This is a genomic window from Nocardiopsis nanhaiensis, assembly GCF_054778635.1.
On record NZ_BAAGZJ010000004.1, the window covers coordinates 55,925 to 112,771 of the forward strand.

Consider the following 56,847-nt stretch of genomic DNA (forward strand, 5'->3'; position numbering starts at 1 on the left):
GAACCGGTCCGCCCGGGCGTTCCACCGCGGGTCCATCCCCGGGACCAGGACGCTGGCGGTACTGGCCAGCGCCACCGTCCCGAGCAGGACGGCCAGGACCGTGCCGGGCATCCAGAGCCCGAACCCGGTGAGCGGGCCGTCCCGTCGGGCGAGGTCGTACAGGAGCGGCGGCAGCACCATCAGCGCCGCGATCGTGCCGAGGGCGATCGCGATGTGGGCCGACCGCAGCCGCGCCATGATCTCGCTGTTGCGCCAGAAGTCGGGGTGGCTCAGCGGGGCGTCCTCGGAGTACTCCGGCGGGACCGTCTCGGTCGACACCTCGTAGTCGGCGGCGGTACGCCGGGACAACCGCCAGAGCACCACGACGACGGCGGCCGGTACCGCCGCGCCCACCAGCAGCCCCCAGCCCGGTACGGACAGCGGGGAGGACGTGGAGGCCAGGAACGCCAGCCACGGGCGGGCCTGGACGCACTCCTCACCCTGGCCGCCGCACTGCCACGCGACCAGGTCCATCCCCACGCCGGCGGCGGCCAGGGTGATGAGCATGGTCAGCGACAGGGCCAGCAGCCGTACCCCGGCCCCGTAACCGATGTTCGCCGCACGGCGGATCCCCGTCTGCTCCGGGTCCATCCGGCCCGGGCGCATCCAGTACGCCACGTTGATCATCATGAACGGCAGCAACAGCAGCCAGAAGGCCCGCGAAGCGCTCCCCGAGGTCAGGTTGCCCCAGGCGAAGATCTCCCTGCGTACCCCGGGGACGGTCTTGGTGTCGGGTTCCCGGCGCCACCGGAAGAAGCCCGCCATCCGGTCACCGCCCACGCGCATGGCGGGTTCCGCGTCCAGGAGCTCCTCCGCCTGACCGCCGCTGACCCCGTGCACGCGGAGCTCGACGCAGTTGAGGTCCTGGGAGGGAGGGGGTTCCGCGGGCGCTGGGCCGGAGAGGGTCCGGGGAGCGGGGGCGTGGCTGGTGGGCTCGTGCGAGCCGGGGGGTTCAGCTGTGTCCGGCATGTCAGCATCCTGCCACGCGGAGTGCTGGCGAAACACCGCCCGTCCCCAACCTGTGGACAACTCCGGTGGCTGTGGCGGCGCTGGCCGACTGCGGCCCCGTGCCTCTCGGAACCGCGGCCCCGGGCCACTGTTTACTACGGCCCCGATCTACTCGATCAGACTCTCGTCGTCGAGGTCCCAGGTGTTGCAGGCGCCCGGAGACTGCTCGTCCCACCCGGTCTGCGTCCACGACTCACTGTTCTCCGAGGACCCGTGGGTGCGCTCCTCGTCGGGGGCGCCCTCGCGGTCGGCCGTCGCGGAAGCGTCGTCGAGCAGGGCGGTCAGGTCGCTGTCGGACAGCGGATAGCTGACCTGGATCGCCCCCAGGAAGGCCCCCGCCAGGCAGTTGGCCTGGAGTTCGCTCTGCCGGGTCCACGTGTTGCGGCCCGCGTGGTCGTCCTCCAGCTGCCGCTGCTCGTGGTAGTACTCCAGCAGGCCCGATTCCCCCTGTACGTGGTGGCCGTACTCGTGGGCCAGCAGCGATGCGTAGACCACGCTCTCCGTGGCGCCGTTCCACTTGTCCACCACATCGGAGTTACCGATGTAGATGGTTTCGCTCGCCCGGCAGTAGAACGCGCCGGCGGGGGAGGGGTACGGGCGGCAGGGGCTGACCCCCGGTTCGTCCCAGAACTCCCGGTCCGGCGGTTCGAAGGGGATCCCGGCCCGGTCGAACTGCGTCTGCCAAGCGCCGTCCAAGCAGTCGGCGACGGCGTTCAGGAACTCTTCCATGGAAGCCGGCTCGTCCACGTCCAGCTCGGGAACGGGGCACGGCAGCGGGCTCAGCCTGCCGGTCTCGTACAGCGGATTCGAGACCAGGGCGGCCTGTCCGCTGGGCCGGTCGGGCACTGTGCCCGGTGAGTTCAGCTGTCCGGTGGGGGCGTCCGCGACGGACGACTCCTGTCCGGGCTTTTCGTCGCTGGGGCTCCCGGCTCCGGAGCGCTCGGAGGCGGGGTCCGTGCCGGATCCCTCTTCGCTGACGGTGGTCCAGGACAGCAGGGACAGCGCCAGCAGGGCCACCAGGAGGCCGCACACCGCGCTGAACACCCGACGGTTGGCCCGGTGGGTCCGGCGCGCGTGCGCCAGGCGTGAGGGATCGTCAGGACCACCGAAGCCTAGGTCTGCGCTCACCGCACCAGCTCCTCGTCGGCTTTCCAGGTGTTGCAGGCGGCCGGGTCCACACGGTCCACGCCGTGCGCGGTCCACAGGCGACCGTTCGCCACCGACCCGTGGGTGTTCGTCCCCACATGGTCGGAGCGGCGCCCGACGTCGTCGAGGATATTCTCATGCTCGGATTCGCCGTAACCGAGGGACTCTTCTGAGGCACCCACGAACACCCCGCCCAGGCAGTCGGCCTGGAGCTCGTTGCGGCGGGTCAGCTCGTCCGAGGTCTCGTCGTCGGCGTCGGCGCGCAGGGCGTGGAACTCGGCGAGGATCCGCGACTGCCCCTGCACGTGGTGGCTGTACTCGTGGCTGAGCAGGAACGTGTACGCCTCGGGTTTCTCACTGCCGGCGGATGCCGCCACGACGTCCTCCACCCCCAGGTACAGCCCCTCGTTGGCCTCGCAGTAGAACGCCGCGGTGCCCTCGGTGGGGAAGGGCCCGCACGGGCTGTTGCCTTCGTTGTTCCAGTACACGCGGTTGGGAGAGGAGAACGGGATCCCCGCAGCATCGAAGTGCTCCGCCCAGGCCTCGTCCAGGCAGTCGGCGATCGCGTGCACGAACGCCTCCACCGACTCCGGGTCCTCGTGGTCCATGTCCGGCGGGGTACAGGTCACCTCGCCCAGTTCACCGACCGTGTACAGCGGGTTCTCGCCGAGCGGGTCCTCGACCGCATCGGAGTCCGCGGGGGAGGCTCCCGTGCCGTCGGACATCAGCTCGGTGGCGTCCGCGCCGAGCGGCTCGCCCCACGCGGGCTCGGCCTTCGGCAGCAGCGAGGTGACCGCCAGGAAACCGGTGAACCCGACCGCCGCCAGCCCCGTGCCCAGGCACAGGGACACGGCCAGGCCCATCCGCTGGAGTAAGCCGGGCTGTTCAGCCCACGACTCCGGGCCCGTCCCCGGTCGCCGACCCTTCACCACGAAGCCGCACCCCCGCCGGGAAGAAGGGTGTCATCGCTCACGGAACGCCGGTACACGGCGCCTTTGCGGGTGCCTGGTGGACACGGCCCGGGGGAGGACCGGATAGGATCTCGCGTCATGTGGTGGGTCGGCTCCTGGCGCCCGGCCGTTGCTCTCGCGACGGCCCTGGTCGTGTTCTCCTCGCTGGTCGCGGCGGCAGTCGTGGCGTGGCCACGAGGGGAGGCGCACGCGGCGACGGCATCCGCGCCGGCAACCACAGTACCGGGGGACGAACCGGCGGTCATCGCCCAAGCCGCGGCCTCGGATCCGCTCATCACCAACGACATCGGCCTCGAACTCGACCAGTTGGGCGTTCTGCACGGTGAGGAGAGCCTCCGCTTCGAGGGGGCGGCCCCGGAGACCTTCACCCGGGCCCTGACCGCGAGGATGCTCTACGACACCGACCACGACCGCGAGTTCGAGATCACCGGGGTATCGGCGGAGGACTCCGACGGCGCAGGCCTCGAGGTCGAGACCGAGGAGGTCAACGGGGTCCTGCTCGTCCACATCCCCACGGAGGGCACCCGCGGGGTGGAACTCTCCTACCGGGTCAGCGGCACCGTCAGTGAGGTCGCCCAAGGGGTCCAGCTGGAGTGGCGGGCCGTGGGCGCCTACAGCCACCCCGTCGAGACCACCGACGTCACCGTCGAGGCGCCCCTGCCGCCCGAGGCGCTCTCCTGCCTGGCCGGGGAGCCCCGCAGCGCCATGTACTGCACCGCCTCGGACATGGGCGGCGACGCGGCCGTAGCCCACTTCCTCCAGGCCGACATGGGGCCTGACGACCGCCTGGACATCGTCGTCAACTACCCCCCGGGCACCGCGGAGGGCGAACCGATCCTGAACCGCCGCTGGTCGCTTACCTCGGCCTTCGAGATCACCCCGGCCACCTCGAGCGTGTTCGGGCTCCTGCTGGTGGTCCTGGTGGGCGGCCTGGTGGCGCTGATCCGGATCCGCGGCCGCGACGAGCGGGCGCTGCGCAAGGAGGCCGCTGAGGGTGACCACGCACCCCTGGAGGCGGGTGAGCACGGACGCGTGCGCTTCGCCCCGCCCGACGACGTCCACCCCGGCCAGATCGGAACCCTGGTCGACGAACGCGTGGACATCGCCGACCTCACCGGAAGCGTCCTGGACCTGGCCGTGCGCGGTTACATCCGGGTGGAGGAACTCCCGCACGAGCACTTCACGTCGGTGGACTGGCGGCTGGTGCGCCTCGACGGCCCGCCGGGGGAGTCCCTGCTCCCCTCGGAGTGGCTTCTTCTGGACGCCCTCTTCGGTGAGCGGCGCACCGTACGCCTCTCCGAACTCGGCTCCGCCGGGCACTCCGAGGACTTCCCGGCCCGGCTCGACCGGGTCCGCGAAGAGCTGTACCGCGACATGGTCCGCCTCAAGTGGTTCTCCCGCTCGCCCAACCGGGAGCGCGGGGTCTGGACCACCGCGGGCATGGTGCTCACCGCGGCCGGCGTGGCCCTGACCGGTGTCCTCGCCGTGTACACCACGGCCGCCTTCACCGGTCTCGCGGTGATCATCGCCGGGGCCGCCGTCACCGCTGGCGCCCAGTACATGCCCGCCAAGACCAAGCTCGGCAGCTCCGTGTTCGCGCACACCATGGGTTTCCGCGACTACCTGCTCAGCCAGCGCGCCCAGAGCGCACCGCCCGGGCAGCGGGTGGAGCTGTACTCGCGCTACCTGCCCTACGCGGTGATCTTCGACGACGTGGACCGCTGGGCCAACATCCTGGCCGCCGCCGCGATCGCCGACCTCAGCCCCGAAGAGCTCGACGGCGACGGCCTGCACTGGTACACCGGCCCGCGGGAGTGGCGGATCGAGGACTTCGCGGACTCCATCAGCACGTTCGTGGTCACGCTCACCGGCCTGATCACCAACACCCGCCGCCTGCGCCTGCTCAACCAGCTGAAACGATAGAACCACAGGAGACGAAGGGGGAGTGAGCCCATGCGCGCGGTCGTTCAGCGGGTGTCACAGGCGTCGGTGACGGTGGACGGTGAAGTGGTCGGCGAGATCACCCGGCCGGGGCTGATGGCCCTCGTGGGCGCGACCCACACCGACACCGAGGCCGAGGCCCGCAAGGTCGCCAAGAAGCTGTGGACGCTGCGGATCCTGGAGGACGAGAAGTCGTGCTCCGACATCGACGCCCCACTCCTGGTGGTCAGCCAGTTCACCCTCTACGGGGACGCCCGCAAGGGCCGCCGCCCCACCTGGCAGGCGGCGGCGCCCGGCCCGGTCGCCGAACCCCTGGTGGACGCGGTCGTCAAGGAACTGCGCGAACAGGGCGCTGAGGTGGCCACGGGCGTGTTCGGGGCGCAGATGTCCGTCGGCCTCACCAACGAGGGCCCCTTCACCGTCATCGTCGAGGCCTGAGCCGACGGGCCTTCCGGGATCGGTTCCTACTGGCTGGTGACCCGCTTGAGGACGTGCTCGGGGGCGGGGAGGTCGTGGACCAGGGACGGGTCGGTGACCGGCGGGTCGAACACCTGGCGGACCGGCTGCACCCCCGCCCAGATGGGGGTGGCGTGGTCCTCCTCGTCGTCGTTCGGAGGTCCCGTGCGGACCTTCACCGACGCCTCCTCCAGGGTCAGCGCCAGCACACGGGTGGCCGCCATCTCCTTGGAGTCCGGCGGCCGGACCACGTCCCACTGGCCCGGGGCGAGCTGCTCGGTGATCGCCCGCAGCCCGGCCGTGCGCTCGGCCTCGTCCGTGACCAGGCGCGGCGTTCCGAAGACCATCGCGGACCGGTGGTTCATCGAGTGGTGCATGCCCGACCGCGCCAGGACGATCCCGTCCAGCAGCGTGACCGTCACACACACCTCGCCGTCCTCCCGCAGCGACCGCGCCCCGGTCGACCCGTGCAGGTAGAGGGTGTCACCGATCCGTCCGTACCCGGTGGGCATCACCCTGGGCGCCCCGTCCACGACCAGGCCCATGTGGCAGACCAGCCCCTCGTCGAGGAGCTCGTACAGCTCGGCCCGGTCGGTCCTGGCCTTGTGCTTGGCACGCTTGAGCCGCGTGCGTTCGGTGGTGGAGAGCATGCGTCTACCGTAGGGAGAAGTGGATACCTGGACCATGGCCACTTGTGGCAGGAAGTGAAAGACCACTTTGACCCGACGCCTCGCCGAACCCCCGGTCCGCCTGGACCGCTCCGACCCGACCCCGCTCACCACCCAGCTGTCCGACGCGCTGCGCGGGGCCATGGCCTCCGGCACGCTCCGCGCCGGCGAGCGCCTTCCCGCCAGCCGCGCCCTCGCAACCCAGCTCGGGGTGAGCCGCACCGTCGTCACCGACGCCTACCAGCAGCTCTACGCCGAAGGCTGGCTCGACGGCCGCCACGGCTCCGGCACTTTCGTCGCCGAGCACGAACCCCTACCGGACCGGTCGGCCGGACAGCCCGGACCGTTGAGCACACGGGACCCCGCACCCGTCCGCGACCGGCCCTCCCGAGAGGACCTCCGCCGCGACGGCGTGGTCAACCTCCTGCCCGGGGCACCTTGGGTCCACGACCACGACCGCGCCGCACTCCGGCGGGCCTGGCGGCACGCCGCCGAGCACCCGCCTTCCGACGACCCCGACCCGAGGGGCCTGCCCCGGCTGCGCGCCCTCCTCGCCGAGCACCTGCGCCGCACCCGCGGAGTCCGGGTCGGACCCGAGAACGTCCTGGTCACCCGGGGCACCGGCAACGGCCTCGACCTGGTCGGCGCCCTACTCGGTGCGGACCACCGCGGCGGCCACCGCGCCGGCGTGGAGGACCCCGGCTACGGAAAGGCCCGGACGATCCTGGCCGCACGGGGAGCGGGGATCGTTCCCTGCCCCGTCGACCACGACGGCATCCTCCTCGAAAGCCTGCCCGACGACCTGTCCGTCGTCTACACCACGCCCGCGCACCAGTACCCGCTCGGCGGCCGCCTGCCGCTGCCCCGCCGCGAACGCCTCCTGGCCTGGGCCCGCCGGACCGGCACCCTGGTGGTGGAGGACGACTACGACGCCGAGTTCCGCTACGACGTCGCACCCCTGCCCGCCCTGTACGGCCTCGACCCCGAACGGGTCGTCCTTCTTGGCACGCTCTCCAAGACCCTCGACCCTGACCTCGGTATCGGCTGGATCGTCGCGGAACCCGCACTGCTGAGCCGCCTGGCGCGAGTCCGCGCCGACCTGTCCGACCGCACCAGCGGCCCCGTCCAGACCGCCACCGGCCTCCTGCTCGAACGGGGGGACCTCGACCGGCACCTGCGCCGGATGCGCCTCGAGTACGCACGCCGCAGGGCCCTGCTCGTCGAGTACCTCGGGCACCGGCTCACCGGGGACACGGCCGGACTCCATGTGCTGCTGCCCCTGCCCGAGGCGGCGGTGGCCGCCGTCATCGCCGACGCGGCCGAGGAGGGGGTTCGTGTGGAGGACACCTCCCGCACCAGCTACGGGGCGCCGCGTGTGCACGGGCTGGTGATCGGCTACGGCTCCGCGGGCCGCAGGGAGCTGCGGCGCGCCTGCGAGGTGCTGGCTCGGGCGGTGGACCGGCACGCCGGGGCCCGGACCCGGCCGGGGCATGGGGAAGCGGGGTGGGCTGGGGAACCGGAGATGCCTGAGTAAGCAGGGGGAACGACGGCGTCCCGGGCGGTGGCGCTGCCACGACCCGGGACACGGGATTCGGATCTCAAAGGGAGAACCGGGTGCGGGAACCCGAAGGTGACGGTCCCGTGCCCCTCAGTCCACCTCGACGGTGACGGGCTCGAACTTGTAGCCCAGACCGCGCACCGTGACGATGTACCTGGGGTGGCTCGGGTCCTCTTCGATCTTCGCGCGCAGCCGCTTGACGTGCACGTCGAGGGTCTTGGTGTCACCGACGTAGTCGGCGCCCCACACCCGGTCGATGAGCTGCATCCGGGTGAGCACCCGCCCGGCGTTGCGCAGGAGCACCTCCAGCAGCTCGAACTCCTTCAGCGGCAGCTGCACGCTGTCGCTGCGCACCGTCACCACGTGCCGCTCCACGTCCATCCGGACGGGACCGGCCTCCAGCGCGGCGGGCAGCACCACCTCGTCCTCGCCCCGGCGGCGCAGCACCGCGCGGATGCGCGCCACCAGTTCACGTGAGGAGAACGGCTTGGTGACGTAGTCGTCGGCACCCAGCTCCAGACCGACGACCTTGTCGATCTCGGAGTCCTTGGCGGTCAGCATGATGACGGGGACATTGGTCTTCTGCCGCAGCGTCCGGCACACCTCGGTACCTGACAGGCCCGGCAGCATCAGGTCCAGCAGTACGAGGTCGGCGCCGGTCCGGTCGAAGGTCTCCAGAGCGACGGTCCCGGTGGGGGCCACCGCGACCTCGAAGCCCTCCTTGCGCAGCATGTACGACAGGGCGTCGCTGTAGGACTCCTCGTCCTCTACTACGAGTACACGCGTCACTGTGCCGTCTCCTGGTGGTTGTCGTTCCGGGAAGCGTCGAGCTCCCGGTCGTCGGGTCTGGGCAGACGCAGAGTGAACGTCGACCCGGACCCCTCCTTGCTCCACACGGTCACGTCTCCACGGTGGTGGGTCATGATGTGCTTAACGATGGCCAGGCCGAGTCCGGTACCACCGGTGGCCCGGCTCCGAGCGGCGTCCACACGGTAGAACCGCTCGAAGATCCTTTCCAGGTCCTGCTGCGGGATGCCGATCCCCTGGTCCGCGACGCTGACGTCCACACTGGACCGGGAGACGCCAACGGACACCGCCACCCGCGTGTTCTTCGGACTGTAGGCGACGGCGTTGGCGATGAGGTTGCGCAGGGCGGTGCCGAGCATGGCCTCGTCCCCCATCACGACCAGCCCTTCGGCGCCGCTGCCCACCAGCTCGATCCCCTTGGCGTCGGCGGGCATGCGCACCGTGTCGATCGACTCCTCGACGATGGCGCCGAGGTCCACGGGGGCGGGTTCCGCGATGGGTTCGGCACCTTGGATGCGGGAGAGTGTGATGAGGTCTTGGATGACCGCGGTGAGCCGGGTCGCCTCGGTCTGCATGCGGTGGGTGAAGCGGCGCACTGCCTCGGGGTCGTCGCTGGCGTCCTGTACCGTCTCCGCCAACAGGGACAGCGCGCCCACCGGGGTCTTGAGTTCGTGCGAGATGTTGGCGACGAAGTCGCGTCGGACCGCCTCCACCCGGCGGTGCTCGGTCTGGTCCTCGGCGAGGACCAGGACCAGGCCGGTGCCGCCCAAGGGGGCTACCCGCACCGCGAAAGACGTCGCGTCGGGGCCGAACTTGCGGACGGCCACCTCGATGTCGGTCTCGCGGATCACCCCGTCGCGGCGGACCTTCCGGGCCAGAGCGAGGAGTTCACCGATGACCAGTTCCTCTCCGCGGACGATGCCGAAGGCCCGGGCGGCGGAGGACGCGCGCAGCACCCGGTCGCCGGAGTCGAGGACCACCGCCGAGGAGGGAAGCGCCGAGAGGACCTCGGCGATCCCGGGCGGAAGGGTGTTGCCGTCGTGCCGTGGTGCCGGCGGCACCTCCCGGGCGGTTCGCTTACGGAAGAGCGGACTGGCGACGGCGACGCCGATGACGACGCCCGTGACGAGTCCGATGATGCCGACTACTGCGGCGAGAAGTTCCCCTTGCACGATTCGATCGTAAACGTGCGGACCCGGCCTTTACCCGGTCAGGGCATCCGACACACCCGAGGTTCTTTCACCGTTCACCGACTCTTGGCCGAGTCTTCAAACCCAGACTGGGAGCATTGACGCCATGCGCGATACGTACCACGAAGACCTTGACAGCCTGAGCGAACGCCTCGTCGAGATGACGAGGCTCGCCAGGCACGCCATCGCGCGTGCCACTACGGCCCTCTTGGACAGCGACCTGACCGCCGCACAGGAGGTGATCTCGGGTGATGAGGAGATCAACCGACTCGACCAGGAGATCGAGGACGCCGCCTTCAGCCTGATGGCGCGGCAGCAGCCGGTCGCCTCCGACCTGCGGACCATCATCACGTCCCTCTACATGCGAGGCGACCTGGAGCGGATGGGCGACCACGCCGTCCACCTCGCCAAGATCGCCCGCCGTCGGCACCCGGACTCGGCGATCCCCAAGCCGGTCCGCTCGATCGTGCTGGAGATGGGGCACGAGGCCGAACTGCTGGTCACCAAGGCGGGCGAGGTCATCACCGAGCGGGACGCCGACACTGCCCTGGAACTGGACAAGGACGACGACAAGATGGACCGCCTGCGGCGCAAGCTGCTGCAGCGGATCCTCGCCCCGGGGTGGGAGCACGGGGTGGAGGCCACGATGGACGTGACCTTGGTGGGCCGGTTCTACGAGCGCTTCGGGGACCACGCGGTGCACGTCGCGGACAACCTGGTCTACATGGTCACCGGTGAGAAGAGCGAGGACTACGAACCGGAGGCGTGACACCTCAGCACTGGACGGGTGACGAGCTTGCCCGGGGAGTGCCCGAGGAGTGACGTCCGCGCACCGGATGAGTGACCGGTCCGGATGGTTGGGTCAGGTCCGGGTCAAGGCGATCCGAAATCGTGACCTAAATCGCTTTGGGGCCTCGCGGAGGGTGGCGAGGAGGGGGCGAACCCTACCCGAATCAGGGGTGGAGGGGAACGCGCTTCGGCTGGCCAGCGGGGGTAGCGGCGCCTTGAGTCCGCCTCGACCAGGTGCGCGCCACTCCTCGGGTACACTTTGTCAAGCCCCAAAAAGGCTGTCCTGACCTGCGTGTTCGCAAACCTAATAGGTACGTTAAGTCACAGATTCATGGTATCCTAGGGGTAGCGGAAGGGGTACCTGTCACATGGCTTTCAAGGTCGGCGACACTGTTGTCTACCCCCATCATGGGGCTGCTCGTATTGAAGCAATCGAGACTCGCACTATTAAGGGCGAGGACAGAACCTACCTCGTTCTGAGGGTTGACAAGGGCGATCTGACGGTGCGCGTGCCGGCTGAGAACGCCGAGGATGTCGGCGTTCGCGACGTGGTGGGGCAGGAAGGCCTGGACAAGGTCTTCGAGGTGCTTCGCGCACCGCACACCGAAGAGCCCACCAACTGGTCCAGGCGCTACAAGGCGAACCTGGAGAAGTTGGCCTCCGGCGACGTCAACAAGGTCGCCGAGGTGGTTCGCGACCTGTGGCGCCGGGACAAGGAGCGCGGTCTGTCGGCGGGCGAGAAGCGGATGCTCGCGAAGGCGCGCCAGATTCTCGTCAGCGAACTCGCACTGGCAGAAAAGACCAACGAGGACAAGGCCGAGGCCCTCCTCGACGAGGTTCTGACGAACTGATAGTCGCGGAATCACGTAATTCATGACGAAAATTCCTCGGGTGGGCGTCGGAACCGACGTCCACCCGTTTTCTCCTGGACGAACACTTTTTCTCGCCGGCTTGGAATGGCCGGGAGAAGACGGTGTCAGTGGCCATTCCGATGGTGACGTCGCGGCTCACGCCGCGTGCGACGCGCTGCTGTCCGCCTGCGGGCTCGGCGACCTCGGATCCAACTTCGGCACCTCCGATCCACGGTGGAAGGGCGCTTCGGGCGCCGCACTCCTCATCGAGACGGCCGCGCGCGTGCACGCGGCCGGTTTCGAGATCGGCAATGTGTCCGTCCAGATCATCAGCAACCGACCGAAGTTCGCCCCGAGGCGTGGCGAGGCGGAGAAGGCGCTCTCCGAGGTCCTAGGGGCCCCGGTAAGCGTTTCGGCGACCACCACCGACGGCCTCGGTCTCACCGGCCGGGGTGAGGGCATCGCGGCCGTGGCCACGGCGCTCTGCGCGCCCCGGGACTGATCCCGAAGACTGAGCACGAAGCACGCGCGAGCGGCCCCGCACCTCATCTGGTGCGGGGCCGCTCGCGTTGACTGCCGGTGGTCCGTCGGTCCGCGGGTGGGCTGGATCCGGTCCGGGACCGTGTGTCACAGGCCTCGGCCGAAACCCCGAGCAGTGCGGTCAGCGCTCCTCGGGCGGCAGCGGCTCACTGCGGACCCGGCGGGAGGGCGGGCCCGAGGCGAAGTCCGGCAGGGGCGGCCGCTTGGGCTTGAGGATCATCGGACGCTTCTTCATGGGCTCTTTGGGCTTGGTCGGCGCCTTCGGCCCGGGTACGGGCTCGGCCTCCGGTTCAGGGGCCGCAGCCTCCGGCTCGGGGGCCTTCTTGCTCTCAGCGGTCTCAGCGGTCTCCGTGGTTTCCGCGGTCTCCGCCGCGGCGCCGGTGTCCTGTGAGGGCAGCTCCTCGGCTTCGGGGAGCGGGTCCGACTCCGGTTCGGGGCGCGCGGCACCCGGGGGAACCGAGCCTAGACGGAAAGCGGCGCGCACCTCGGGACCGGTGTCGTGGTCGAGGGCGGGAGTGGGTTCGGAGGCGCTCCTGAGGTGCCCCCGCACCGTTCCCGCGCTTTCCGTCGACTCGTCGGACTCCGCGGCCTCGTCGGCCACCGCGAACCCGCCCGACTCAGCGCGCTCATCGGACTCGGTGCGCTCGGCCGGGGTGCCGTCCTCGTCGGGCGGGGTCCACACCGGCGGCACGTAGTCGTCCAGGGGTGAGGCCCCGCCGTCGTCGGCAGGGGGCTCCCACAGGGGCGCGGTGTCGGCAGCATCCGGAGCGGGTTCCGTGACCGCGGGCTCAGCGGCTTCCGCCGTGCTCTCGGTCTCGGACTCGGCTGCCCCGACCGGCTCCGATTCCGGTTCCGTGGCCTCGGGCTCGGGTGCGGAGTCCGCCGACTCCAGCGTCGGGAGCTCCTCGACGTCGGGAAGCGAGTCGGGATCGGTGACAGCGCTGGACTCGAGATCGGTGCTGGGCTCCGGCTCGGCCGCCACGACGGTGCTGGGATCCGGTCCGGGCTCGGCCGCCACGGGTGGCAACGGGGCCTCGGCCTCGTCCGAGCTGGGGTCGCCGACCGGGCCGTCGTGTTCGAACCCCTCGTCGGCCAGGTGCTCGGGGATCACGACGATCCGCTCGGTCTCAAGCTCGGTCTCGGTCTCAAGCTCGGTCTCGGGCTCGGGGTCCGGAACGGCGGCGGGGACCACCGGTACTTCGGCGGCGGCGCGCTTGATCGGGTTGTCCCCGGAGCGGGCTCGCCTGGGAAGGGGGAGTGTGGGTACGGACGGCTCGTCGAGGTCCTCGCTCCCCTCCCTTTCCTTCCCTTCCTCTGCGGCCTCGTCCTTGTCGGTGCCGGTGTCAGTGCTCGCGGCGGTGTCAGTGCTCGCCGCTGCGGGCACCGGCACGGTCGGGGCCTCGGGGTCGACCGGCGGCTCGCCGCGGGTCTCCTCTTCCTCTTCCTCTTCCGCGAGCTTCGCCTCGGCTTCTGCCCGTTCCGCCCGGTCCCTGGACTCCTGCTCGGCGCGGTCCCTGGCCTCTTGCTCCGCGCGGTCGCGGCGCAGTGTGGACGTGCGGGCGGGCAGCGGTGGTGCTTCGGTGAGGGTGTCCTCCTCGGGCTCATCGTCTTCCCGCTCCGCCTCCGGGCGGTCGTCACGGTCGGTATGGTCGGAGCCCAGCCGCATCAGGCGGGTCTTGAGCTCCTCGGGCTCCGTGTCCTCCTCCGCGGGGGCCTCGTCCGCCAGGCTCTCGGGGCGGTTGCGCAGGACCGTGGTGCGGTCGTCGGAGGGCCGGGGGCGCGGGTGCGCGGCGGCGTTGCGCTTGCGTATGTGTGCGCGCACCGTGATCCACAGCAGGAACGCGACCAGGAGGGCGGCCAGCGGTGCGACCGCCACCACGACCTGGATGAGCCTCTCGTTGGTTTCGGCGAGGCGGTCGATGAGCTCCAGGCTGTTCAGCACCATGGGCACGGCCGCGGCGAGGATGAGGAGGGGTATGAGGACGACGTCCACCCACAGGCGTTCCTTGGGTGGCGCGGCCCGGAGTACGTAGCTCACCCAGAAGGCCATGAGGACCAGCAGGGCGAAGGTCACCGGGAAGACGTGCGCGAGGAAACTGCCGTCGTCGTGCACGACGGCGGCGAATTCGTAGATGCCGTTGTAGGCGATGACAAGGGCGCACAGGGCGATGACGCTGACGAACAGGGCGCCACCGACGAGAGCACCGGCTCCCGCGCCGCGACCCGTGGTCCGAGCGTCCCGTGTCCCTGTTTCGGGGGCGTTGTTGAAAGGGGCCATCGTCATCGCAGCGTAGCCGAGCCGGTGCCGCTAACACGAGAATCCGGCCGATTCCGGTTGCTTCCAGGCGTCGCCTTGCGGGGGATATGTCATGTTCTGGTCGAATTAGCGGAGGGTGACGAGCCGTCCCCAACCGATGCCGTTCCGAAATTCCTGGTCATCTCACATCCGCACGATCCAATACGGCCCATCCCATATGCGGCCTCAGTGCAGTCCAGAGCGCACAGAGGCCGGTCCAGTGGACCACGGTGCTTCGTAGTTTGTGACGCGTGCGCGAGGGGAAAGCGGATAGGCTTGACAACGTGAGTCTGCGCTTCTATGACACCAGTGCCCGACAGGTCCGAGAGTTCACTCCGCTACGCGAGGGGTGTGCCTCCCTGTACCTGTGTGGTGCCACCGTGCAGGCACCACCCCACATCGGCCACATCAGGTCCGGGGTCAACTTCGACATCCTGCGCCGCTGGCTGACCCACCTCGGCTACGAGGTCACCTTCTGCCGCAATGTCACCGACATCGACGACAAGATCATCAACGTCGCCTGTGACGAGGATGTGCCTTGGTGGCAGGTGAGCGAGCGCAACCAGCGCGCCTTCACGTGGGCCTACGACACCCTGGGCTGCCTGCCGCCCACGGTGGAGCCGCGCGCCACCGGCCACGTGCCGGAGATGATCGAGCTCATGCGGCGCCTCATCGACGCCGGTCATGCCTACGCGGCCGACGACGGTTCGGGCGACGTCTACTTCGACGTGCGCTCCTACCCCGCCTACGGGGAGCTCTCCAACCAGCGCTTGGACCAGGTGGTGGAGTCCGCCGACTCCGACCCCGACCGGGACAAGCGCGACCCCCGCGACTTCGCCCTCTGGAAGGGCACCAAGGCGGGCGAGCCCAGCTGGGACACCCCGTGGGGGCGGGGCCGTCCCGGGTGGCACCTGGAGTGCTCCGCCATGGCCACCAAGTACATGGGGCCGAGCTTCGACATCCACGGTGGCGGGCTCGACCTGATCTTCCCGCACCACGAGAACGAGCAGGCGCAGTCGCGTGCCGCCGGCGACGGCTTCGCCCAGTACTGGCTGCACAACGGCATGCTGGCCGTCGGCGGCGAGAAGATGAGCAAGTCCATCGGCAACTCGCTGCTCATCCCGCAGATGGTCCAGAAGGTCCGCCCGGTGGAACTGCGCTACTACCTCGGCCAGGCCCACTACCGGTCCACGATCGACTACTCCGAGGCCGCGCTCCAGGAAGCGGCCGCCGCCTACCAGCGCATCGAGGGATTCCTCACGCGTGCGACGGAGGTGCTGGGTACCGTCAACCCGGCCGCCGACGTCCCCGACGGGTTCGCCGAGGCCCTCAACGACGACCTCGGGGTGTCCCAGGGGCTCGCCGTGGTCCACGGCCATGTGCGCGAGGGCAACACCGCACTGGCCTCCGGTTCCAAGGAGCGGGCCCTGGAGCTCGCTGCGGAACTGCGCACCATGCTCGGTGTGCTCGGCCTGGACCCGTTGGGCGAGCAGTGGGAGTCCGGCGGTGACCAGGGCCTGAGCGAGGTCGTGGACGCCCTGGTGGCGGTCGCCCTCGAGCAGCGCCAGGCCGCCCGCGGCCGCAAGGACTACGCAGCGGCCGACGCCATCCGCGACCAGCTGGCCGAGGCCGGCGTGATCGTGGAGGACACGCCGCAGGGCCCCCGCTGGGACCTGCGCAAGGGCTGAGTATTCGGTTCGGGGCCGGGTCCGGGGAACACACCGGGCCCGGCCCCGGCGCCGACGCGTGTGGTAGCGCGTCGGCCTTAGGCTGGGATGTTGCCGCCGCCCCTCGGCGTTGCGGCTACCCCATCGGCCGGAAGTGTTCTTCCGGCATGCTCGCAACACGTATCTGGAGGCGGCGACCATGCCGGCGAAGAAGAACAAGAAGGGCCCGACCAAGGGCAGCGGCGGCAAGAACCGGCGTTCCCTCGAGCCCAAGAGCGGCACCCTGCCCGCGGAGCAGCGGCACTGGTACGACGGCAAGCAGAAGCACAAGGCCAATAAGCGCGCCCAGGCCGCTGGCCCGGCCGGTGGTTCGGACAGCCCCCGCAAGGACCGCTCGCCCGACCGCCCGGACAACTCCGACCTGCTGATCGGCCGCAACCCGGTCATCGAGGCGCTCCGGGCGGGTATGCCCGCCACCCGCCTCTTCCTGGCCAACAGCCTCGACCCCGACGACCGCGTCAACGAGGCCGCCAAGCTGGCCGGCCACCAGGGCGTGGACGTGGTCGAGGTGAACCGCACCGACCTGGACCGCCGCTGTGAGAGCAACGGGCTGCCCGGCGCCACCCACCAGGGCATCGTGCTGCAGGTCCGCCCGTACCAGTACTGGGCGGCCGAGGGACTGCTGGACCAGGCGCTGGAGTCCGACACCCCGCCGCTGATCGTGGCCCTGGACGGGGTCACCGACCCGCACAACCTGGGTGCCATCGCGCGTTCGGCCGCGGCCTTCGGCGCGCACGGCCTGCTCATCCCCGAGCGCCGCGCCGCCAGCGTGACCATGGCCTCGTGGAAGACCTCCGCCGGAACCCTGGCCAAGCTGCCCGTCGCCCAGGCCACCAACCTGACCCGCGCCCTGGAGTCCTACAAGAAGGCGGGGCTGTTCGTCGCCGGTCTGGACGCGGACGGCGACACCCAGCTGCCCGACCTCGAGCTGGCCAGCGGCCCGCTGGTGCTCGTGGTGGGTTCCGAGGGCAAGGGCCTGTCCCGCCTGGTCCGCGAGGCTTGCGACGTCGTCGCCAGCATCCCGATCGGTGGAGCGGAGTCCCTGAACGCCTCCGTCGCCGCGGGTGTGTCCCTATACGAGGTCGCTCGCCGCCGCGGCGCCCGGGCCGAGTAGGCCACCCGGCGCCAGAACCGGTACCATCTGGTTGGACGCACCGGGGCCCAGCCCCGGTCTGTCGGCCGACGTAGCTCAATTGGCAGAGCAATCGCCTTGTAAGCGATAGGTTAGGGGTTCAAGTCCCCTCGTCGGCTCTTCTCTTGCCTGACCTGGTATCACTCCCATGGCGAGATCGCTGCCACGTAGCTTCGTCGCCTGGAGAGCTATCTCCTATGGGTACCCAGCGTGTTCGTCGGGGGCCGCGCAACATGGCCGCTGGACCCCTGAACCTCCACATCAAGTCCAACGCCTGCGCACCTGAGCTCGGAGAAGAAGAGCGAGCGCACGGTCGCGATGTACCGCGAGTCCGTCGCCTGGTTCGCCGCCGAGCACCTGTTTGCCGACGGTCAGCCCACGGACACCGACCGGCGCTACGACACCTCGGCTGACAGCAGCGCTGACATGGTCACCTTCGAGCCCGTCCGGGACTGGGAGCTGGTCAGCCGAATACACGTCCGCGCGTGGCTGGTGCGCCTGCACCGCCGCGAGTACTCGTCCAGCTACGTGAACAACCAGTACCGCTGCCTGCAGCAGTTCTTCAAGTGGCTGGCCGACGAGGAAGAGATCACCGACCCGATGCGCAAGGTCAAGCCGCCCAAGGTGGTGGCCGAGCCGGTTCCGGTGTTCGAGGAGGGCGAGGTCGACCGCATCCTGAAGATGCCCCGAACAGGCAGGACCGGTGCGCGGCCAAGCGGGGTGACGCCTGCAGGTTGCGCGACAGCGCCATCATCCAGCTCCTGCGGGATACCGGCATACGCCTGGCCGAGCTGGCCGGTCTCAAGCTCAGCGACGTTTCCCTGGACAAGCGGCGGGCCTTAGTCACAGGCAAGGGCGACAAGAGCCGCCACGTGAAGTTCACGCACGCCACCGCCAAGGCCCTGGACCGCCACCTGCGCCAGCGCGCCCAGCACCCGGACGCGCACCTGCCGTTCCTGTGGCTGTCCCAGAAGGGCGGGGCGCTGACCCCGGGGGTGAGGTTTTCGGACGATTGCTCTCGTGTGCTTGCCGAGTGTGCTCTGCCAGCGCATAACGGTTGTGTTGGCTGTTAAGGGAACGTCCGAGGCCGATCGAGGCCTGTCTGGCCACCGGTATCACCAACGCCGCCTCCGAAGGCAACAACCGCCTGATCAAGCTCGAGGCCCGCAACGCCTTCGGTTTCCGGAACCGGGCCAACCAAAGCCTTCGGTCACGCTGTGCAACCACGTGCCGGAGTAGACGGGAGGCCCACACCCATGAACTTCGAAGATCCGGTGTTCCCAAGTACTGGTGGAGCGGAAGCCAGTCTCCGCTTAGCTCGCTCTCGCACAGTCGATCCCGATGACGGGAATGACAGCTCCGGGTTAGCGGGCGTGGAATTGCGCCGCACGGCCGGTGACGAGTTGCGCCAGCAGGTCGACGTCTTCAGGCAGAGTTTCTCCCCGCCACACGATGTGCAGATCGGGCCGTACGAGAAGCAGGCATTCGCCGTACACTTTGGCTGCTTGGTCGGTATCTGGGCGCAGCGCGCGGAACGGCGCGCCGATTCGCAGGAACTCCTCGGAGAGGGGAGCACTGGAGACCCCGGCGCGTGTGGTGTCGATGAGTGCGTACTCCCAACCGATCTCGTCTTGGATCGAGTGGTCGGACGCGAGCCAGATGTTCGGCAGCCGACAGCCAACCTCAGTCGAGGGCTTGTATTCGAAGTCGAGTTCCTGGTCCTCTGACTCGGGCTGCACGTCGTAGGCGAGCACCGGCGAGGTCTGGTAACGGTAGCCGAGCTCGATCCCGTAGAGATCGTTGCTCCAGCGTTGCTTTCGCTCGGCGACCTCGATGAGAGCGGCACGAGCCGCGGCGCCCCGCGCTGTAGTGTCGGCGATTTCTGGGCGCCACATGTTCCTCCAGGCACGGCGACCCTGTGCGGCACGGCGAGACGCTGAGATGTTTCGGCGTCCCGTGGGGCGCCGTTCCGCCTCGTAGGAGTCGAGTAGTCCGAGCCCGCCCCAGCCCTGGAGCACTGCGGCGAGCTTCCACGACAAGTCGATGGCGTCACCCGCACCCGTGTTCATGCCGAGCCCGCCGGTTGGGATGACGAGGTGCGCCGCGTCGCCAGCGATGAACACACGGCGATCGCGGAACCGGTCGGCGAGCATAAGGCGCTGTTGCCACCCGCCGATGTAGAGCGTCTCGTAGTCGACGGGGAACCCGATAATCTTCTCGAATAGCGGAATCATCTCCTGGTCGGTAGCGACCGTAGCGTGCAGCGAGAAGTGCCGCTTGTCGTCTTGCACGATAAGAAAAGAGTTCTTATCGTCAGCGATATGGTAATGTCGGCCCTTCCCCATCGGGATTCGGTCAAGCAGATCCTCAGAATAGAACAAGGCCTGCTTCATCGCCAGCAAGGACTCGCCTTCGAGCGTGAATCCGAGCAGATCACGCACCGTACTGGAGCCGCCGTCGCAGCCGACAAGGTAGTCGGCTGAAATCTCGTATCGAGCACCCCGGGCATCTTCGAGCGTGACGGTGACACCGCCCTCGTACTGAGAGAAGTCGACGAGTTCACGATCGAACTCGATACTCACGTTAGAATGCTGATGGGCGAAATCCCTCAACAAGGGCTCGAGCGTGTACTGGGAAATGAGCTGGTACGGGACGGCGGCGGTGCTCCCGTCGCGAGTGGACTGGTATTGGGCCCGGAGCTGGTTCACTGAGTCGTACTCGTGCCTGACCAGGGGCGGCCGGTTCAAGTCCTCAAGGCAGATGAAGACGTCCATCGGCATGTCGTTGTCGAGACCTGCGTTGCGAATCTCGTCCTCGATGCCTAGACGGCGGAAGTTCTCCATCGTGCGGGCATTGCAGCGCTCCATCTTCGGGAGCTTGCCGAAACCGGGGCGTTTGTCGAAGAGTCTCACGCCGATTCCCTGCCGACCCAGCGCGATCGCGAGGGTGAGCCCGACCGGTCCCGCTCCCGCGATCACCACCTGGGTCGCCGAGAGTTTTTGGGCGTGAATCATTGGACTTCGGCCTCCTGGGTCAGTCCGAAGAGCTTGACTGGATTGCCCTGATAGATCGCGGTCTTGTCGTCGTCGGTGAGCGTCTCGAAGCTCTCCAGCGCACTGATCGTCGAGCGGATGAAGCCCGGGCCCTTCTCGGGATCGTAGGGACTGTCGGAGGCGAACAGAGTGCGGTCCACGCCGAAGAACCTGATCGACGTGAACAATGGGTCCGCGGCACCGAACGTCGCGGTGTCTATGTAGAACATCTTGAAGTAGTCAAGCGGACGCTTCGTGAGTGGATACGGTGCCGTGACGTCCTCCTTCTGGGCCTCAGGTGTGCGCGCACCCAGCTGGTCCCAGCCCTCACCAACGCGTCCCGCGAAGTGGGGGATCATGGCGCCGCCGTGGTGGATGAGGAACTTCAGGTTCGGCCAGCGCTCGAGGACGCCGGAGAAGACGATGCGTGCACAGAACACGGAGAGGTCGTACTCCCAGCCGAGAGCCCACCAGATCTCGTACTTCGAACGAGCCTCAGTGGGGTAGTCCGGCCAAGCCGATGTCCGGTTGGGGTGCACTTGGACAATCTTGTCGTACTCTGCGACTTTAGCCCAGAATGCATCGAACTCGGGCAAGTCGAGCGGCTTTCCATTGACATGTGAGTACACCTGCACGCCCACCGCATCGAGCTGCGTGAAAGCGTATTCAGCTTCCTCGATAGCACGCTGCGGGTCATCGAGTGAGACTGCCGCGCAGAAGCCGATGAACCGGTCGGGGTGGTCGGCGACCAGTTCGGCCAACGCCTCATTGCCCAACCGTGCCATCTCCGCGTTGAAGGCCGCGCCCCCCATATCCTCGAGCGGAGGTGCGGCGACGTTGATGATCTGCCGATACTCACCGAACTCGTCCATCTGTCGGAAGCGGAGATCGAGGTCGAACAGCGAAGGAATGTTGCGCGTGCGTTGCTGGAGATTTTTCAGTGGCTCGCTGTCATTGATCGCAAAGAAACGCTCAGCGTACCTCGGCGGGAGAATATGGCAGAAGGAATCGATTTTCATCGCGCCTCACTTCATCCAGTTGGCCTGATTATCACTATGTGATAGTATGATGTCGTTCTGCGAGAAACCACGATAGCACCTAGTGCGGAGGGGTCAAGATGGCGAGCCAGTCGTCCAAGCACGCTGCGGTGGAGAAGAAGACGCCCGGATCCGGCAGCGCCCGCAAGGTTCTGCAGATCCTCTTCTCGTTCTCGGAGCGAAGAACCGCAGCGACGGTTGCCGAGCTGGCTGAGCTCGTGGACGCTCCGATCCCGACGACCTACCGCCATGTCGCATTGCTGAAGGAGATGCAGCTGATCGAGGAAGGCACGGGCGGCACCTACCATCCGACGGCGAAGGTGATGTCGCTCGCCCGTGCCGCGCAACTGTCGAACACATTGGCAGAGATAGCCAAGCCGGTCCTCGCCGAAGCGGCGGACGCCTTCGACGAGACCGTGATGCTCATGCAGCACTTCGGTGAGGGCGTGGTCTGTGTCGAAGTCAAGGAGACGGATCGACCGATGCGCTTCACGTTCCAGCGCGGGCACACCGCGCCTCTGGGGGTCGGGGCGTCGGGGAAGATGGTGCTCGCCTCGCTACAGGACTTGAGTCGGGATCACGCGGTCACGGGATTCGATGTGGACCTCACGGACGTGCGCCGACTGGGACATGCGACGAGCGAGGGCGAGATCGACGCGGGAGTCTGGGCCTGCAGCGTGCCGGTCGTGAAGGGGCCGGGACGACCTGTGGCCCTAACGGTCGCTGGCCCTTCCGTGCGATTCGACGGCAAAATGCGAGAGCTGGCCCCCTCGATACTGCAACAGCACGCTGACCGGATCAAAGCGCTCCTACATCGATATTCGCTCTGAGCGGGACAAGCGCGCCCTGGAGGTACCGGTTTTGATGGAGTGACGTTTCGCCCAGTGTTCGCCCTCTGGGACACCGGCCTGCTCGACCGTGTGCTGGTGGCACGGGCCGCCCAGGGGCGCGGTCGCCGTCGCCGTCGCCGTCGCCCACGGATGGTGGCACACCTCCCTCGACGGCAGAACCGCGTTCGCGGTGCCCACACAACCGCAGGGCAGGCCGCGGCACCTGGTCGCCGCCCTGCTCAACACCGAGATCTGCCTGCTCAGAGAAAGCGTGTTCGACAAGACCTCCATGGCTAACCGTGCCTTGATCCGTGACGGGACCCGCCCGATCGGTTTCCTGCGGACCTGACTTCGCCGGAACCTGGATGGCCTAGGTCGGTGCGATGCAGAGAGGGTCGCGCAATCGGCCGTGTCCACCTCGACCAGCCGTCGACCAGGTGTGGCGGCTTTGGCCGTGCGCTTTTCCCGAGGGTCCACCAGGACGAGTGGAACATCGTATAGGAGCCTCTTGGCGACCGCTTTCAACTACGGCCGGGAGCGAACTTGTCCGTTCTGTCTGGTCGTTGTGTTCCCCGCTTATTCCGTCCACCGTTGCTGATGTCTTAAGCGAACATCAGCATTCCGTGCGTTTCTGTACGAAAGGTCCGTGACGGTGTCACCACAACCTGGGTTGGGTGTCCTGACGACGGTGTCCCGTTTCCTTCCGCATGTGCGGTCTTGCGCCACCGGCCCGCCCCGCACCCGCCCTGCGGCGGGCAGGGCGATTTCAAAGTCAGGGCACTGGTCACTCTGAGTGATTTCAGGTGAGGATGAACGGCAGCGCCCGAGAGCGATCCCGGCTGATCCACTGCGTGGTCCGCGTGATCTGACGGTGCCCGTGCAAGCGCAGCAGACTCATCGCTAGATTCTTCAGCGTGGCGAAGGTCTGCGGCCCGGCCCCGATCCAGGCCTGGTGGGCGTCCTCGGCCCAGCACACGTCCCGCACGTGATGTTCCAGGTTGTGCGAGTCGGCCAGGGGTGCGGCTCCAACATTTCGGCTGGTCGTTTCCCCTGACCGCTCGCCCGAACCCGGCGTGCCAGTTTCCCGGCACCGGGCTCTCCACGAGTCCCTCAGGCGGAAGGGACTACCCCTGGCCGGATGGTCCACGGGGTCGGGATCGCTTTACCCCGATACCGGTACCGGATGATGGATACCTTGGCGGGGTTGAACAACTCCACACCCTCGGCAGCAAAGCCCCACTGGTTGTGGGGCGTGCCGTAGGTGCGGGCGATCCACCTCCAGTTCTTGCGACGATGTCGACGTCGCAGCCACTTCCAGACACGGTGCCACACGTAGTGCTCCAGATCGCTGAAGGCGATCTTGGAGGCCCCGTGCCGGAAGTACGTGGTCCAGCCCCGCAAGAGCAGCCCCAGCCGGATGAAGATCTTGCGAGGCTCCATGTTCATGGTCTGCCGTCCTGTCAACGCCTTGACCTTGGACCTCACCGACTTGACGGCCTTGTCCGAGGGGTAGGAGTAGATCCGGCGACGGTCAGTTCCCCACTGGGTATGCCGTTGGATACGGAACCCGAGGAAGTCGAACCCGTCGTCGATATGGACGGTGTGGGTCTTGTCTTCCGCGAGGCGTAGCCCGATCTTCGCGGCCACGTCTGCCACTTCCACGCGCAGTGCTTGGGCATGCTCGCGAGTACCGAACACCACCACGACCAGGTCGTCGGCGTACCTCACCAGCCGGTAGGTCGCCCCTCCCTGTTTACGGTGACGGCGCCGGGCATACTCGTTCACATGCGTGTTCCACTTCGCGTCGAAGTGCTCGTCGATCACGCTCAGAGCGATATTGGCGAGCAGTGGTGACAAGATCCCGCCTTGTGGCGTGCCCGCCGGTGTCTCACGCACGAGCCCCTCACCGGTTAGGATCCCTGCGTGCAGGAACGCCTTGACCAGTGCAAGGACCCGCTTGTCGGAGATCCGCCTGCGCACCCTGTCCATCAGAGCGGTGTGCGAGATCTCGTCGAAGCAGTTCGCGATGTCGGTCTCCAGCACCCACTCGTATCCCATACGGGTGTGGTGCCTGATGTCCTCGATCGCGTCCTGCGCGCGTCGTTTGGGCCGAAACCCATAGCTCGATGAGCTGAACCCGGTTTCGAAGATCGGTTCCAGCACGAGCTTGAGCGCGGCCTGCACGACCCGGTCACGGGCCGTGGGGATGCCCAGGCGTCGTAGCTTTCCCCCGGACTTGGGGATCAGCCGTTCAGCCACGGGCAGCGGGGTGAACGTGCGGGCCTTCAGATCTTCGCGGATCCGGGACAAGAACCCGGCGACACCGCCGGCGGAGTTCTCGATTTCCGGACCGGTCCACCCGTCGATCCCAGCGGTACGTGCCCCCGCGTTGTCCCGTACCCGGCGCCATGCTTGGAGCAGGAACGCCGGATCGGCCACAAGGTTGAACAGATCATCGAACACACGGCCTGGGTCGGCCGCCGCCCGATCGTGCAGCTTGGACTGAATCCCCAGTACCCGCGAGGCCGCCGTAGCGGCATCGAACGGAACGCCGGTGTTCACCGGCGTGGCTCCTGACATTTCCTCTCCTTGCTGCGATGACTCGCTGCGGCCCTTCCCCATGTGGACGGCGTTACCGTCCTCGGAGTACTACGGCCGCTCCGCCCCGTGTGGGGCCCGACAACGGACAGCGCGTCTGCCCACCTGGCCGCTGGTTGCGGCGATAGGTGCGGGCAGGCCCCACACGGTTCCCATGTTCACTTCGCTCCGGTTGCCACGGGAGGGATCCGGCTATACCCCGGCGGTCGTCGCCCCACCCGCAGACTCGCGGGGCGACCAGTCCGGCACGGTTGGAGACCGCCACGGACGGGAGCCTGCTTATCGAAACAGCCCGGCCCGCACCGCTGTCCCGCCCCATATCCACCAGGTTTGAGAGCGGTTCTGGCTAACGAGGCGTCAAGCACCGGTTCCTTGTGTATCCCTTCGTGGCTCGCTGGCCGGGCCCGCACGGTCTGGTAGTTCCCGCACGTCCCGACGGTGTCAGGGCCGCTTGCCACCACCACGTCTACGCTTCCAGCGGCGCGGTGGCTGCCCTCAGCTTCTGCCCGGCCGCTGCGACGGCCGGGCGATGGGGTCTTTCACCTCCATCCGGTAACCAAGCGCCTCATGGCGCACCTCCACGTGCCAGTGGGAGCGGGTACGGCGGTGGAAAGCGGCGGCGTCCATGGGACGGCTGCTGACCATCAAAGCGATCTGTTTGCTGTACGCCTGCCCGGCCAGGTCCAGCACGTCGCGACGCACGCACGCCACCGCCACAGCGTGAGGCAGATCCAAATCCAGATCCTGTACCGGCCCCGCCCAGGTGCGCCAGCGGTGGATGCGCCCATGGGCGCGTTCTTGCACCTGGTGTCCACACTCTTGCTCGGTCAGGTCAAGGACGCGGTCGATGACGGCTCGCTGGAGCTGGTCCTGGTTGCCCTTGACGCAGAGCAAGTAGTCGGCCTTCTTCTCTTGGACCAGGTAGTCGGCGGTGGCGGCACAGGTATGGGTGGCATCGGCCGTGACCAGGGCGCCGGTGATGTCCATCGGCCCGACCAGGGCGGGCACACAGGTGGTCTCGGTGGTGGTGTGTGGCACGCGCACCTGGCCGAGCACGATGCCTTGGTCGTGGAGCAGGTCGGAGAACAGGGTCAGTTCCCCGTGCTCGTTGTGGGATCCGCGCAGGACTTTGCCGTCCAGGGCGATCGCCCAGGTATCGGCCTGCCCGGCGGCCTTGTCACGTAGCCAGGCACCGACGGTGCGGTCGAGTTCTGCGGCGTCCAGGGCGATCAGGACTCGTCGCAGGGTCGATCCGGACGGGGCGTGCCCGTGGCGGGGGCTGTAGCTGGCGCCCAGGAGCCAGAGCAGGTCCTGGCTCAGGTCGGCGGCCTGGTCGGCCAGTTCGCGGTAGTTCCTGGCCCCGGCCAGGGTGGCGATCACCGCCACGGCCAGCACCGTGGTCAGGCGGTGGCGTACACCGCGGCTGTGGCGGGGATCGGTGATCGAGGCCAGAGCGGCCAGTAGTCCGTGGACGGTTTCGTCCTCGCTCTGGGGGTGATGGGTGGGGGCGTTGGAAGCGGTGAGGGCGTGCGACACTGGTGTTGATGGCCTTCTTGGTCCGGGTTTTGGAAGTCTGGTAACTCCCATCGTGCCGCCAGGAAGGCCATCTTCGTTTCACCGTCACACTCGGTGAACATCCTGGATCAGACATAACGGGGCATACGACTCAGACCAGCAACTTTGAAATCGCCCTGCTGCGGCGGGTGTGGGTGGTGCGGGTCTTACGGTCGGCTCCACGGGCCTTCAGAGCTTGCGCTCCCCGGTCTCCGGCCACTCCGGTACCGGTACTGCCCACCTGCGCCGCCAAGGCGGCGAGGTTGCGTGCTGCGTTCACGTCCCGGTCCAACACCAGGGGACATTCGTCGCAGTCGAACACCCGGATGTGCAGCGGCAACTTGGCTTTCGTCGCCCCGCACCCCGAGCAGGTCTTACTACTGGCGAACCACCGGTCGGCCACCACCAGGCGCCCACCGCCCCAGGCGGTTTTGTAGTCCAGCTGGCGGCGGATCTGCCCGAACCCCGCATCCGCGATACGCCGGGCCAGACGCCGGTTCTTGACCATCCCGGCCACGTTGAGGTCTTCGATGACCACCGTGCCGTACTCGCCCGCCACACTGGTGGTCAGGTGGTGCAGCGCATCGGTGCGCAGGTTCGCCACCCGGTGGTGCACCTTGTTGCGGGCCCGGTCGGCCTTGACCCACCGCTTCGAAGGCGCGCGCCCGGTGCGCCGGTCCGGACCCCGGCGCCGCGACACCCTCCGGCAGGCCCGGCGCAGGTCGGTCAGTGCCCCCTCCAGGTGGCGGGGGTTGGCCACCTGCCACACCCCGCCGTCGTTGTCGGCGACCACCGCCAACGACTTCACTCCCAGGTCCACCCCGGCCACCCCCTGCGGGCGGGCCGGAGCGGTGGGGGCGCGTTCGATCTCGACCTGGAAGGAGACCTGCCACCGGCCCCGCCGGTGCGAGACCGTGGCCGAGAGGATGCGCGCGGTCCCATTGGCCAGGCGCCGGTGGAGTTTGCGGGTGGACTCATGGGTACGCACCCGCCCCACCACCGGCAGCCTCACGTGGCGACGGGAGTCCTCACACCGGATTACCCCGGTGGTGAACCGGCAGGACAGGGGCGCCCGGTGCTTGGACTTGGGCCGCGGCACCCCCACCTTCGGACCCTTGCGATCGCCGCGCTTGGCGGCGGCATAGCCGTCAAAGGCAGCGGCGGCGCCTGCTAGGCCGGTGTTGTAGGCCTCTTTGGAGTTGTCGGCCCACCAGGTGGCGAACCGGGGGTCCTGGCGTTTGGTGGCGTTGAAGGCCCGCCGCAGGGCGGGCAGTGACCAGGACCGCCAGGGGGTGCGCTCGGACTCAGGAATACCGTAGGAGGCCTCGGCCTTGCGTTGGTCCCAGGTGGCCAGGATGTGGTTGCGGGCCCAGTTGAAGGCCGTCCGGGCCCCTCCGCAGTGCGCGCGCAGCCGGTGCTCGGTCTCGGCGCCGGGGTCCAGGGCGAAGACGTAGGCCTGGACCGCGTGCCCGGGGCGGGGCTGGAACCCCCGCTTCTTCTTCGGCTTCTTCTTGCCTTCAGGCTGCTGTTCGGCTTGGTGTAGGGCGGTCTCGGCCACGGGTCCCACCCCCATCCCCTCCCCCTGCGCCTCGTTCGTCTCGTTCACACGTTCGAGAAAGAAGTTAGCGGGACGGGCGGGCCCGTGTGGGCAGAATCGGCGAACTCCTTTGATTTTTTCTCCAGCGCGAACCGGTCCGAGTTCCTGGCTCTTCAACGGTGGCCTGCGGCCGTACTGCTGTGTGTTGACAAGAGTGGATGGTTGCTGAGGGAACCCCGAACAGCTCACAACCCCTTGACGCGGCGGGATGGCCAGCTCTATCTTGGGTGATAGCGATAATAAATTATTATATAGCGATAATTGACCTATTGGCAGGCATGCGTAGGGGCCCGGGGATGCGCATCGTCATGAAGGGAGCATCGGCGTCGACCGGCCCTGCTCGCGCACGCGGCAGATCACGCGGACCGCTGAGTTCGGCGTGTATGTCAACAGAGTGCGGTCGCTCATCGAGGAAGAGGTCAAACTGTCAATGGAGATCGAGATGAAGACGGGTCACGTATGATCGCGAACGTTGAGGGTCGCAACCTGGTCGCAGAGGCTGGACGCATCCTCGCCGGCCTCGGTCTCATCGACTATCTGGGACACGCGAGCCTGCGAGTCGATGAGGGCGCGATCATCAAGCCGAAGCACTCACCGACCATTCGCTCGGCGTCGCAGCTGACTGCGGAGCAGATGGCGCTCGTCGACCTGGAGGCAAAGCTCCAGGAGGGCCAGGATCCGCCGCCGTCGGAAGTGTATATCCACACTGAGATCTACAAGGCACGGCCGGACGTCGGAGCCGTCGTACATACGCACCAGAAGGCTGCGACCCTGCTGGGAGTGATGGATGCTCCGATCAGGCCCCTACTGCACATTCCAGCCTCATACGTCGATGAGGTCCGCTTGTGGCCTCATGCCCAGCTTGTGACAGACCAGCAGCTTGGTGCCGATCTCGCACGCACGCTCGGCTCCGCATCCTTCTGCCATCTTCAGGGACACGGGATCGTGTCAGTCGCGCCTACGATCAAGGATGCCGTGGTCGGCGCCGTCATGCTCGAGGATCTCGCGGTCGCCAATCTCGATGTGCTCAAATCGGGACTGACTCCGAGAGTGATTCCCGACGACGAGATCGCAGAGTTGCAACGCTTGCGCGGTGGCACCGAGGGGCGTTGGCAATACCTCAAGGAGCAGTTCGGCTGACTCAACCTGAGCCCGGGTCTTCGAATTCCTGACTTGCACAACCGAGTGCTGACTTTTGTGGCGACGCCGTGGTCAGGATGGTTACCCCGGACACGGGATTTTGCGGGATCTAACGAGGTGGCGGCCCCCAGGAGAATCCTGACCCGGTCGGGAGCAGCCGCGTTGCGGGGCGCCGAAAAACAGCATGGGAAGCTCACGATCAGCGCGCATCCGGGATCGGCGCATACCAGGTTCGAGCTGGGGTTGCTGCTGGAGCGTGTCCATCCGATCCCGTGCGGGAACCAGCAGACACTGGTCTTGGACTCGAAGACCCTGTGCGTTCGGTGACGCCGGTTGCAACTCCAGAATCGGGAGCATCCCGGCCATGGACGGGCTCGCAACCTCGTCGGAACCCTGATCCCTTGTGGTCAGGGTTCCGTCGTGACCAAGCCGCGTAATCTCTACTGGTTCTTCGAATTACTTGGAGGCGGGGCGGTGACAGGCAAGCTTGTCGGTCACATTGTGTGAGGAAGGGAGGTTCGGAACCCCGAACGTAAGAAGCCGAAGGTCTTCGTGATCATAATTGGCAGTGCAACCGGGAACGAAAACCCACGGGCTTGAATACAAGCCGTACCCTCAGCCCGTTCACCGAAGTGACACCGGCCCTGCCCGCCCGAACGCGCACAACCACAGCCCTGCACAAGCGGCCAAGTGGCCCGGTCTTCCCGATAGCCCACCCCTTTACCTAAGCGATCGGGATCGACGAGACCCGACGCTGAGCACCCCTTTGGAAAAAGTACCAGCACACTCACAAGCGGGGCTCTGCAAGGCACACCTGGTCAGCCTAGGCGCCAGCAGCGTACCCGGGTTCCGTGAGCACGTCGACCACGGCAGAACGACCGGCTTTGAGCAGGCGAACGCCTTCCCTCAGCGCAGCGGGTAGCTCGGACAGATCGCTCACCGGTCCAACCCCCTCCAGGCCCTGGGCACGGGCGAGGCCGGCGAGGTCCGGCGCAGGGTCGTCGAGCCGTTGCCCGACCCACTTCCGGCTGGTATCGCGTCCGCGCCGCAGTGCCACACGCTCCTGGTGGATCTCGTCGTTGAAGTACGAGCGGTTATTGGCTACAACAACCAGGAGCGGGATGTCGTCATGCGCGGCAGACCACAGTGCCTGCACGCCCATGAGGTAGTCACCGTCGCCGAGGACCGCGATGGGGAGTCGGCCGGATCCGCGCAGGGCCAACGCGGCACCTACCGCCATTCCGGGTCCGGAGCCGACGCCACCGCCTCCGTCGTGGCCAAGCGAGTCCAGCGGATGCTCAAACGGCCACTCGGCGTAGTCCCAACCCAGCGGCACTCTCGTCAGAGTGACCGACTCACCCGCCACTGTGCTCCGCAGTGCACGTACCAATTGCGTAATGGTGATCGATTTCGGCTCGCCATGCCTTTCGGAAGGCATCCCCTGTTCGGAGGATGGCGCTTCTTCAGCAGGAACCGACTCCACGGAACTCCTCGATCCGATCCGGTCGAGGAGCTGAGCTGCTGCCTGATCAGGGTCCGCGGTCAGCCATACATCAACCTCGGGGCGACCTTGGTGATCCTTGCTCCACGTGCTCAGGACCAGCGGTTCAAGCGTGGCGGAAACGACTTTCGCGGATGTCGTCACCTGGGACAGCGTGCCCGCCAGGTCCGTCCAACCGAGCGCCAGGATGACATCTGCTTCGCCCAGGGCGCGGCGACCCTCCGACCCCAGCACCACACCAGGCCCCGGCACGTGCGCCGGATGCCGTGTGGGAAAGAACGAACCGGCCTTGAGATCCGTGATGGCACGCGCTCCCAAAGCCTCGGCGAGGCGCACCCGCTGCGCGAACGCATCCTCGGTGCGGCTTCCGGTACCAACGAGCAGCACCGGGGAGGCAGCCGACCCGAGCAGCTCGACCGCCCGGTCTATCGACGCACCTGAAGCCGCGGGCTGGTCGCGGGCCGCACCGGGCACAATCGGAGGAAGCCGGGGCACATCGGCGACAGGCTCCTCTTGGACTTCGCTGTCCAGCACGACGTAGGTCGGGCCCTGCGGCTCTGTTCGGCAGATGTCCCAGGCGCGGGCCAGCGCCTCCAGTGACGCCGGCAGCGATGTGGGCGTGTCGTCCCACTTCGTGAAGGGGCGTACGATCGCGGGCTGGTCTGACGACGTGTGGATCCAGTCGATCCAGGGCCTGCGCCGGGCGGCGTCGAGCGGCCCCGTCGCCCCGATGATGAACACCGGCGCGCGGTCGCACCACGCATTGAATATGGCCATGCTGGCGTGCATCAGGCCCACGTTCGCGTGGAGTGCCACGGCCATGGGCAGGCCGGTTACCTTCGTGTAGCCGTGGGCGACGGCGACAGCATGCTCGTCATGCAGGCACACCACCATCTGGGGCGCATCCACATCGGCATGGTTGACAAGGCTGTCGTGCAGGCCGCGGAAGCTGGCACCCGGGTTGAGGGCGATGTAAGGAATCCCGGTCTGCGTCAACCAATCGACGAGGACGTCGCTCCCCCAGACCTCACTGCTGCCGCTAGTCATCCGGCCTCACCCGCCGGTCCCGCGATGCCCTCGTTGTCGTAGTCCCACCGAATTATCGACAATCCCACCTGCGCCTTGAGGGTAGTGTCGACTATTTCAACGCCGTATCGGATAGTCCGCTCCTCGGCCGCCATTATTTTCGTCCGCTTCATGCCCTCACGATTCTTTGGCATCATGCATTCTTCCATTTTACTTATTTCTCTCGATCTCAGCTGGCTGGTTTTAAAGAGAGAGCCCGAGAAGGACCTCGAAGACGGTGTAACTGAAGAGCCCGAGCCCGAACGCCATGGCCGCAGACAGGAGCCAGCCCTCGCGGTTGACGAACTTCAGCAAAGCGAAGACCGCCACCGGAATGGTCAAGTACAGCCCGAAGGGCACGGCCACCACGACGAGGGACACGGCCCACGCGGCGAACTTCAGCTCGCGCCTCAGTACCTCGGCCTGTTCTGTGTCGCCGCTGCGCCCCCTTGCCTTCGCCAGGTCGAGCACCAGCAGGACAGCGAGACCCAGCAGCGTCGGTACGCCGATGATGAGCGGCACCAGCCGGGCGGCGCCCTCCACGTGAGCGAGCGCCGACCAGACCAGAGCTCCGATGAACAGGATGAGCACGCCGTCGAAGACCACGGTTCCCGGGCCGTGGACGATGTCGCCAGAGGGGTTACCGGTCTGTGCAGCCGGTCGGCCCCCCTTGTCCGTGGACCGCGAGCGCAGGCGTTTGACCAAGGGCACAGCAAGCATCAGCAGGGTCATGATCACCAGCACCAGGGAGATCGGGCGTGTGACGATGCCGGTGATGTCGCCGAAAGACGCGACTGTCTGGTGGTATGAGCGTTCGACCAGTTCACCGAGGAGGAGGGCGATCACGAAGGCGATCCGGGAAAACCCGTACCGCTGCATTCCGTACCCGAGGTACGAGAAGACCAGCACCACGAAGACGTCGTAGATATCGCCGTTGAGTGCGAACGCACCGGACAGTGCGATGACGACCACGGCAGGCGCCAGCAGTGAAGGCCGGACCTGCGTCAACTTCGCAATGCGCGGTCCGATCAGCCATACGAACACCGGAGCGGCCAGCTTCGCGACCACCAGGACGGCGATCATCACGTAGATGAGGTCGGTGCGTTCGAGCATGAGGGTCGGCCCGGCGGGCACTCCGTGCATCACCAGCGCGCCCAGAAGCATCGCCATCGTCACGCTGCTCGGGATGCCGAACGCCACAGTAGGCAGCAACGACCCGCCGTCCTTGGCGTCGTTCGCGGACTCCGCGGCGACCACGCCTTCGATGGCACCCTTCCCGAACCGCTCGGGATGCTTGGACGTCTGAACGGCCTGCCCGTAGGAGAGGAACGAGGCGACCACACCTCCCACGCCCGGGACGACCCCGATACCGGTGCCGATCAACCCGCCGCGCAGCACGAGGCTCCAGTGGCGCAGCGCTGCTCTGACACCGGTACCGAAGGTTGACGCAGTTGTGCCCGACGGCACCTCGGAAACGGCCTTGCCCCGCCCATAGAGCGCGAGCATCTCCGCTCCGGCGAACAGCCCGATGAGAGCCGGTACTTCGGGGATTCCGTCCCAAAGGTAGGTCTCGCCGAAGGTGAACCGGGGAGAGCCGGTGATGGGTTCGAGCCCGATGACCGAGAGCATGAACCCCACGCCAGCTGCGAGCAGCCCTCTCCACGCCCGCCCCTGGGTGAGCATGGCGATGACGGTCAATGCGAAGACCGCCATCATCAGGTATTCAGGGTAGGAGAAATTGAGGACTAGTTCCCTTGCCACCGGGACCAGCAGAATCAGGAAACCGATTCCGATCAGGCCTCCGAGGACTGATGCCCCGATGCCGGCGCCGATCGCCTCGGTCGCCCGGCCCTGCTTGGCGAGCGGATATCCGTCGATCACGGTGGCCGCGTTCTCAGGCGTCCCGGGTGTGTTGAGCACAATCGACGTGATCATGCCGCTGTAGCACACCGCGCCCGCGACCCCCATCAGCAGAATGATCGCCGCCTCCGGGCTCATTCCGAACGTCAAGGGAATGAGCAGGGCGAGGGCGACCGCACCACCGAGCCCGGGGAGAACGCCGATGATAAAAGCGATGGCGACGGCGCCCAGGACAATGAGAATGTTCGGCCACTGGAACACAGTGGAAAAACCGGCTAAGATCTCCGCGAGCATGTGTTCCTCTCAGGTGCGTGCTACGGATCTGCGGTAACGACTACTCGTCGATCTCCAGCATGTGTTCTACTTCCTCGTAGATAGCGACCATCTCCTCGACCTGAGCGGTGGCTTCTCCGGAGTCCAGCGGACTGAGCTCGAGCGCGGCTTCCTCCACCTGTTCCTCGAGTTCCGCGCTGGCCAGGGCTTCCTCCAGGGCGGTGGTGAGAGTCTGGTGTACCTCGTCAGGCAGGTCCGGCGGCGCAGCCAGGTCGCGGGAGAACCTGAGCGCTCCGACGAGCTCGTCCTCGCCCTGCTCGGCAGCGGACTCGACGTCGGCGAGGCCCGGACCTTCCGTCTGGTCCGAAAGGTTGAGGATCGGGACCAGGTCACCCGCCTCGATCTCCCCACTGCGGCTGAACACCGAGTCGATCATGAAGTCGGAGTCACCCCTGACGACCGACAGCGAAGCATCGGCACCGCCATCGTGCGTCACCGCGTCCCAGTCGAACCCGTAGGTGTTCGCCACCAGGGCGGCACCGATACCCGTGCTCGCTCCCATCCCTGTGATGGCGGCCCTCGGTGTGCCGTCGGCAGCGAGGTCGTCGATGGTCTCGTACCCGGCATCAGGGCTGACCAGGACGGCCATCGGTTCCTGGCTGATCGAGGCGAGCCACGTCAGGTCCGGGACCTCGAAGTCGGTCTGTCCCGTGGCGTAGGCGGCGGTCAGTCCCATCGTGTTGGTGATCCCGAAGACGTAGCCATCGGGTTCTGCCGCTGCGAGCGTGTTGGCAGCTCGGAGGCCGCCGGCTCCCGGAACGTTGTCGACGATGACGGTGACGTTGTCGGGGAGCGCCTCTTCCAGGTGGGGCGCCAGTATCCGTGCCCAGGTGTCGTAGTCGCCTCCTGGACTGACGCCCACCAGGAATTCGATGTCCTCTTGCGGATAGTCTGCCGCGTCCTGCCCGACGAGGCCGGTGCAGGCTGTGAGCACAGCGACGGATACGGCCGCTGCCATAGGAGTGGTGATAGTTCGTCGTAGCTCTCTCATGGTGATCCGACCTTCCTGTCGGCGATGGGGTATCGACTTGCGGGGTGTCAGTGCATGGCGAACTCCTCAAGGGCGTCCCTGATCGTTCCGGCACCAGCCTTCATCGACGCCACGATCGCGGACCTGTCGTCAGGCGGTATCCGGGACTCGGGCCCGGCGACGCTGAGGACGAGTTGGGGGCGGAAGGTGCGGACGGGCACAGAGCAGGCCCACAAGCCCTCGTCGACCTCGCCGAAGCTCTCGGCGTAGGTCTGTTCGGCAATCGTTTCGAGCTCGAAGGCCAGAGCGGTGCGCTCCTCGCCCGACCAGGTATTGAGGAGTCTCATCCGGTCAGCTGGCGGGAGCAGTGCGAGCAGGAGCTTCCCCGAAGCGCCCCGTCCCAGCGGAAGTGAGTGGCCCGGCTCGAAGGTGAACCGCATGGGCCGCGCTGATTCGACGCGGTCGACGCAGACTGCCAGATCACCGGCCGCGGCCAGCAGCATGACCGTCTCACCTAGGCGATGGGACATCTCCTCCATGACCGGCCGGGCGAGCCGCGCTTCACTGTTGACCACCTGGGCGGCGCGAGCCATGGGCAGGACCTTTGCAGTGAGCTGGTACGAACTGTCTGGGCCCTCTTCAACCGTGCCGAGGGATTTCAGGAGTGCGACGTAGCGGTACGTGGTTGCCTGGGTGATGTTCAGTTCGGCGGACAGCTCAGCAACGCTCATGCGGGGACGACGCTCGGAGAAGCTCAGGAGAAGCTGCACGACCTTGCGGGCACTGGCCGTTCCCGGGACCGTCTTACGGCTTGCAGGGCAATCAGCGCTCATAAAGCCCTCCGACAACCTGTTGGTGTCCCCCGTCGGCAGCAGGTCGGTCGTACCGCGCGTTCCGGGCGACGTTGCCGGTGCGGGACACCTCTCGCGAGGTCGGCTGGTCCTGGATGTCCTCTACTAGAGGTGCGGCGGTGTCGCTGATCCTGCGGTAGCTGCCGAACCCGTCCATGTGCCGGAAACGCACGCCACTATCGACCACAGCGGGGACGCTTGCGATACGTTTCTGCAGGTTGCGTACGTAAACACCAACCTGGCCAGAGAGGAACCGATCGAAGGACGACCGCGGCGCGAGACGGCAGTAGACGCCGATCCGTGTCTGGCCGACTGGCTGCACCCGCGCTCACCTCGATCCCCTACTGGAGCAACATTCGCACTATGTGAGAATGGCTTAGCGTATAGTGATCCAGACCATACGGCGCGGCTGTTGACTCGTCAAGATCATCGGGTTGCCAGTCCACACAAGAAAGGGTGGGAGCGTAGAGGATCCACTCCTCACGCCGCTGCGCCTTCTGGTGGCAGCGAGGAGTCGGGCGCGTCTGGGTGCTTCCTCAGGTGCCGAAGTTCGAGCTCGGGGCACCCGTCGCCTTCCTTAGCCCTCCGCCGCCAGACGAGCCTTGCCGCGGCACCCGCCTTCAGCTACGGTTCTTATCAATATGAATGATTTTCTTAGCACATAGTGAGAAAAGGTAGGAGGTCTGGACTTATGGCTCACCCTTCCTCCCCGCACCCGACACAGGAGTACGCGGCGAGACTGCTAAGACATGAATGGAAGCTCCTCGTAGGTGGGCGGTTGACCAAGGCAGCTTCCGGCAAGACGTTCGAAGTGACGAGTCCGATCGACGAAGCCTCCATCGCCACGGTTCCCGACGCAGGAGCCGACGAAGTCGCCGCCGCCGTCACCGCTGCCGAGCAGGCATTCAAGCTATGGCGGCGGACGCCGGCGAAAGAGCGCGCTACTGCCGTCCGTGCCATGGCCGACGTCGTGGACCAGCACGCGGAGGAACTGGCCGTTTTGGACGTCGTGGACTGCGGCGCGCCGATCACGCAGATGCGCGCGGATCTCGCCCGTTCCAGCGAGGCACTGCGCTACTTCGCCGGCCTGGCGCTGGAGGCCAAGGGCGAGACCGTTCCAGCGTCCGGTGAGAACCTGCACTTCACGCTGCTCGAACCGTTCGGCGTGGTCGCAAGGATCATCCCCTTCAACCATCCAGCGATGTTTGCCATCACGAAAATCGCCGCACCCGTAGTGGCCGGTAACTGCGTGGTACTGAAACCACCGGAAGCAGCTCCGCTCTCGGCGCTTCGGATGGGCGAACTCTTCAGTGAACTCCTGCCCCCCGGTGTCTTGTCGGTGGTCGTCGGAGATGGTCCTGAGGTCCCGCGCACGCTCGTGCGGCACCCGTCCGTCCATCGCATCGGTTTCATCGGCAGCGAACCCACCGGTAGGGCGATCCAGCGCGACGCCGCCGAGACAGGCGTAAAATCCGTAACGCTCGAGCTCGGGGGCAAGAACGCCTTCATCGCCTGCCCGGACATCGATATCGACGCCGCGTCCAGCGCCGCGATCCGCGGCATGAATTTCGGCTGGGCCGGGCAGTCATGCGGTTCCACCTCCCGGTTGCTAGTCCACGAATCGATCGCCGACGAACTAGTACAGGCTGTAGTCGACAAGCTCGATGCGACACCTATGACCTCACCATTGAATGATGGGGCCACGCTTGGACCCATGTCCTCCATGGCGCAGTATGAAAAAACGCTTGGTTACATCGATCTGGCGGTAACGGAAGGTGCGACCGTCCTGGCGGGCGGAGGCCCTCCGGAGGGGTTCGAGAAGGGCTACTTCGTGCGCCCGACCGTACTCGGCGACGTCCAGCCAGAACACCGGATCGCCAACGAGGAGGTCTTTGGGCCAGTGCTTTCGGTGTTGACTTGGCGCGAAGAGGGTGAAGTGATCGCTCTCGCGAACGGGGTTGAATACGGCTTGACTGCGAGTGTCTGGACTAACGACCTAGCACGAGCGCAGCGAATAGTTCGGGAGCTGGATGTGGGATACGTCTGGGTGAACGGAGCGACCCAACACTTTCCCGGAATGCCTTTCGGCGGTGTCAAGGCCTCCGGGATCGGTCGTGAAGAGTGCCTTGATGAACTACTCAGTTACACACGCACTAAGGCCGTAAATGTCATTCAGAGCTACTGATATTCGAGGTTGGTTTTGACGAATGTCGGCGCCTGTCCTGTCATAAGGCGTGGAGTTCCCCCAGAACCTTCGTGCCCCTGAGGAACTTCACGCCCGTCGGATGCGCGCCGCTGCCCTGTTCGAGGCCGGCAAACACTCCCAAGCCCAGATCGCCCGCCTGCTCGGTGCCTCCTGCCAAGCCGTCCACCTGCGGCATAACACCTGGTCCAAGGGCGGCGCCCAAGCCTTGAGCGCGGCCCGCTAGGAGCCGATACCCTGCTGAGCCCCGAGCAAGAGCGCGAGCTGATCACCCTGATCGCCCTGATTCCCCAGGGCTCAGGCGCCACGGCTGGCAGGACCAGCAGTGGCACCTGGACCGGATTAACCACCTGATGTCAGAGCGGTTCGGCCGCCGCTACCCCGACCCTTCCGGGGTCTGGCGGATGCTGGACCGACTCGGGCTGTCCTCGCAGACTGCCCGCTGGGTGAGCCGGGAGGTGGCCGGTCGGGCATGGTTGAGCGCGGTGCACCTGCCCAAGTACGCCCCGGAGTTGAACCCGGTCGAGACGTTGTGGGCACACATAAAGGACCATCTGGCGAACCGGGCCTTCCGGAGCTTGGAGGAGTTGGAGAAGGTGCTGCGGTCCCGTCTGCGCTCAGTCCAGCAGGGGCCGGGATTGCTGCTCGGATTCGTCCGATCGGTCGGGCCGGATCCCTGCCCCATTCCGTCAATCACCTCATCAAGGATCAGTAGTATCGGCGGCCGTCGCACCGCAGTCGCCGGGATTCTCTGAGTGTCTTGGCCCGTGTCCGAGCCCCCTCCAGTTCTCCGCGGGCGACTGTCAGGAGACCTTTTCGGCGATGTCCGCCCTCAGCACGTGCTTTTGGATCTTGCCGGTAGCCGTCATAGGCAGCTCGGGGACGACCTCGAGCCGCTCGGGGAGTTTCTGCGTCGCCACGCCGCGCCCGCGCAGGTGCGCGACCACGTCATCGAGAGTGAGGGGGTCGGCGTTCGAGGCGACCTGGACGTAAACGCACACACGCTCGCCCAAGCGCTCGTCGGGCATCCCCACTGCCGCCACGTTCCCCACTGAGGGATGCCCCATCAGGGCGTCCTCGATCTCCCGGGCGCTGATGTTCACGCCCCCGCGGATGACGATGTCCTTCAAGCGTCCCGTCACGCGCACGTAGCCGTCGTCGTCCATGCGCCCGAGGTCACCGGAACGCGAATACCCCTCCGGAGTGAACAACTGTGCGGTCTGCTCCTGGTCACGGAAGTACTCCAGCATGTGACTCGGGCCCTTGTAGGCGATGTCGCCCTCGTCGCCGCGGGGCAGCTCGTAGCCGTCGGGTCCGACGACCTTGACCACGGCACCTTCCAGCGCCCTGCCGTCTGAGGTGATGGACCGTTGGGGATCGTCCGCCACCGTGCACATCGTGGTCAGCATGTTCTCTGACCGGCCGTACAGGCTGAGTGTCTGGGCGGAGGGCAGGACCTGCGAGGCCTGCTCCACGATCGCACCGGGGATCGGCGACCCCGCGCACACCCACACGCGCAAGCTGCTGGGGTTGTGCTTGTCCGGGTCGTAGGCGCCCATGAGCATTTGCAGGAACGGGGTCGCCGTCACCGTCACTGTGCACCGGTGTTGCTCGATCAAGCGCAGCCCTTCACCCGGATCCCAGGCCTCCATGAGGAAGGATGTCGCGCCCGAGACCATGGGCAGGAGGATGCTCGTTGCCAGGCCGGTGCTGTGGGTCACGGGAGAGGGGCCGAACTGGATGTCGTCCTCGGTGTAGTCGAGACTCTTCGCGATGGCTGCGGCGCTGGAGCGCACGGTGTTGACGGTGTGGAAACAGCCCTTCGGCCGAGAGGTCGTGCCAGAGGTGTAGACGATGAGATACCCGTCATCGGGTGAGCTGTCTGGCCCGGCCTCCTCCTCCAGCGAGTCCAGGTCACCGGCCGCTTCAAGGGACTCCAAGGTGAAGGCGGCCCCGGGGGCGGGGTCGTTCGTGGGGCGGGCAACGACCAGGAATCGCAGGTCCGGGCAGTCCGGCGCGAGTTCCTGGAACATCGCCAGGTGGTCGAAGCCTCGGAAGCTCTGGGAGGTGACCGCTGCTGTGGCTCCCGAGTGCTTCAGCACATACCCCACCTCGTCGCGGCGGTAGATCGGCATGATCGGCACGAGGACGGCTTGGATGCGGGACAGCGCCACAGCGAGAACAGGGAACTCGCTCCAGTTCGGCAGCTGCACGGCGACGCGGTCGCCCGGCTTGATGCCCGCACGCCGTAGGCCGACGGCGGTCCGCAGGACGCGCTCACGGAACTGCGCGTAGGTGAGCGACTTCGCGTTGTCGAACACGAAGGTCTGGTCAGGGCGCTCGGCAGCTTGCCTGAGGGCGAGCTGGTAGAAGCTCTCCGGTTTCCAGAAACCAGCGTCGGCATAGGCCTTTGCCTCGGCCTCGGTGTAGCGATCCCGCGAGGTCGTTGTGTGTGGGGGCATGGTCGTCTCCCAGTGCTGCACGGTGTCGTGGGTCACATCACGGTGATCCTAAAGTGGCTGGACTATTTTTTCAATGGTCAGACCCTTTGAGTGATGGCTCTTTTGCTGTAGGTGTGTAGCGAGGTCGAGTGGCCGGTCTGAGGATGCGGAGATCTAGGGCGGGCTTCCGGGCATCAACGCCACGGGCGCGCTGCTGGCGAGCCAGATCCCTGTGCCCGGCATGGGGGCGTGCCAGGGGTGGGGGTCGGCTTCGGTCCCGGTGCGAGCGGAGTCAGATCCTTGCTGGAAGCGTCTGGCCCGGGATCATCGTCGATCCGACCGTCGGGTGCTCCGTGCGGTGGGCGGCGCGAACGCGTAGCTCTCACATCGGGTCAGGGGCGAAGGGTGTGGCAGCGCGAAGTGCGTTGAAAATTGTTGGACCAAATGTCTGGTCAGGCTATAAAGTCTGTCGTACCATTCCATCATGTTAGCTACATCACACGGGATGCCCGCAGGAGTCCCTGGCTGCTGAGTCCCTCGGTGCTCCGTCGGTCGAAGTGGGGGTATGCCTTGAAATCTGGTGAGGCAGATCACATAATCAATTTAAAAGGTCTGACCGTATGTATGGACATCACGGCGAGTGTTCGACATGCCCAACGGTGGCCCGGCGTGACGAAGACGCCAGTCCAGCCGACAACCTGTCCGTCAGGCCGAGTGGAATCCACCGCAGCATCGAAGGAGTACCGATGACCACCCCGTTGACCCAGTCATACTGGCCAGCCGAGCAAAGTACGGGTGTCCGTGACATCACGCTTCCGGACCTGCTCCGGGAGGCGGCGGAGCGCGCACCCGAGCACTTGGCCTTGGTTGATGCCGTGCCGGATCCCGCCGAGCGTCGACACTGGACCTACGCCGAGTTCCTGGCGGATGTCGAGCGTGCCGCCCGCGCCCTGCTGACCCGCTTCTCCCCTGGCGACAGGATCGCCATCTGGGCACCCAACAGCGCCGAATGGGTGATCCTGCAACAGGCCGTCGCCATGGCCGGCATGCTCGTCGTCGCGGCGAACCCCGCCTACAAGGCCCACGAGTTCAAGTACTTTCTTCGCCAGTCGGGTGCCGTGGCCCTGTTCTACGTGCGGTCCTATCGGGGTGCCGACCTCGAGCCGGTCGTGCAGGCCGCCTTGCCCGAGGCCACGGAGCTGAATACCCTCGTCACCTTTGACCAATGGGACGAGTTCCTGGACTCGGGCGATCACGCGCTCGAATTTCCCGAGGTCAGCCCGACCGATCCGGTACAGGTTCAGTACACCTCCGGAACCATCGGCTTCCCCAAGGGGGCGATCCTGCACCACAAGGGCATCGTGAACGAGGCCGCCTTCGTGGGCGAGCGCGCTGCGATGGGGCCGGACGGCGTGTGCATCAATGCCATGCCGATGTACCACATCGGCGGTGGCGCGGTCACGGAGCTGCAGACGATCTCCGCCAGGGGGACCTATGTGGTCATGCCAGCGTTCGACCCGGCTCTGACCTTGGAGCTTTTCGAAACCTACCGCGGCACCCACTCGCTCATGGTTCCCACCATGCTCTTGGCTGTCCTTGAGCATCCGGATTCCGCCACGCGGGACATGTCCAGCTTGCAGACCATCATGTCCGGGGCCGCGCCGGTGTCCGAAGCGTTGGTCAAGCGGGTCATGGACCGCTGGGAATGCCAGTTCAGCATCCTGTTCGGGCAGACCGAGATGCATGGGGTGACCAATCAGACACGCGTCACTGACTCGCCCGAGGACCAGGCACAGACCGTCGGGCAGGCCCTGCCGGAACTGGAAATGAAGATTGTCGACGTCGACACAGGGGAGACCGTGCCCACGGGCGTGCAGGGCGAAATCTGTGCCCGCGGCTATCAGAACATGCTCGGCTACGATCAGCTCCCGGACCAGACTGCTGCCACCATCGACCCGGACGGCTGGCTCCACATGGGCGACTTGGGCACCATGGATGATCGGGGCTTCCTCAGGGTCACCGGGCGCCTCAAGGACATGATCATCCGCGGTGGCGTGAACCTCTACCCCCGGGAAATCGAAGAGGTCCTCGCCGGACACCCGGACTTCGTCGATCTGGTGGTGGTCGGCGTGGAGAGCGAGAAGTGGGGTGAGGAGGTGGCCGCCGTCGCCCGGCTCAGGGACGGCCGCACCCGCCCCGACCCCGCAGTGCTGAAGCATTGGTGCCGGGAGCGCATCTCTGCCCATAAGGCCCCTAGCCGCTGGTACTTCACCGAGGCCTACCCCCAGACCCCGACCGGCAAGATCCAGAAGTTCGTCCTGCTGGAGCAGATCAAGTCCGGTGAGCTTGAGGAGGTCGTTGCCTCCACGCACTCGGACAAGCAGGGCGAAGAACCGGTCACCTCGTGACCCGGGACCGGATCAACCCCGCCACCGCGAACGGGATCGCCCGTCTGGAAGTGAGCAGACCTGCGGCGCGTAACGCCATGGCCCCGACATTCACGGGTCCGCTTTCCCTAAGGCAGTCAGTACCGACCGCGGTTGATGGCCGCCCACCGATCGCGGACGGCGTCAGCCCATTCAAGGCGGAGCGATTTGATGTGGCTGGCGACCGTCCGTCCGATCCAATCGGGCAACAGGGCTTCGGGCAGCTGCGGGTCCGTAAAGGGGAATCGCTGTAGCTGCCCAACGGCCCGGATCTCAGTGAACAACAGATCATCCTCGCTGGTCGGTGCCGGGTCTCGGAACTCCTCGTAGACCTGCCGGTAGTCCTCGGCGAGTGAGTCCAGATCCCAGCCCTTGGCGACGATCTCCGATTCGGTCAGCCCTACACCGTCCACGGGGCCGTAGAAGGACATAGTCGATTCGGCCAGACCCATGCGGTCCACTACCTCGGAAACTTGACCGCGGCGTTCACCATGCGGACTGAGCCACACGCCGGGGGAGGGGTTGCCGAAGCCGACCCAGGTCAGGTCGCTGTACAGCCGTTTGCGTTGTCTGCGCTGAGATTGGGGCACGGTGATGAACAGAACCAACCACTGCGAATCCCAGTCCGAAAACGGTTCACTGAGGTCGAAGACGCGCTGTGAGCCTTCCTCGAAGACCCTCACCAGATAGGGGGTCAGGGTCCAGCTGACCTCGCGTCCGTGCTTGTGCGACGTGATCCATCCCGAATCGGCCGCCCGGATGAGGGCCTGGCGGGCGTTGGCCTCCTCGATGCCGAGTCCGCCCATCACATACAGCAGCGCCGATGTCCGCGCCGCTCCACCCGTGGGCCACACCAGCTCACCCAGGACGGTCATGAGAACGGATCGCGCGCTCCCTTGGGCCAGGTTGGCCTGCGGCTGCCGGGGTGGTGAGGACCCCGCGATCGTTTCGGCTCCGGTGGGGCTAGTCATGGTTTTCTAGTCTACCGAGGCGGTTGCGGAGGCGGCCCCGACTCCGGTCGGACGGGGCGACGTCGTCCGTTCAGCTGCCGTTGGACCCTGGGGCAGCGAGGCGGTCCAAGCTGAGGATGACGGGAACGGGGCCGCTGTTCCCGTGTGCTGGGTGGTCACGGTGCAGTTGGCCGTCGCAGCCGGTGCAGTCCCGCACCCCTCCGGAGCGCTGGCCCACCAGCTGTGCGTCCGCGTCGACGTCGGCGGACTCGAGGCTGAGGCTCCCCTGGTGCTCGTCCCGGGCGATCAGTGCAGCGCCGAGTGCGCCAGCGATCTGCGGATCGTCCAGAAGGACGAGTTGTTGGCCGAGGGAGTCCGAGAGGAATTGCACCAGGGCCTGGTTCTTGGCCACTCCACCGGTCATCACCGCCGGGAACGCCTTGCCGACCTGGGCGACGAGTCCTAGCGTCCGGGACGCCACGGAGCGGTGTACTGAAGCGGAAATGTCCGCGGGTTCGGCGTCCTGCGCCAACAGGGAGATCACCTCGGTCTCGGCGAACGTGGCGCACATACTGCTCACCTCAAGGTTCTCCGTCCCCTGGAGGGCCAGGTCGAAGAGCTCGCCGAGGTCAACCTCCAGGGCTCGGCACAGCACGTCGAAGAACCGCCCGGTGCCGCTGGCACAGCGGTCGTTCAGGGCAAACCGGTCCACCAGTCCTTCCTCGTCCACGGCGATGGCCTTGCTGTCCTGACCGCCGATGTCGATGACCAGACGAACCCCCGGGGACAGGGCGGCGGCGCCCCGCGCGTGGCAGGTGATCTCCGTGAAGGTCTTGTCAACCGACGGCACCAGACGGCGACCGTAGCCGGTGCTGATGGTCCGGGCAATGTCAGAGGGTTGCAGGCCGGCCTGCCCGAGGACGCGGTCTATCGCCACCCCGACGGCCCGGCGGCTGACCGCACCCATCTGGACCACCGTGGAGGAGATCATGTCGCCGTCGTTGTTTACGATCGCGGCCTTGGCCGTCGTCGACCCCAGGTCCACGCCCATCGTGTACCACTTCATTGTGGTTCCCCGTCCCATCGAGTTACCCCGTGTGCCGTGATGAGCCGCTCAAGGCCTTCGCGCGCTGCTGGTCGATCGACTCCAGCATGGCCACCAGGCCGCTCTCCAACGTTTCGTCCTTGTAGAACGACGCGTCGGCGACATCCCCCTCGAAGAAGAAGGACTTGATGCCGCGGTCGCGTTCGGCCGTCCGAGCCAGGACGTGCTGGGGGTTGGTCATCGCCCGGCACGTACGGGTGGAATGGAAGGCGATGCCGTCGATGGCGTACTCGTCGCAACGCTTCAGCAGCAGCTCTTCCATGATCTTCAGCCCGTGGTTGATGGGGCAGATCAAGTAGTGCTGCGCCATCCCCAGGAGGGGCCGGTCCAGGTCGATGAGGTCCGGCTCCTGCCAGAACGAATCGTGGGTATAGCGGCCGGCCACCACTGCGACGTCGTACTCGGCGAACTTGCGGGTCAGGAATCCCAGCTTGTTCCAGTTCATGATGCCGTCGAAGTAGACGCGGTACCGCTCGTTCTGCACGGCGGAGACGTTGTCCCGGATGCGCTGCTCGATCTCGTCCTTGACCCGCTGGAAGTAATCCACCAGCATCTGGTTCGCCGGTAGGAAGTTGATCGGGGCGATGCTCGCGACCCAGTCCCAATACGTGGCCGGCGTGGGGGCTTTGGCGCACAGTGCCATCGCCTCCAACCGCAGCTCCGAGGCCTTCTTGATGTAGTACATGTTCTCGGACAGCGCGTCCCAGTCGAACGGCCGCTTCGTCTGGTATTCGATGAAGCTGATCAGTTCCTTGAGCTGCTCCTCGACGTAGAGCGGGGTGGTTTCCCACTCCTCGCCCCGCAGGTATCCGGAGTCCTTCTTGTTGCCCCAGATCATCGGCAAGGACACATTGAACATCGGGAGTTCCTTGTCGAAGACCCGGTAGGTCATGGCGTCCCACTGTTGGCCGGTGCTGCAGCCCGCATAGGCATTCACGAAGAAGTCCGGGGAGGGCAGCTTGGCCGCGAGCTCTTCCTGTTCGACCATCCCGACGATGCCGTTCTGCTTCTCGGTGATGCCCTTCTGGGTCATCACCGCGCAGCCCAAGTGGGTGCGGGCGTAGGAACAGAGTTCGCCGATGTACCCGTATTCGGCGCCGGCCTGCTGGGCCGGTCCCTCCATGTGCATGGCGGCCAGCCGGGCGGAGAATGCCTCACCGTGGCACCACTCCAGGCCGGCGGCCTGGAAGATGGGGTTCAGGGCGGTGCCGTTGTACCAGACAACTGTCTTGCCGCGTTCGCGGGCACTGAAGATATTGTCCCAGTACTCGCTGACCATTCGGCCGCCCATCTTCGTGCTGGACAGACGGTTCGACTTGTCTGGAGGATCCGGGGTGACGAGGCGGGTTGCGGACATTTCCAGGGACTGCTTGGTGCTGTGGTTGAGGTCTGCAGACATCGGATGGCTCCTGTTCCGTCAGGTGGGGTGTGGTCGGTTCAGGCCGGGGTGAACTGGCGGTTCCGCTGGCGGCGGATACGTTCCACGAAGGTCTCTACGGTGGTGCGCAGTGACTCGGTCGCCAACCCCTCGTGCTCGGTTTCGATGAGCAGCTCGGGGATTTCGCGGGCGTTCAGGGCCTTGCGCAGTTCGGGGTAGTAGAGCATCAGGGGCTCGCAGAACTTGGCCATGAGCGTGATGACGCCTTCTGCGCCGGTCTCGTCCAGGTTGTCGATCAGGTAGGACTGCCAGTCCACGTTGCGCTGGACGCGGGTCCCGCATGGGGCGGAGACGTTGCGGTCCAGGTACCAGGCGGCCAAGGCGGCGAAGGGGTCCACGTCTTCCGGGGCATCGGTCGAGACGTACCGGGAGCCGTGGTAGAGGTCGTCGTTGACCACGACGACGTCGCATTCCTCGAGTAGGTCCAGCAGTTCTGGACGTGGTGGAGCACAGAAGTGGCCGGACAGGTGAAGCCGGACCAGATGGTCGGGGGCCGGTGATCGAGGATCGAGACGGTCCAACAACTGCCGCAACAGACCGGTGTGCTCCTCGATGTCCATCACCATGCTGGACTTCACCAAGGCCTGGAGCCGACGGGCCGGGATGTGCAACCGGCCGGTGCGGCGCATCTCGAAGAACTCCCTGAGTAGGCGACGGTTCTCGTTGAAGGCCCGGATGCTGGCGGTGAGGGCTTCTGGGGTGATGGTGGCCCCGGTGATCTCCTCGACCTCCTCCCGCATGGCACCGATCTTGTCCTCCACCTGTTCCCGGCTCCATGGGTCGTCCATCGAGCTGATGAACTGGGCGAAGTGCATGGGTGTCTCGCGCTTCGCCCAGCGGATGACGTCAGCGGCCCCGAGCAGCTGGACGCAGTGGTCTACCAGCACAAAGGCGTCGAAGACATCGAGTTCACCGATGGCGGCCTGGTCGGCCACGCTGCGGGTGTAGCTGCAGTAGAACTCCGGCAAGAGGCTGCGGCCTTCGGTGATCGGGGTCCGGCTCTCTTGGACGATGACCGGCAACGCACCTGTGGCGTGGACCAGCTCAGAGGGGAAGTTCATGGGGAAGGAACCGATCACCTTGCCGCCGGTGCGGTCCTTCCACCTCTGTGCGTAAGCCACCGGGTCCTGCGCGGCGCGCTCCAGAACCGCTAGCGCTGTGGGATCCAAGGTGTCCATGACGTATCCCTCCACCATCGACTGCGGGTATGCGGTGCGTCCTTCCCCCACGATCCGTCGGCGGCTAATATTTGTCAATGGAGGGGACTAAGTTTCCACGAATGTCGAACGTTGGGTCAGCTGCACGGCCGCCGCACGATGCTTCAAGGTCCGTCGAAGGGTCGGACCCACCGAGGAGAGGAACGCCATGACCACGATCGGTTCCGGGCCGGTAACGCGGGACGAAGGTGAAGACGAGGAGGAAAACGTCGGGCTATCAAGCGTCTCGACGACGGGCTGGATCGTGGAGGCACTGAACCGGCGTCCCGACCGCGGCACCGTCAGAGTGGAGGGGGCACGGATCGCCTTCAGGATGTGGGGTGAAGCCGGCAGCGGGGACGTCTTGCTGGTGCACGGCGGCGGCGCCCACTCCGGCTGGTGGGACCACATCGGCCCGCTCCTGGCGGCGCGCGGCCGGGTAGTGGCCCTCGATCTGTCCGGTCACGGTGACAGCGACCACCGGGCGTGCTACGACATAGACACGTGGGGCGCCGAGGTGCTGGAAGTCCGACGCGCTGCCGGGCTGGGCCAGGACTGCACCGTCGTCGGTCATAGCCTGGGCGGTCTGATCACCCTGTACCTGCGGGAGCAGGCGGAATCCGGGGTAGTCCGTTCGATCGTGGTCGATTCGCCGATCGGCGGTTCGGAGGCCCAACAGCTACCGGAGGCGGGTGCCTTCGTCTCCCGGCACCGCCTCTACCCGAGCCTGGAGCAGGCGGTGGAGCGCTTCCGGCCAATCCCCGTGCAGGCCTCGTTGCCCGACGTGCGCGACCATGTGGCCCGCAGCTCGATCCGCCGGGTTCCGGGAGGTTGGACCTGGAAATTCGACGCCGGGATCTTCCATGGCAAGGCCAGGATGCGAACCACAATGCCGAGCCCCGGAGGTCGACTGGCTTACCTGCGGGGTGAACTCGGTATGGTGTCCGCTTCAGTGCACGGATTGATTGAGGCCGCGGGCGGGATCTGTCTGGATCTGCCCGGCGCCGGCCATGCCCCGATGCTGGATCAGCCGGCAGCTTTGGTCGCGGCCCTCCGGGCGGTGAACGCCGGCTGGGGCACGCCTTCCTCGGGCCATCATGTGCCGTAGGGCACGAACTGCCGACCGAACAGCTCCCTGGCGATGATGATCTTCTGGATTTGGGCGGTGCCGTCGGCGATCTCGACGGAAAGTACGTCCCGCAGCCGCTGTTCGAAGGGGAACTCGCTGCTGTAGCCGAAGTTGCCGTGCAGCAGTAGGCATTCCCGAATCGCCTGGCTGGCGTGCGAGGGTCCGTACCACTTGGTCATCGCGGCGAGAGCGGTGTGCCGCCGGTCGGCCGTCCGGTGCCAGAGCGTCGAATAGCACAGCAGTCGCGCCGCCTGCAGGTGCGTCGCATGCTCGGCCAAGGGGAAGGAGACGCCCTCGTTCTTGGCCAGCGGCGTCCCAAAGGTGGTGCGTTGGCTGACGTACTCCACCGTCTCGTCGATGGATACCTGTGCGCAGCCGATTCCGGTCAGGGCGAGTAGCGGCCGGGTGAAGTCGAAGCCGTTGAGCACCTGCCTAAAAGCCTGGCCCTCCTGTCCCAAGAGAGCATCGGCGGGAATGGCGGTCCGGTCGAGGTGGAGTACCCCGCGTCCCAGGGGTTTCCAGCCGGGGTCTTCAATGGGTGCCTTGGAGATTCCGGGCGCGTCGAGTGGCACGAGGAAAGCGGAAGCGCCCACGTCCTGCCCGCTCCGCACGGTTCGGGCCACCAGAATGATCGCTTCGGCTCCGGGAAGCATAGTCACCGAGGTTTTCTCACCGCTGATGACGTAGCCGTCCCCGGTGGTCTCGGCCGTGGTGGTGATGGCGCTGACATCGGACCCGCATTCGGGTTCCGTGAGCCCCAGTGCCACGTAGATGCTGCCGTCGACGAGCCGGGACAGGTACTCCTCCTTGACCCGCGGGCTGCCGTGCCGGGCCAGGAGCGAGCCCATGAGCATCACCGGAATGGCTGCATTGGCCATGTTGAAGTCCGCGTAGGCCAGTTCCTCGATCACCAGCCCGACGGCGACGAAGTCCTCGGTCGGCAGGGCATTGTGTTCCTCGCCGGCCAAGAGGCCGAAGACGCCGAGTTCCGCGATGCGGCGGTGCAGGTCCCAGTCGAAGCGGGTCGATCGTGCGCGCTCCAAGTACCCGGGGGCCAATCGGTCACGGGCGAAGGCCCGCACGATGTCCCGCAGCTCCTGCTGCGTTTCCGTCATTCCGAAGTCCATGTCTGCCTTCTTGTCGGCCTCGCCCCGGCGTTCGGCTCTGGTGGGGACCGCTCAATCGACGGCCACAGCGGTGTCGATACGGGACGCCAGGCCACGGAGGATGCTGGCGGCCTCTTCGGCCATGGCGGGGACGAATTCCGCGACGTGGATGAGTTCGGTCAGGGCAGAGGAGACCTGACCGGCCAGGACCAGTCCGTTTTCCACATCCCCGGCGGTCTGGGACAGCTGCATCGACTCGATCTTCCAGCGCATGAGGTCCACCTCGCTGAGCTTCTCATCGGAGCCGTCCGGCCCGTGGCCGCTACGGGCCGCCAGTCTGTCCGAGGCGTTGTTGCGCAGCCCGCGGCAGGGACCGTAGACGCCGTCGAAGGCGACGTCGTCGCCCTCGCGCGCGTCCTGCAGGGCCTGGACGTAGTTCGGGTGCCAGTCGGAGTTCTCTTGGCTGACGATGAATCGGCTGCCCATCGCCACGCCGTCGGCCCCCATGGCCAGGGCGGCGGCCAGGCCCCTGCCGTCGCGGGCACCACCGGTGAGCAGGACCGGCACGTCCACGGCCTCTGTGACGCTGGGAACCAGGACGAACGTGTGCACGGCCTTGCTCGGGGCATGTCCGCCCATCTCGAAGCCCGCCGCGATGACGACGTCGATCCCCGCTTCCGCGGACTTGACGGCCTGCCGAGTGGAACCGACCTTGTGCTGGTGGATCATTCCGGCGTCCTTGACGGCCTGGATGTAGGGGCCGGGGAATCCCGCCGAGGTGGTGATCACCCGCAGCTGGCGGGCCAGCGTCTCGTCCGCTTTCCGGGCGGCGAGCACGGTCTTGATGTAGGTGTCGGTGAAGGGGAGCACTTCTCCGTTGTGGTCGACGCCGACCGGGATGTTCACGGCGAACGGGCGGTCGGTGAGGCTCGCGGCTTCCTCGATGTGCTCGCGGAAGGTGCGGGCGCCGGCATCGATGTCCAGCGGCATGCCGGGCATGGACACAGTGCCCAAGCCACCGGCTTCGGACACCGCCGCGGCGAGCTTGGGGGTGCGGAACGGGCCGAGGCCCTCCTGGACGATGGGATGGTCGATGCCGGTGAGCTGGGTGTAGCGATTGGAAATGGAGGCCATGGGGACCCCGCCTTTCATCCGTGCCGATGGGTAGTTGCTCAACCGGCGGAGATACCGCCGTTGACGCTGATGGCCTGCCCGGTGAGGCGGGCCGACGCGGGCCCTCCGAGGAAGACCACGAGCTCGGCGAGATCGTCTGGCTCGGCGACTCCCAGATGCGCCATCCGGGCCGCCTTCTCGAAAAGCGACTTGCTGAAGCCGTCACTGAGGACCCGCTCCGCCGTCGCGGTTCCCGAAATCAGGGAGGGCGTGACCGCATTGACCCGGATCCCGTTGCGCTTGGCCTCCATGGCTGCTGTCCGGCTGAACATGACGATTGCCGCCATGGCTGCGCCGAGGACGGACTCACCCGGGGTCGGAACCTTGGCGGCATCCGAGGCGATGTTGACGATGCTGCCCCCGCCCTGTTCCGACATGATCGGCAGGACGGCCCGGGTCAGATACATGGGTGGAAGGGCCTGCCCGTTGACGATCGCAGCGAACTCCGCCGGGTCGACCATGTGCAGCAGCTCCGGCCGGTAGGACGCCGCCACGGAGCTGACCATGACGTCGATGGCCCCCAATTTCCGGTGGGCTGACTCGATGGCTTCGGCAACCTGATCGGGATGGTTCAGATCCGCCGGGATGAACTCGACGGTCGCCTCGGGGTTGCGTGCACGCACGGTATCGCGCGCGGCGATGCCCCGTTCCGAGGAACGCGAAAGCATGGCGATCCGTGTCACCCCGGCATCGATGAAGCCCAGAGAGGAGGCCAGCCCTACTCCGGAGGAGGCGCCGGCGACGACGACGGCGGAGTCCTCGTAGGTGCGAACAGTGGGAGGGGACATCGAGACTCCAGTCAGGGGACGGATGGTTTCTTCGGCGACGACTACCGGGCTACACGCTTCGCTGCGCCTTGGAGGCCTCCGTGGCAGCCCGGGACTTCTCGCGGGCTTCGGCCCAGTCTTCGTCGGTCATGGAGGTCAAGCCGGCGAAGGTGCCGGGGCCGGCGAGCATCTGCCCTCCGTCCATCGCGATGGTCTGGCCGGTGATGTAATCGCAGGCGTCGGTGAGCAGGAAAATCGTCAGGTTGGCCAATTCCTCGACCGTGCCGGGGCGGCCGGCCGGGACGCTGTCGAACTGGGTGGCCCCGGCGGAGGAGCTCTCCGTGGGGTTGAGCATCTCCCAGGCGTACTCCGTGGGGATCGGGCCCGGGGCGACCGCGTTGATGCGGATCCCGTACTTGGCCCACTCCACGCCCAGGGACATGGTCATGGCGTTCACTGCGGCCTTACCCATGGCTGAGGGGACCACGAAGGCCGAGCCAGTCCAGACCCAGGTGGTCAGGGTGGACAGGACGTTGCCCTTCAGCCCTTGTGCGATCCACCGCTTCCCGGCGGCTTGCGTGACGTGGTAAGAGCCCTTCATCACTGTGGAGGAGACAGTGTCGAACCCGCGGGGGCTGAGGTCCTTGGTCTGGGCGATGAAGTTCGCCGCAGCATTGTTGATAACCCCGGTGAGCGGGCCGAACCCGCTCCACAGGGTTTCCATGGCGGCGTCGACCATGTCATGGTCCTTGACGTCCACGGCCTGGAAGTGGACGCGTCCGGGAACGGACGCCGATGCCTCGTCCGCAGCCTCCTCGAGGACAGCCTCACGGCGGCCCCAGAGATGGACCTCGGCGCCGTGCTCGGCCAGGTGGCGGGCGACGCCGCGGCCCAGCCCGGTGCCGCCGCCGGTGACGAGGATCCGCTGTCCGGCCAGGATGTCCGGGCGGAATGGGGAGGGGTGGGAGGTCATGATCTCGCTCCTGTCAGTTGTTCCGGTCTGCGATCAGGGGCGACCGAGCAGGGCCTTGGCGATGATGTCCCGCTGGACCTCGTTCGCGCCTCCGTAGATTCGCGGGGCGATGGCGGCACGCAGCTGGCCCTCCATGCCGTACTCGCGGGTGAAGCCGTTCCCGCCGTGCATCTGGATGCCCTCGAGGGCGGCGTGCTGGGCTATGTCGGTGCACCGGGACTTGGCCATGGCCGACCTGGAGGCCAGGGAGTCCTCGAGCCCGGCGTCGATCTCGGCCGCCACGTCGTAGACGAAGGACCTGGCCATCGCGATATCGGTGGCAAGGTCTGCCACCCGGTGGCGCAGCGCCTGGAACGTCGCGAGCTTCACACCGAAGGCCTCGCGTTCCTGGAGATAGGCAACCGTGTCATCCACGGAACGCTGGGCGGCGCCCAGGCTCATGGCGGCGATGATCAGGCGTTCCACGCTCAGCCCGCGCATCAGCTGCTTCCAGCCTTGCCCGGACTTCCCGACGACGGCGGAGGCCGGGACACGGACGTCCTTGAAGAACAGCTCGTTGACCGTGCGGGGCTCCATGGTCTCGATCGGCACGATGTCCAGCCCCGGGCTGCTGGTGGGCACCATCAGCAGCGTCAGTCCTTCATGCCGGGTGCCCGAGGAGCTTTCCCGGACCAGCAGGAGGACGTGCTCGGCCAGGTGCGCAGCGGTGCACCAGGTCTTCTGGCCGTTGATGACGTAATCGCGCCCGTCCCGGACACCCTTGCAGCGCACCCCGGCCAAGTCCGACCCCGTGTTCGGCTCAGAGAGGGAGATCGCTTCCAGCCGGCCCTCTGCCAGGTTCGTGCAGATGCTGGCCTTCTGCTCCTCGCTGCCCCACCTGAGGTAGGTCTGGGCGGCGGTCAGCCCGGTTGAGTAGGCGTGGACCGGGGCGAGGCCTCGGGAGCTCTCCTCGAGGAAGACCACTTCGTCCACGAACGTCCCGCCCTGCCCGCCGTACTTCTCGGGCAGGGAAATCCCCAGCCAGCCGAGCTCGGCCATATCGGCCAGTGTCTGCCGCGAGGTGGTCTGCGTCCCGTTCCCGGTCAGGGCGTCCCGCTGGGCTACGGTCGCTGTGTTCTGAGCGCAATAGCCGCGGATGGCCTCGGCCAGCGACAGCTGTTCTTCGGTGAACTGCATGGGGTGGAGTCCTCTCGGAGAAGCGGTCCGGGCGGCTCAGGCCTGGTGGGCGCGGAAGTCGGGTGTCCGCTTCTCGTTGAAGGCGTTGATGCCCTCCTGGGCCTCCGCCGTCTCGCCGAACAAGCTCAGGCTGGAGTAGGCCATCTGCCCGGTTGCGGCGAAGTGCTCGGTGTCCGAGTTGAAGGACTGCTTGAGCACCTTGAGCGCGGTGGGGGAGAGCTTGAGGATCTCGTCCGCCCAGGAACGCACCTCGGCCTTGAGTTGGTCGGCGGGGACGGACTTGTTCGCCAGGCCCCAGTCCACTGCCTGTTCGGCGGAGTACTGGCGGCACAGGAACCAGATCTCCCGAGCGCGCTTCTCACCGACCGCGCGGGCCATCAGGCCTGTGCCGAAGCCGGCGTCGAAGGACCCGACGCGCGGGCCGTTCTGCCCGAACCGTGCGTGGTCCGCCGCAATGGTCAGGTCGCACAGCAGGTGGAGGACGTGGCCACCGCCGATGGCGAAGCCGTTGACCGCGGCGATCACGGGCTTGGGGGTGTCCCGGATGACGCGGTGCAGGGAGTCGATCTCGAACAGGCCCGACTCGGAGGGGCCGTAGTCGCCGCTCTCCAACCGCTGCTTCTGGTCGCCGCCGGTGCAGAAGGCCTTCTCGCCGGCGGCGGTGAGCGCGACGACTCCCACCTCGGGGTCGTTCCAAGCGGTCTTGAACGCCATGACGAGCTCGTCGACGGTTCGGGCCCGGAACGAGTTGTAACGGTCGGCGCGGTTGATGGTGATCCAGGCCAGGCCGTTGTCAACCTCGTAGAGGACGTCAGTGAAGTTCTCGAGTGCGGGCATGATTTTCCTTGAAGTTCGTCGGTTGTGTGTGGTTCTGGGTGGTACGACCCGGTCGCGGCCGGGGAACCCCGGCCTGAGATTTTTGGTCTTACCATTTTCAGACTCTAGACCTGTGAACGATCGTTATCAATAGGGCGCCGCCGATGTTTCGATCCGGTTCACGTTCGGGACCGCTGGAACTCCGCTGCCTGGCCGACATACCAGTCCAGGACGTCTGAGTCGTCCTCGGTGCCGCGGTTGAGGCTCTCCGGCCCGGCGCCCTGGAAGAGTCTCTTGACGGGCACCTCCATCAACTTGCCGGTACGGGTCCTGGGCACAGCCGGGGCCTCGATGATCTCGTCGGGCACGTAGCGGGGGGAGACACGGGTGCGGATGGCGTCGACGACGGCCTTCCGCATTGCGTCGTCCACGGTTCGACTGGTGGCGGGGACCACGAACAGGGGCATGTAGTAGTCCCCGCCGGACAGTTCAGCACCGATGACCATGGAGGCGGCGACCCCGTCTACCTCGTCCACGACCTGGGTGATGTCCGCCGAGCCCATCCGGATCCCGCCGCGGTTGATGGTGGAGTCGGAGCGACCGTGGATGATGAACTGTCCTTCTTCCAGCTCTGTGACCCAGTCGCCGTGTCTCCAGACACCGGGGTAGGTGCTGAAGTAGGAGTCGAAGTACCGGGAACCGTCGTGGTCGTTCCAGAACATGACGGGCATGGACGGCATGGGGCGGGTGACCACGAACTCGCCGACCTCGTTGTGGATACGGTGCCCCTCGGAGTCCCAGGATTCCGCGGCCACTCCCAGGCAGGCGCCCATGAGCTCGCCTCGGTACACCGGGTCCAGCGGGTTCGACCCGATGAAGGCGGTGGCCACGTCCGTGCCGCCGGAGTCCGAGCCGACTCGGATGTCCTCGCCGACCGCCCAGTAGACCCAGTTCCAGGTCGAGTCGGGCAGTGGCGATCCGGTGACCATCATGGCGGTGAGCGCAGAGAGGTCGTAACGTGCGTTCGGGACCGCTCCAGCCTTCTCCACCATGGTCAGTACGGCTGCGCCGGTGCCGAAGAAGGTGGCCCTGTGCCGGGCGATGAGCTCGAAGTGGCGGTCCGGACCGCCGTGGTTGGGTGAGCCGTCGTAGGTGACGATCGAAGTGCCCATGACCATGGTGTCCACCACCATGTTCCACACCACCCAGGTGGTGGAGACGGCGAAGTAGGCGCGTTCCCGGGGCCCGAGGTCGTAGTGCAGGCCGTTGGCCTTGAGCACCTCCAGAAGCACCCCGCCGTGGGAGTGCACGATTCCCTTGGGCTTGCCGGTGGTACCGGAGGAGTAGAGCACCCACAGGGGGTGCTCGAAGGGCACTTGCTCGTAGTCGGGTTCGGCCGGGCGGCCGAGGATCTGCGAGAGCCGCTGGGTGTCCTCCGGTGGTTCGCCGCAGGTGCCGGCTGGCAATTGATCGACCACGACCACGTGCTCCACGGTGGGCAGCACCCCGCGCAGTTCGGCAATGGTGCCTGTCATGTCGCGCACCTTGCCGCCGAACTCGTAGCCGTCCACGGTGAGCAGGACCTTCGGCTGGATCTGCGCGAACCGGTCGGCCACTCCGCTGAGGCCGAAGTCGGTGTTCACCACGGACCAGACCGCACCGACGGAAGCGGTGGCCAAGAGTGCCACGACGGTTGGCGGGATGTGCGGCAGCACGGCAGCGACCCGGTCTCCGGGACGGACCCCGAGCCGGCGCAGCTCGGCGGCCAGGGCAGCCACCTGCGCCTCCAGTTCGCTCCAGGTCAGGCTGGTGGCTGCGAGCTCCTCGTGCTCGCCGATAATCGCAACGTCGTCCGGCCGGTCCGCGGCATGACGCAGCAGGTTCTCCGCATAGTTCAACCTCGCACCGGGGAACCAGGAGGACCCGGGCATGGAATCGTCGGCCAGCACGGAGCCCGGCCTCGTGAGGTCGGGCTTTCTCGACGCCAGGACGCCGAAGTACTCCCAGACTGCACCCCAGAAGCCCTCGAGGTCCGAGACCGACCACCGGTGCAGGGAGGTGTAGTCGCTGGTCTGCACTCCGCGGTACTCGGCGACCCAGCGCTGGAAGTCGCGCATCCGTGACCCGTCCACCCGCGCGGCCGACGGTGTCCACATCGGCTGACGGACGTCGCCGCCCGACGCGGCGCCGGCTTCCTGCGTACAGCCCTCTGGCGGGGTGGTCACGGCGTGCCCGACGACGACGGTCCTTCCGCCAACGGATGCGATCAGGTCCAGCGCGAGGGTGCGCCCGTCCGGGGGCGTTTCCGTTGCCGCGACAGAGAAGTCCACGGTGTCGCCGATCTTCACCGGGGCCTTGAACTGCACGTCGAAGGAGTGGAGGTTCTCCACGCCGCACCAGTCGGTGAGCCATCCGGCCATCAGCCCGGCGGTGAACTGGCCCATCGCGATGGGGGCTTCGA

General features: G+C 66.8%; 49 protein-coding genes and 1 tRNA gene (2 of these 50 only partly in view). 20 read left to right on the plus strand and 30 right to left on the minus strand.

Going from position 1 to position 56,847, the window contains the following annotated elements; all coding sequences use genetic code 11:
* From ACYVD1_RS02860 to ACYVD1_RS02870, 3 genes are all read right to left on the minus strand, one after another.
* Positions 1–1,008, minus strand: partial view of a hypothetical protein gene (locus ACYVD1_RS02860; protein ID WP_460754223.1) — the start only. It extends 1,428 nt beyond the left edge of the window; 1,008 of the gene's 2,436 nt are visible here — the first part of the coding sequence; the start codon lies at positions 1,006–1,008; the stop codon falls past the left edge of the window.
* A gap of 147 nt (positions 1,009–1,155) precedes the next feature.
* A complete protein-coding gene (locus ACYVD1_RS02865) occupies positions 1,156–2,175 on the minus strand; it encodes a neutral zinc metallopeptidase (RefSeq protein WP_460767451.1) in 1,020 nt (339 codons plus the stop codon).
* A complete protein-coding gene (locus ACYVD1_RS02870) occupies positions 2,172–3,056 on the minus strand; it encodes a neutral zinc metallopeptidase (protein WP_460767454.1) in 885 nt (294 codons plus the stop codon). Before ACYVD1_RS02870 ends, ACYVD1_RS02865 begins: the two co-directional genes overlap by 4 nt.
* Positions 3,057–3,242: 186 nt before the next feature.
* Between ACYVD1_RS02870 and ACYVD1_RS02875 the strand changes: the two genes are divergently transcribed.
* Together ACYVD1_RS02875 and dtd are read left to right on the plus strand one after the other, a co-directional pair.
* Positions 3,243–5,087, plus strand: a complete 1,845-nt coding sequence (locus tag ACYVD1_RS02875; RefSeq protein ID WP_460754238.1) for a DUF2207 family protein — start codon at positions 3,243–3,245, stop codon at positions 5,085–5,087.
* A 30-nt stretch (positions 5,088–5,117) separates the two neighbouring features.
* On the plus strand, positions 5,118–5,543 hold the full coding sequence (gene dtd / locus ACYVD1_RS02880) for a D-aminoacyl-tRNA deacylase (RefSeq protein ID WP_460754241.1): 426 nt from the start codon (positions 5,118–5,120) through the stop codon (positions 5,541–5,543).
* A gap of 26 nt (positions 5,544–5,569) precedes the next feature.
* On the opposite strand, the gene ACYVD1_RS02885 is transcribed toward dtd, so the two are convergent.
* On the minus strand, positions 5,570–6,211 hold the full coding sequence (locus tag ACYVD1_RS02885; RefSeq protein WP_460767457.1) for a pyridoxamine 5'-phosphate oxidase family protein: 642 nt from the start codon (positions 6,209–6,211) through the stop codon (positions 5,570–5,572).
* 67 nt (positions 6,212–6,278) lie between these two features.
* Here ACYVD1_RS02885 and pdxR point away from each other — a divergent pair, with 67 nt between their 5' ends.
* On the plus strand, positions 6,279–7,763 hold the full coding sequence (gene pdxR / locus ACYVD1_RS02890) for a MocR-like pyridoxine biosynthesis transcription factor PdxR (RefSeq protein WP_460767460.1): 1,485 nt from the start codon (positions 6,279–6,281) through the stop codon (positions 7,761–7,763).
* 114 nt (positions 7,764–7,877) lie between these two features.
* Here pdxR and ACYVD1_RS02895 read toward each other — a convergent pair whose 3' ends face one another.
* Complete coding sequence (locus ACYVD1_RS02895) at positions 7,878–8,576, minus strand: response regulator (RefSeq protein ID WP_460754256.1); 699 nt, start codon at positions 8,574–8,576, stop codon at positions 7,878–7,880.
* Positions 8,573–9,766 (minus strand): sensor histidine kinase, encoded by a 1,194-nt coding sequence (locus ACYVD1_RS02900; protein ID WP_460754259.1) that lies wholly within the window; start codon positions 9,764–9,766, stop codon positions 8,573–8,575. Before ACYVD1_RS02900 ends, ACYVD1_RS02895 begins: the two co-directional genes overlap by 4 nt.
* Positions 9,767–9,890: 124 nt before the next feature.
* Here ACYVD1_RS02900 and phoU point away from each other — a divergent pair, with 124 nt between their 5' ends.
* From phoU to ispF, 3 genes are all read left to right on the plus strand, one after another.
* The gene (gene phoU / locus ACYVD1_RS02905; RefSeq protein ID WP_460754262.1) at positions 9,891–10,553 is read left to right on the plus strand and encodes a phosphate signaling complex protein PhoU; all 663 of its coding nucleotides are present in this window, start codon (positions 9,891–9,893) and stop codon (positions 10,551–10,553) included.
* Positions 10,554–10,941: 388 nt separating this feature from the next.
* Positions 10,942–11,424 carry a CarD family transcriptional regulator gene (locus tag ACYVD1_RS02910; RefSeq protein WP_026122741.1) on the plus strand — a complete coding sequence of 161 codons (483 nt, stop codon included), beginning with the start codon at positions 10,942–10,944 and terminating at the stop codon, positions 11,422–11,424.
* Positions 11,425–11,446: 22 nt separating this feature from the next.
* Complete coding sequence (ispF, locus tag ACYVD1_RS02915) at positions 11,447–11,926, plus strand: 2-C-methyl-D-erythritol 2,4-cyclodiphosphate synthase (protein WP_460754265.1); 480 nt, start codon at positions 11,447–11,449, stop codon at positions 11,924–11,926.
* Positions 11,927–12,085: 159 nt separating this feature from the next.
* Here the strand turns inward: ispF and ACYVD1_RS02920 are convergent, their stop codons facing one another.
* Complete coding sequence (locus tag ACYVD1_RS02920) at positions 12,086–14,242, minus strand: DUF2637 domain-containing protein (RefSeq protein ID WP_460754269.1); 2,157 nt, start codon at positions 14,240–14,242, stop codon at positions 12,086–12,088.
* Positions 14,243–14,544: 302 nt separating this feature from the next.
* On the opposite strand from ACYVD1_RS02920, the gene cysS reads away from it, so the two are divergent.
* From cysS to ACYVD1_RS02950, 6 genes are all read left to right on the plus strand, one after another.
* Entirely contained in the window at positions 14,545–15,948 is a 1,404-nt protein-coding gene (gene cysS, locus ACYVD1_RS02925) for a cysteine--tRNA ligase (RefSeq protein WP_460754272.1), read from the plus strand.
* 178 nt (positions 15,949–16,126) lie between these two features.
* Positions 16,127–17,101 carry a 23S rRNA (guanosine(2251)-2'-O)-methyltransferase RlmB gene (rlmB, locus tag ACYVD1_RS02930; protein ID WP_460754275.1) on the plus strand — a complete coding sequence of 325 codons (975 nt, stop codon included), beginning with the start codon at positions 16,127–16,129 and terminating at the stop codon, positions 17,099–17,101.
* Between the two features lie 64 nt (positions 17,102–17,165).
* A tRNA-Thr gene (locus tag ACYVD1_RS02935) sits at positions 17,166–17,238 on the plus strand.
* Positions 17,239–17,437: 199 nt separating this feature from the next.
* Positions 17,438–17,962 carry a hypothetical protein gene (locus ACYVD1_RS02940; protein ID WP_460754279.1) on the plus strand — a complete coding sequence of 175 codons (525 nt, stop codon included), beginning with the start codon at positions 17,438–17,440 and terminating at the stop codon, positions 17,960–17,962.
* Positions 17,854–18,192 (plus strand): site-specific integrase, encoded by a 339-nt coding sequence (locus ACYVD1_RS02945; RefSeq protein ID WP_460754282.1) that lies wholly within the window; start codon positions 17,854–17,856, stop codon positions 18,190–18,192. Before ACYVD1_RS02940 ends, ACYVD1_RS02945 begins: the two co-directional genes overlap by 109 nt.
* Entirely contained in the window at positions 18,177–18,464 is a 288-nt protein-coding gene (locus tag ACYVD1_RS02950) for a transposase (RefSeq protein ID WP_460754286.1), read from the plus strand. The genes ACYVD1_RS02945 and ACYVD1_RS02950 overlap by 16 nt, the downstream gene beginning before the upstream one ends.
* Before the next feature lie 19 nt (positions 18,465–18,483).
* Here the strand turns inward: ACYVD1_RS02950 and ACYVD1_RS02955 are convergent, their stop codons facing one another.
* Both ACYVD1_RS02955 and ACYVD1_RS02960 read right to left on the minus strand, forming a co-directional pair.
* Positions 18,484–20,133 carry an FAD-dependent monooxygenase gene (locus ACYVD1_RS02955; RefSeq protein WP_460754290.1) on the minus strand — a complete coding sequence of 550 codons (1,650 nt, stop codon included), beginning with the start codon at positions 20,131–20,133 and terminating at the stop codon, positions 18,484–18,486.
* Positions 20,130–21,170, minus strand: a complete 1,041-nt coding sequence (locus ACYVD1_RS02960) for an amidohydrolase family protein (RefSeq protein ID WP_460754294.1) — start codon at positions 21,168–21,170, stop codon at positions 20,130–20,132. Before ACYVD1_RS02960 ends, ACYVD1_RS02955 begins: the two co-directional genes overlap by 4 nt.
* A gap of 98 nt (positions 21,171–21,268) precedes the next feature.
* On the opposite strand from ACYVD1_RS02960, the gene ACYVD1_RS02965 reads away from it, so the two are divergent.
* Positions 21,269–22,018 (plus strand): IclR family transcriptional regulator, encoded by a 750-nt coding sequence (locus ACYVD1_RS02965; protein ID WP_460754298.1) that lies wholly within the window; start codon positions 21,269–21,271, stop codon positions 22,016–22,018.
* Between the two features lie 88 nt (positions 22,019–22,106).
* Positions 22,107–22,367, plus strand: a complete 261-nt coding sequence (locus tag ACYVD1_RS02970; protein ID WP_460754301.1) for a hypothetical protein — start codon at positions 22,107–22,109, stop codon at positions 22,365–22,367.
* 450 nt (positions 22,368–22,817) lie between these two features.
* Here ACYVD1_RS02970 and ACYVD1_RS02975 read toward each other — a convergent pair whose 3' ends face one another.
* The 4 genes from ACYVD1_RS02975 to tnpB form a co-directional block, all read right to left on the minus strand.
* The gene (locus ACYVD1_RS02975; protein ID WP_460767463.1) at positions 22,818–23,003 is read right to left on the minus strand and encodes a hypothetical protein; all 186 of its coding nucleotides are present in this window, start codon (positions 23,001–23,003) and stop codon (positions 22,818–22,820) included.
* Between the two features lie 125 nt (positions 23,004–23,128).
* Positions 23,129–24,640 (minus strand): group II intron reverse transcriptase/maturase, encoded by a 1,512-nt coding sequence (gene ltrA, locus ACYVD1_RS02980; protein ID WP_460767466.1) that lies wholly within the window; start codon positions 24,638–24,640, stop codon positions 23,129–23,131.
* A gap of 471 nt (positions 24,641–25,111) precedes the next feature.
* Positions 25,112–26,152, minus strand: a complete 1,041-nt coding sequence (locus ACYVD1_RS02985; protein ID WP_460767469.1) for an ISAs1 family transposase — start codon at positions 26,150–26,152, stop codon at positions 25,112–25,114.
* 130 nt (positions 26,153–26,282) lie between these two features.
* Positions 26,283–27,776: an IS607 family element RNA-guided endonuclease TnpB gene (tnpB, locus tag ACYVD1_RS02990; RefSeq protein ID WP_460756585.1), complete on the minus strand. Its 1,494-nt coding sequence runs from the start codon at positions 27,774–27,776 to the stop codon at positions 26,283–26,285.
* A gap of 450 nt (positions 27,777–28,226) precedes the next feature.
* On the opposite strand from tnpB, the gene ACYVD1_RS02995 reads away from it, so the two are divergent.
* Entirely contained in the window at positions 28,227–28,907 is a 681-nt protein-coding gene (locus ACYVD1_RS02995; protein WP_460756590.1) for a class II aldolase/adducin family protein, read from the plus strand.
* An 823-nt stretch (positions 28,908–29,730) separates the two neighbouring features.
* Here ACYVD1_RS02995 and ACYVD1_RS03000 read toward each other — a convergent pair.
* The 5 genes from ACYVD1_RS03000 to ACYVD1_RS03020 form a co-directional block, all read right to left on the minus strand.
* Positions 29,731–31,455, minus strand: coding sequence for a thiamine pyrophosphate-binding protein (locus tag ACYVD1_RS03000; RefSeq protein ID WP_460756595.1), 1,725 nt, complete (start codon positions 31,453–31,455; stop codon positions 29,731–29,733).
* Positions 31,456–31,677: 222 nt separating this feature from the next.
* On the minus strand, positions 31,678–33,627 hold the full coding sequence (locus ACYVD1_RS03005; RefSeq protein ID WP_460756600.1) for a tripartite tricarboxylate transporter permease: 1,950 nt from the start codon (positions 33,625–33,627) through the stop codon (positions 31,678–31,680).
* A gap of 40 nt (positions 33,628–33,667) precedes the next feature.
* Positions 33,668–34,624: a Bug family tripartite tricarboxylate transporter substrate binding protein gene (locus ACYVD1_RS03010; protein ID WP_460756603.1), complete on the minus strand. Its 957-nt coding sequence runs from the start codon at positions 34,622–34,624 to the stop codon at positions 33,668–33,670.
* 80 nt (positions 34,625–34,704) lie between these two features.
* Positions 34,705–35,469 carry an IclR family transcriptional regulator gene (locus ACYVD1_RS03015; RefSeq protein WP_460756606.1) on the minus strand — a complete coding sequence of 255 codons (765 nt, stop codon included), beginning with the start codon at positions 35,467–35,469 and terminating at the stop codon, positions 34,705–34,707.
* Entirely contained in the window at positions 35,459–35,674 is a 216-nt protein-coding gene (locus ACYVD1_RS03020) for a hypothetical protein (RefSeq protein WP_460756609.1), read from the minus strand. The genes ACYVD1_RS03015 and ACYVD1_RS03020 overlap by 11 nt, the downstream gene beginning before the upstream one ends.
* A 591-nt stretch (positions 35,675–36,265) precedes the next feature.
* Between ACYVD1_RS03020 and ACYVD1_RS03025 the strand changes: the two genes are divergently transcribed.
* From ACYVD1_RS03025 to ACYVD1_RS03035, 3 genes are all read left to right on the plus strand, one after another.
* Positions 36,266–37,672 (plus strand): aldehyde dehydrogenase family protein, encoded by a 1,407-nt coding sequence (locus tag ACYVD1_RS03025; RefSeq protein ID WP_460756614.1) that lies wholly within the window; start codon positions 36,266–36,268, stop codon positions 37,670–37,672.
* A 100-nt stretch (positions 37,673–37,772) separates the two neighbouring features.
* The gene (locus ACYVD1_RS03030) at positions 37,773–37,916 is read left to right on the plus strand and encodes a hypothetical protein (protein ID WP_460756618.1); all 144 of its coding nucleotides are present in this window, start codon (positions 37,773–37,775) and stop codon (positions 37,914–37,916) included.
* Between the two features lie 127 nt (positions 37,917–38,043).
* Positions 38,044–38,445 (plus strand): transposase, encoded by a 402-nt coding sequence (locus ACYVD1_RS03035; protein ID WP_460756623.1) that lies wholly within the window; start codon positions 38,044–38,046, stop codon positions 38,443–38,445.
* A gap of 48 nt (positions 38,446–38,493) precedes the next feature.
* On the opposite strand, the gene ACYVD1_RS03040 is transcribed toward ACYVD1_RS03035, so the two are convergent.
* Positions 38,494–40,152 (minus strand): AMP-binding protein, encoded by a 1,659-nt coding sequence (locus tag ACYVD1_RS03040; protein WP_460756628.1) that lies wholly within the window; start codon positions 40,150–40,152, stop codon positions 38,494–38,496.
* A 725-nt stretch (positions 40,153–40,877) separates the two neighbouring features.
* Between ACYVD1_RS03040 and ACYVD1_RS03045 the strand changes: the two genes are divergently transcribed.
* Positions 40,878–42,539 carry an AMP-binding protein gene (locus ACYVD1_RS03045; RefSeq protein ID WP_460756632.1) on the plus strand — a complete coding sequence of 554 codons (1,662 nt, stop codon included), beginning with the start codon at positions 40,878–40,880 and terminating at the stop codon, positions 42,537–42,539.
* Between the two features lie 116 nt (positions 42,540–42,655).
* On the opposite strand, the gene ACYVD1_RS03050 is transcribed toward ACYVD1_RS03045, so the two are convergent.
* The 4 genes from ACYVD1_RS03050 to ACYVD1_RS03065 all read right to left on the minus strand — a co-directional run bounded on the left by ACYVD1_RS03050 (position 42,656) and on the right by ACYVD1_RS03065 (position 47,228).
* Positions 42,656–43,528, minus strand: coding sequence for a PaaX family transcriptional regulator (locus tag ACYVD1_RS03050; protein WP_460756636.1), 873 nt, complete (start codon positions 43,526–43,528; stop codon positions 42,656–42,658).
* A 70-nt stretch (positions 43,529–43,598) separates the two neighbouring features.
* Positions 43,599–44,573, minus strand: coding sequence for an acyl-CoA dehydratase activase (locus ACYVD1_RS03055; protein ID WP_460756640.1), 975 nt, complete (start codon positions 44,571–44,573; stop codon positions 43,599–43,601).
* A 22-nt stretch (positions 44,574–44,595) separates the two neighbouring features.
* Positions 44,596–46,011, minus strand: coding sequence for a 2-hydroxyacyl-CoA dehydratase subunit D (locus ACYVD1_RS03060; protein WP_460756643.1), 1,416 nt, complete (start codon positions 46,009–46,011; stop codon positions 44,596–44,598).
* A 38-nt stretch (positions 46,012–46,049) separates the two neighbouring features.
* Positions 46,050–47,228: a 2-hydroxyacyl-CoA dehydratase subunit D gene (locus ACYVD1_RS03065; protein ID WP_460767471.1), complete on the minus strand. Its 1,179-nt coding sequence runs from the start codon at positions 47,226–47,228 to the stop codon at positions 46,050–46,052.
* A gap of 187 nt (positions 47,229–47,415) precedes the next feature.
* Between ACYVD1_RS03065 and ACYVD1_RS03070 the strand changes: the two genes are divergently transcribed.
* Entirely contained in the window at positions 47,416–48,354 is a 939-nt protein-coding gene (locus tag ACYVD1_RS03070; RefSeq protein WP_460756650.1) for an alpha/beta hydrolase, read from the plus strand.
* Here the strand turns inward: ACYVD1_RS03070 and ACYVD1_RS03075 are convergent.
* From ACYVD1_RS03075 to ACYVD1_RS03105, 7 genes are all read right to left on the minus strand, one after another.
* Complete coding sequence (locus ACYVD1_RS03075; protein WP_460767474.1) at positions 48,342–49,490, minus strand: acyl-CoA dehydrogenase family protein; 1,149 nt, start codon at positions 49,488–49,490, stop codon at positions 48,342–48,344. The two genes, ACYVD1_RS03070 and ACYVD1_RS03075, sit on opposite strands and share 13 nt — an antisense overlap.
* Before the next feature lie 63 nt (positions 49,491–49,553).
* On the minus strand, positions 49,554–50,615 hold the full coding sequence (locus ACYVD1_RS03080; protein ID WP_460756656.1) for an NAD(P)H-dependent flavin oxidoreductase: 1,062 nt from the start codon (positions 50,613–50,615) through the stop codon (positions 49,554–49,556).
* Between the two features lie 38 nt (positions 50,616–50,653).
* Positions 50,654–51,442: an SDR family NAD(P)-dependent oxidoreductase gene (locus ACYVD1_RS03085; protein WP_460756660.1), complete on the minus strand. Its 789-nt coding sequence runs from the start codon at positions 51,440–51,442 to the stop codon at positions 50,654–50,656.
* A gap of 49 nt (positions 51,443–51,491) precedes the next feature.
* Positions 51,492–52,394, minus strand: coding sequence for an SDR family oxidoreductase (locus tag ACYVD1_RS03090; RefSeq protein ID WP_460756664.1), 903 nt, complete (start codon positions 52,392–52,394; stop codon positions 51,492–51,494).
* A 33-nt stretch (positions 52,395–52,427) separates the two neighbouring features.
* Complete coding sequence (locus tag ACYVD1_RS03095) at positions 52,428–53,570, minus strand: acyl-CoA dehydrogenase family protein (RefSeq protein WP_460756668.1); 1,143 nt, start codon at positions 53,568–53,570, stop codon at positions 52,428–52,430.
* A gap of 36 nt (positions 53,571–53,606) precedes the next feature.
* Positions 53,607–54,407 (minus strand): enoyl-CoA hydratase-related protein, encoded by an 801-nt coding sequence (locus tag ACYVD1_RS03100; RefSeq protein ID WP_460756671.1) that lies wholly within the window; start codon positions 54,405–54,407, stop codon positions 53,607–53,609.
* Between the two features lie 158 nt (positions 54,408–54,565).
* Positions 54,566–56,847, minus strand: partial view of an acetoacetate--CoA ligase gene (locus tag ACYVD1_RS03105; protein ID WP_460756676.1) — the 3' portion only. 124 nt of this gene lie beyond the right edge of the window; 2,282 of the gene's 2,406 nt are visible here — the last part of the coding sequence; its start codon lies beyond the right edge, outside the window — the gene reads right to left on this strand; it ends in the stop codon at positions 54,566–54,568.

Excerpts from the sequence above, each read along its gene's own strand:
- ACYVD1_RS02870 (WP_460767454.1), bottom strand. The coding sequence starts at position 3,056 with ATGGGCCTGGCCGTGTCCCTGTGCCTGGGCACGGGGCTGGCGGCGGTC.
- ACYVD1_RS02875 (WP_460754238.1), top strand. The coding sequence starts at position 3,243 with ATGTGGTGGGTCGGCTCCTGGCGCCCGGCCGTTGCTCTCGCGACGGCC.
- dtd (WP_460754241.1), top strand. The coding sequence starts at position 5,118 with ATGCGCGCGGTCGTTCAGCGGGTGTCACAGGCGTCGGTGACGGTGGAC.
- ACYVD1_RS02885 (WP_460767457.1), bottom strand. The coding sequence starts at position 6,211 with ATGCTCTCCACCACCGAACGCACGCGGCTCAAGCGTGCCAAGCACAAG.
- phoU (WP_460754262.1), top strand. The coding sequence starts at position 9,891 with ATGCGCGATACGTACCACGAAGACCTTGACAGCCTGAGCGAACGCCTC.
- ACYVD1_RS02910 (WP_026122741.1), top strand. The coding sequence starts at position 10,942 with ATGGCTTTCAAGGTCGGCGACACTGTTGTCTACCCCCATCATGGGGCT.
- ispF (WP_460754265.1), top strand. The coding sequence starts at position 11,447 with ATGACGAAAATTCCTCGGGTGGGCGTCGGAACCGACGTCCACCCGTTT.
- ACYVD1_RS02920 (WP_460754269.1), bottom strand. The coding sequence starts at position 14,242 with ATGGCCCCTTTCAACAACGCCCCCGAAACAGGGACACGGGACGCTCGG.
- rlmB (WP_460754275.1), top strand. The coding sequence starts at position 16,127 with ATGCCGGCGAAGAAGAACAAGAAGGGCCCGACCAAGGGCAGCGGCGGC.
- ACYVD1_RS02940 (WP_460754279.1), top strand. The coding sequence starts at position 17,438 with ATGTACCGCGAGTCCGTCGCCTGGTTCGCCGCCGAGCACCTGTTTGCC.
- ACYVD1_RS02955 (WP_460754290.1), bottom strand. The coding sequence starts at position 20,133 with ATGATTCACGCCCAAAAACTCTCGGCGACCCAGGTGGTGATCGCGGGA.
- ACYVD1_RS02960 (WP_460754294.1), bottom strand. The coding sequence starts at position 21,170 with ATGAAAATCGATTCCTTCTGCCATATTCTCCCGCCGAGGTACGCTGAG.
- ACYVD1_RS02965 (WP_460754298.1), top strand. The coding sequence starts at position 21,269 with ATGGCGAGCCAGTCGTCCAAGCACGCTGCGGTGGAGAAGAAGACGCCC.
- ltrA (WP_460767466.1), bottom strand. The coding sequence starts at position 24,640 with ATGGGGAAGGGCCGCAGCGAGTCATCGCAGCAAGGAGAGGAAATGTCA.
- ACYVD1_RS02995 (WP_460756590.1), top strand. The coding sequence starts at position 28,227 with ATGATCGCGAACGTTGAGGGTCGCAACCTGGTCGCAGAGGCTGGACGC.
- ACYVD1_RS03000 (WP_460756595.1), bottom strand. The coding sequence starts at position 31,455 with ATGACTAGCGGCAGCAGTGAGGTCTGGGGGAGCGACGTCCTCGTCGAT.
- ACYVD1_RS03005 (WP_460756600.1), bottom strand. The coding sequence starts at position 33,627 with ATGCTCGCGGAGATCTTAGCCGGTTTTTCCACTGTGTTCCAGTGGCCG.
- ACYVD1_RS03010 (WP_460756603.1), bottom strand. The coding sequence starts at position 34,624 with ATGGCAGCGGCCGTATCCGTCGCTGTGCTCACAGCCTGCACCGGCCTC.
- ACYVD1_RS03015 (WP_460756606.1), bottom strand. The coding sequence starts at position 35,469 with ATGAGCGCTGATTGCCCTGCAAGCCGTAAGACGGTCCCGGGAACGGCC.
- ACYVD1_RS03030 (WP_460756618.1), top strand. The coding sequence starts at position 37,773 with ATGCGCGCCGCTGCCCTGTTCGAGGCCGGCAAACACTCCCAAGCCCAG.
- ACYVD1_RS03035 (WP_460756623.1), top strand. The coding sequence starts at position 38,044 with ATGTCAGAGCGGTTCGGCCGCCGCTACCCCGACCCTTCCGGGGTCTGG.
- ACYVD1_RS03040 (WP_460756628.1), bottom strand. The coding sequence starts at position 40,152 with ATGCCCCCACACACAACGACCTCGCGGGATCGCTACACCGAGGCCGAG.
- ACYVD1_RS03045 (WP_460756632.1), top strand. The coding sequence starts at position 40,878 with ATGACCACCCCGTTGACCCAGTCATACTGGCCAGCCGAGCAAAGTACG.
- ACYVD1_RS03050 (WP_460756636.1), bottom strand. The coding sequence starts at position 43,528 with ATGACTAGCCCCACCGGAGCCGAAACGATCGCGGGGTCCTCACCACCC.
- ACYVD1_RS03055 (WP_460756640.1), bottom strand. The coding sequence starts at position 44,573 with ATGAAGTGGTACACGATGGGCGTGGACCTGGGGTCGACGACGGCCAAG.
- ACYVD1_RS03060 (WP_460756643.1), bottom strand. The coding sequence starts at position 46,011 with ATGTCTGCAGACCTCAACCACAGCACCAAGCAGTCCCTGGAAATGTCC.
- ACYVD1_RS03065 (WP_460767471.1), bottom strand. The coding sequence starts at position 47,228 with ATGGACACCTTGGATCCCACAGCGCTAGCGGTTCTGGAGCGCGCCGCG.
- ACYVD1_RS03070 (WP_460756650.1), top strand. The coding sequence starts at position 47,416 with ATGACCACGATCGGTTCCGGGCCGGTAACGCGGGACGAAGGTGAAGAC.
- ACYVD1_RS03075 (WP_460767474.1), bottom strand. The coding sequence starts at position 49,490 with ATGACGGAAACGCAGCAGGAGCTGCGGGACATCGTGCGGGCCTTCGCC.
- ACYVD1_RS03080 (WP_460756656.1), bottom strand. The coding sequence starts at position 50,615 with ATGGCCTCCATTTCCAATCGCTACACCCAGCTCACCGGCATCGACCAT.
- ACYVD1_RS03085 (WP_460756660.1), bottom strand. The coding sequence starts at position 51,442 with ATGTCCCCTCCCACTGTTCGCACCTACGAGGACTCCGCCGTCGTCGTC.
- ACYVD1_RS03090 (WP_460756664.1), bottom strand. The coding sequence starts at position 52,394 with ATGACCTCCCACCCCTCCCCATTCCGCCCGGACATCCTGGCCGGACAG.
- ACYVD1_RS03095 (WP_460756668.1), bottom strand. The coding sequence starts at position 53,570 with ATGCAGTTCACCGAAGAACAGCTGTCGCTGGCCGAGGCCATCCGCGGC.
- ACYVD1_RS03100 (WP_460756671.1), bottom strand. The coding sequence starts at position 54,407 with ATGCCCGCACTCGAGAACTTCACTGACGTCCTCTACGAGGTTGACAAC.